56 protein-coding genes (2 of these 56 running past the window's edge) are annotated in these 55531 nt (G+C 72.8%); 42 read left to right on the top strand and 14 right to left on the bottom strand.

Annotation, left to right across the window (positions count from 1 at the left end; all coding sequences use genetic code 11):
• Window positions 1–2410, bottom strand: the 5' portion of a protein-coding gene (ileS, locus tag ACIRVF_RS27230) for an isoleucine--tRNA ligase (RefSeq protein ID WP_402822997.1). The gene continues 764 nt to the left of window position 1, outside the view; 2410 of the gene's 3174 nt are visible here — the first part of the coding sequence; it begins with the start codon at window positions 2408–2410; its stop codon lies beyond the left edge, outside the window.
• A 632-nt stretch (window positions 2411–3042) separates the two neighbouring features.
• Between ileS and ACIRVF_RS27225 the strand changes: the two genes are divergently transcribed.
• From ACIRVF_RS27225 to ACIRVF_RS27210, 4 genes are all read left to right on the top strand, one after another.
• Window positions 3043–3510: a TraR/DksA family transcriptional regulator gene (locus tag ACIRVF_RS27225; protein WP_402823033.1), complete on the top strand. Its 468-nt coding sequence runs from the start codon at window positions 3043–3045 to the stop codon at window positions 3508–3510.
• A 133-nt stretch (window positions 3511–3643) separates the two neighbouring features.
• Window positions 3644–4300, top strand: coding sequence for a signal peptidase II (gene lspA / locus ACIRVF_RS27220; RefSeq protein WP_402823030.1), 657 nt, complete (start codon window positions 3644–3646; stop codon window positions 4298–4300).
• Window positions 4301–4365: 65 nt separating this feature from the next.
• The gene (locus ACIRVF_RS27215) at window positions 4366–5304 is read left to right on the top strand and encodes an RluA family pseudouridine synthase (RefSeq protein WP_402822994.1); all 939 of its coding nucleotides are present in this window, start codon (window positions 4366–4368) and stop codon (window positions 5302–5304) included.
• A gap of 1 nt (window position 5305) precedes the next feature.
• Window positions 5306–5767 (top strand): GNAT family N-acetyltransferase, encoded by a 462-nt coding sequence (locus ACIRVF_RS27210; RefSeq protein ID WP_402822992.1) that lies wholly within the window; start codon window positions 5306–5308, stop codon window positions 5765–5767.
• A gap of 119 nt (window positions 5768–5886) precedes the next feature.
• Here the strand turns inward: ACIRVF_RS27210 and ACIRVF_RS27205 are convergent, their stop codons facing one another.
• The gene (locus ACIRVF_RS27205; RefSeq protein ID WP_402822990.1) at window positions 5887–6906 is read right to left on the bottom strand and encodes a mechanosensitive ion channel family protein; all 1020 of its coding nucleotides are present in this window, start codon (window positions 6904–6906) and stop codon (window positions 5887–5889) included.
• Between the two features lie 140 nt (window positions 6907–7046).
• On the opposite strand from ACIRVF_RS27205, the gene ACIRVF_RS27200 reads away from it, so the two are divergent.
• Both ACIRVF_RS27200 and ACIRVF_RS27195 read left to right on the top strand, forming a co-directional pair.
• Entirely contained in the window at window positions 7047–9866 is a 2820-nt protein-coding gene (locus ACIRVF_RS27200) for an alpha/beta fold hydrolase (RefSeq protein WP_402822987.1), read from the top strand.
• Between the two features lie 101 nt (window positions 9867–9967).
• Complete coding sequence (locus ACIRVF_RS27195; protein ID WP_402823027.1) at window positions 9968–10750, top strand: ABC transporter permease; 783 nt, start codon at window positions 9968–9970, stop codon at window positions 10748–10750.
• Window positions 10751–10816: 66 nt separating this feature from the next.
• Here the strand turns inward: ACIRVF_RS27195 and ACIRVF_RS27190 are convergent, their stop codons facing one another.
• Both ACIRVF_RS27190 and ACIRVF_RS27185 read right to left on the bottom strand, forming a co-directional pair.
• Window positions 10817–11440: a TetR family transcriptional regulator gene (locus ACIRVF_RS27190; RefSeq protein WP_402822985.1), complete on the bottom strand. Its 624-nt coding sequence runs from the start codon at window positions 11438–11440 to the stop codon at window positions 10817–10819.
• A gap of 177 nt (window positions 11441–11617) precedes the next feature.
• Window positions 11618–12877, bottom strand: a complete 1260-nt coding sequence (locus ACIRVF_RS27185; RefSeq protein WP_402822982.1) for an MFS transporter — start codon at window positions 12875–12877, stop codon at window positions 11618–11620.
• 154 nt (window positions 12878–13031) lie between these two features.
• On the opposite strand from ACIRVF_RS27185, the gene ACIRVF_RS27180 reads away from it, so the two are divergent.
• Both ACIRVF_RS27180 and ACIRVF_RS27175 read left to right on the top strand, forming a co-directional pair.
• The gene (locus ACIRVF_RS27180) at window positions 13032–13415 is read left to right on the top strand and encodes an ArsR/SmtB family transcription factor (RefSeq protein WP_402822979.1); all 384 of its coding nucleotides are present in this window, start codon (window positions 13032–13034) and stop codon (window positions 13413–13415) included.
• A gap of 111 nt (window positions 13416–13526) precedes the next feature.
• Window positions 13527–14105, top strand: a complete 579-nt coding sequence (locus ACIRVF_RS27175; protein ID WP_402822976.1) for a dienelactone hydrolase family protein — start codon at window positions 13527–13529, stop codon at window positions 14103–14105.
• A gap of 14 nt (window positions 14106–14119) precedes the next feature.
• On the opposite strand, the gene ACIRVF_RS27170 is transcribed toward ACIRVF_RS27175, so the two are convergent.
• Window positions 14120–14566 (bottom strand): Lrp/AsnC family transcriptional regulator, encoded by a 447-nt coding sequence (locus ACIRVF_RS27170; RefSeq protein WP_402822973.1) that lies wholly within the window; start codon window positions 14564–14566, stop codon window positions 14120–14122.
• A gap of 93 nt (window positions 14567–14659) precedes the next feature.
• Between ACIRVF_RS27170 and ACIRVF_RS27165 the strand changes: the two genes are divergently transcribed.
• Genes ACIRVF_RS27165 through ACIRVF_RS27155 form a run of 3 tightly spaced genes read left to right on the top strand, consistent with a single transcriptional unit; the run spans window position 14660 to window position 16857 of the window.
• On the top strand, window positions 14660–15475 hold the full coding sequence (locus ACIRVF_RS27165; protein ID WP_402822970.1) for an LLM class flavin-dependent oxidoreductase: 816 nt from the start codon (window positions 14660–14662) through the stop codon (window positions 15473–15475).
• Window positions 15472–15909: a nucleoside deaminase gene (locus ACIRVF_RS27160; protein ID WP_402822967.1), complete on the top strand. Its 438-nt coding sequence runs from the start codon at window positions 15472–15474 to the stop codon at window positions 15907–15909. Before ACIRVF_RS27165 ends, ACIRVF_RS27160 begins: the two co-directional genes overlap by 4 nt.
• A gap of 54 nt (window positions 15910–15963) precedes the next feature.
• Window positions 15964–16857, top strand: coding sequence for a DUF2268 domain-containing protein (locus ACIRVF_RS27155; RefSeq protein WP_402822964.1), 894 nt, complete (start codon window positions 15964–15966; stop codon window positions 16855–16857).
• A 137-nt stretch (window positions 16858–16994) separates the two neighbouring features.
• Here ACIRVF_RS27155 and ACIRVF_RS27150 read toward each other — a convergent pair whose 3' ends face one another.
• Window positions 16995–19103, bottom strand: coding sequence for a transglycosylase domain-containing protein (locus ACIRVF_RS27150; RefSeq protein ID WP_402822961.1), 2109 nt, complete (start codon window positions 19101–19103; stop codon window positions 16995–16997).
• 459 nt (window positions 19104–19562) lie between these two features.
• Between ACIRVF_RS27150 and ACIRVF_RS27145 the strand changes: the two genes are divergently transcribed.
• Together ACIRVF_RS27145 and dnaE are read left to right on the top strand one after the other, a co-directional pair.
• Window positions 19563–20372 carry a hypothetical protein gene (locus ACIRVF_RS27145; RefSeq protein WP_402822958.1) on the top strand — a complete coding sequence of 270 codons (810 nt, stop codon included), beginning with the start codon at window positions 19563–19565 and terminating at the stop codon, window positions 20370–20372.
• Between the two features lie 163 nt (window positions 20373–20535).
• Complete coding sequence (gene dnaE, locus ACIRVF_RS27140; protein ID WP_402822955.1) at window positions 20536–24069, top strand: DNA polymerase III subunit alpha; 3534 nt, start codon at window positions 20536–20538, stop codon at window positions 24067–24069.
• Between the two features lie 53 nt (window positions 24070–24122).
• Here dnaE and ACIRVF_RS27135 read toward each other — a convergent pair whose 3' ends face one another.
• Window positions 24123–25010 carry a LysR family transcriptional regulator gene (locus tag ACIRVF_RS27135; RefSeq protein WP_402822952.1) on the bottom strand — a complete coding sequence of 296 codons (888 nt, stop codon included), beginning with the start codon at window positions 25008–25010 and terminating at the stop codon, window positions 24123–24125.
• 71 nt (window positions 25011–25081) lie between these two features.
• Between ACIRVF_RS27135 and ACIRVF_RS27130 the strand changes: the two genes are divergently transcribed.
• From ACIRVF_RS27130 to ACIRVF_RS27105, 6 genes are all read left to right on the top strand, one after another.
• Complete coding sequence (locus tag ACIRVF_RS27130) at window positions 25082–25969, top strand: dihydrodipicolinate synthase family protein (protein ID WP_402822950.1); 888 nt, start codon at window positions 25082–25084, stop codon at window positions 25967–25969.
• 123 nt (window positions 25970–26092) lie between these two features.
• Window positions 26093–27121, top strand: a complete 1029-nt coding sequence (locus tag ACIRVF_RS27125; protein ID WP_402822947.1) for an aspartate-semialdehyde dehydrogenase — start codon at window positions 26093–26095, stop codon at window positions 27119–27121.
• A 266-nt stretch (window positions 27122–27387) separates the two neighbouring features.
• Complete coding sequence (locus ACIRVF_RS27120) at window positions 27388–28677, top strand: NYN domain-containing protein (protein WP_402822944.1); 1290 nt, start codon at window positions 27388–27390, stop codon at window positions 28675–28677.
• Window positions 28678–28767: 90 nt separating this feature from the next.
• A complete protein-coding gene (locus ACIRVF_RS27115; RefSeq protein WP_380417094.1) occupies window positions 28768–29766 on the top strand; it encodes an ABC transporter ATP-binding protein in 999 nt (332 codons plus the stop codon).
• Window positions 29763–30572, top strand: a complete 810-nt coding sequence (locus ACIRVF_RS27110) for an ABC transporter permease (RefSeq protein ID WP_402822941.1) — start codon at window positions 29763–29765, stop codon at window positions 30570–30572. Before ACIRVF_RS27115 ends, ACIRVF_RS27110 begins: the two co-directional genes overlap by 4 nt.
• A gap of 65 nt (window positions 30573–30637) precedes the next feature.
• The gene (locus ACIRVF_RS27105) at window positions 30638–31423 is read left to right on the top strand and encodes a hypothetical protein (RefSeq protein WP_402822938.1); all 786 of its coding nucleotides are present in this window, start codon (window positions 30638–30640) and stop codon (window positions 31421–31423) included.
• Window positions 31424–31509: 86 nt separating this feature from the next.
• On the opposite strand, the gene ybaK is transcribed toward ACIRVF_RS27105, so the two are convergent.
• The 4 genes from ybaK to ACIRVF_RS27085 form a co-directional block, all read right to left on the bottom strand.
• Complete coding sequence (gene ybaK, locus ACIRVF_RS27100; RefSeq protein ID WP_402822936.1) at window positions 31510–32004, bottom strand: Cys-tRNA(Pro) deacylase; 495 nt, start codon at window positions 32002–32004, stop codon at window positions 31510–31512.
• A 26-nt stretch (window positions 32005–32030) separates the two neighbouring features.
• Window positions 32031–32759: an LON peptidase substrate-binding domain-containing protein gene (locus ACIRVF_RS27095; RefSeq protein WP_402822933.1), complete on the bottom strand. Its 729-nt coding sequence runs from the start codon at window positions 32757–32759 to the stop codon at window positions 32031–32033.
• 77 nt (window positions 32760–32836) lie between these two features.
• Window positions 32837–33673, bottom strand: coding sequence for a hypothetical protein (locus tag ACIRVF_RS27090; protein WP_402822930.1), 837 nt, complete (start codon window positions 33671–33673; stop codon window positions 32837–32839).
• Window positions 33674–34075: 402 nt separating this feature from the next.
• Window positions 34076–35653, bottom strand: a complete 1578-nt coding sequence (locus ACIRVF_RS27085; protein ID WP_402822927.1) for an oxidoreductase — start codon at window positions 35651–35653, stop codon at window positions 34076–34078.
• Between the two features lie 90 nt (window positions 35654–35743).
• Here ACIRVF_RS27085 and hisD point away from each other — a divergent pair, with 90 nt between their 5' ends.
• Genes hisD through hisF form a run of 8 tightly spaced genes read left to right on the top strand, consistent with a single transcriptional unit; the run spans window position 35744 to window position 41612 of the window.
• On the top strand, window positions 35744–37051 hold the full coding sequence (gene hisD, locus ACIRVF_RS27080) for a histidinol dehydrogenase (RefSeq protein ID WP_402822924.1): 1308 nt from the start codon (window positions 35744–35746) through the stop codon (window positions 37049–37051).
• Window positions 37048–38232, top strand: a complete 1185-nt coding sequence (locus tag ACIRVF_RS27075) for a histidinol-phosphate transaminase (RefSeq protein WP_402822921.1) — start codon at window positions 37048–37050, stop codon at window positions 38230–38232. The genes hisD and ACIRVF_RS27075 overlap by 4 nt, the downstream gene beginning before the upstream one ends.
• A 6-nt stretch (window positions 38233–38238) precedes the next feature.
• On the top strand, window positions 38239–38832 hold the full coding sequence (hisB, locus tag ACIRVF_RS27070; protein WP_396538710.1) for an imidazoleglycerol-phosphate dehydratase HisB: 594 nt from the start codon (window positions 38239–38241) through the stop codon (window positions 38830–38832).
• Window positions 38829–38981, top strand: a complete 153-nt coding sequence (locus tag ACIRVF_RS27065; RefSeq protein WP_380417226.1) for a hypothetical protein — start codon at window positions 38829–38831, stop codon at window positions 38979–38981. Before hisB ends, ACIRVF_RS27065 begins: the two co-directional genes overlap by 4 nt.
• Before the next feature lie 36 nt (window positions 38982–39017).
• Window positions 39018–39653: an imidazole glycerol phosphate synthase subunit HisH gene (gene hisH, locus ACIRVF_RS27060; protein ID WP_402822917.1), complete on the top strand. Its 636-nt coding sequence runs from the start codon at window positions 39018–39020 to the stop codon at window positions 39651–39653.
• A 20-nt stretch (window positions 39654–39673) separates the two neighbouring features.
• Window positions 39674–40408 carry a bifunctional 1-(5-phosphoribosyl)-5-((5-phosphoribosylamino)methylideneamino)imidazole-4-carboxamide isomerase/phosphoribosylanthranilate isomerase PriA gene (gene priA, locus ACIRVF_RS27055; RefSeq protein ID WP_402822914.1) on the top strand — a complete coding sequence of 245 codons (735 nt, stop codon included), beginning with the start codon at window positions 39674–39676 and terminating at the stop codon, window positions 40406–40408.
• The gene (locus ACIRVF_RS27050; protein WP_402822911.1) at window positions 40405–40845 is read left to right on the top strand and encodes a RidA family protein; all 441 of its coding nucleotides are present in this window, start codon (window positions 40405–40407) and stop codon (window positions 40843–40845) included. Before priA ends, ACIRVF_RS27050 begins: the two co-directional genes overlap by 4 nt.
• A complete protein-coding gene (hisF, locus tag ACIRVF_RS27045) occupies window positions 40842–41612 on the top strand; it encodes an imidazole glycerol phosphate synthase subunit HisF (RefSeq protein ID WP_402822908.1) in 771 nt (256 codons plus the stop codon). The genes ACIRVF_RS27050 and hisF overlap by 4 nt, the downstream gene beginning before the upstream one ends.
• A gap of 97 nt (window positions 41613–41709) precedes the next feature.
• Here hisF and ACIRVF_RS27040 read toward each other — a convergent pair whose 3' ends face one another.
• Complete coding sequence (locus tag ACIRVF_RS27040) at window positions 41710–42489, bottom strand: VOC family protein (RefSeq protein ID WP_402822905.1); 780 nt, start codon at window positions 42487–42489, stop codon at window positions 41710–41712.
• A 448-nt stretch (window positions 42490–42937) separates the two neighbouring features.
• Here ACIRVF_RS27040 and aspS point away from each other — a divergent pair, with 448 nt between their 5' ends.
• Window positions 42938–44248: an aspartate--tRNA(Asn) ligase gene (aspS, locus tag ACIRVF_RS27035; protein WP_402822902.1), complete on the top strand. Its 1311-nt coding sequence runs from the start codon at window positions 42938–42940 to the stop codon at window positions 44246–44248.
• Window positions 44249–44307: 59 nt separating this feature from the next.
• On the opposite strand, the gene ACIRVF_RS27030 is transcribed toward aspS, so the two are convergent.
• Together ACIRVF_RS27030 and ACIRVF_RS27025 are read right to left on the bottom strand one after the other, a co-directional pair.
• The gene (locus tag ACIRVF_RS27030; protein WP_402822899.1) at window positions 44308–44946 is read right to left on the bottom strand and encodes a TIGR03085 family metal-binding protein; all 639 of its coding nucleotides are present in this window, start codon (window positions 44944–44946) and stop codon (window positions 44308–44310) included.
• A 9-nt stretch (window positions 44947–44955) separates the two neighbouring features.
• Window positions 44956–45528, bottom strand: coding sequence for a hypothetical protein (locus ACIRVF_RS27025; protein ID WP_402822896.1), 573 nt, complete (start codon window positions 45526–45528; stop codon window positions 44956–44958).
• Between the two features lie 93 nt (window positions 45529–45621).
• On the opposite strand from ACIRVF_RS27025, the gene hisI reads away from it, so the two are divergent.
• The 14 genes from hisI to lgt form a co-directional block, all read left to right on the top strand.
• On the top strand, window positions 45622–45993 hold the full coding sequence (gene hisI, locus ACIRVF_RS27020) for a phosphoribosyl-AMP cyclohydrolase (protein WP_402822893.1): 372 nt from the start codon (window positions 45622–45624) through the stop codon (window positions 45991–45993).
• A gap of 40 nt (window positions 45994–46033) precedes the next feature.
• The gene (locus ACIRVF_RS27015; RefSeq protein WP_402822890.1) at window positions 46034–47554 is read left to right on the top strand and encodes an anthranilate synthase component I; all 1521 of its coding nucleotides are present in this window, start codon (window positions 46034–46036) and stop codon (window positions 47552–47554) included.
• 20 nt (window positions 47555–47574) lie between these two features.
• Window positions 47575–48036 (top strand): Uma2 family endonuclease, encoded by a 462-nt coding sequence (locus ACIRVF_RS27010; RefSeq protein ID WP_402822888.1) that lies wholly within the window; start codon window positions 47575–47577, stop codon window positions 48034–48036.
• Window positions 48037–48062: 26 nt separating this feature from the next.
• Entirely contained in the window at window positions 48063–48653 is a 591-nt protein-coding gene (locus ACIRVF_RS27005) for a TIGR02234 family membrane protein (RefSeq protein ID WP_402822885.1), read from the top strand.
• Window positions 48654–48800: 147 nt separating this feature from the next.
• Entirely contained in the window at window positions 48801–49076 is a 276-nt protein-coding gene (locus ACIRVF_RS27000) for an HGxxPAAW family protein (RefSeq protein WP_402822882.1), read from the top strand.
• Between the two features lie 118 nt (window positions 49077–49194).
• Complete coding sequence (locus ACIRVF_RS26995) at window positions 49195–49635, top strand: DUF2752 domain-containing protein (RefSeq protein WP_402822879.1); 441 nt, start codon at window positions 49195–49197, stop codon at window positions 49633–49635.
• A 213-nt stretch (window positions 49636–49848) separates the two neighbouring features.
• Complete coding sequence (trpC, locus tag ACIRVF_RS26990) at window positions 49849–50655, top strand: indole-3-glycerol phosphate synthase TrpC (protein WP_402822876.1); 807 nt, start codon at window positions 49849–49851, stop codon at window positions 50653–50655.
• A 10-nt stretch (window positions 50656–50665) separates the two neighbouring features.
• Window positions 50666–50815, top strand: a complete 150-nt coding sequence (gene trpM / locus ACIRVF_RS26985; RefSeq protein WP_167395798.1) for a tryptophan biosynthesis modulator TrpM — start codon at window positions 50666–50668, stop codon at window positions 50813–50815.
• Window positions 50816–50865: 50 nt separating this feature from the next.
• Window positions 50866–52116 (top strand): tryptophan synthase subunit beta, encoded by a 1251-nt coding sequence (trpB, locus tag ACIRVF_RS26980; RefSeq protein ID WP_402822873.1) that lies wholly within the window; start codon window positions 50866–50868, stop codon window positions 52114–52116.
• Window positions 52117–52118: 2 nt separating this feature from the next.
• Window positions 52119–52943 carry a tryptophan synthase subunit alpha gene (gene trpA, locus ACIRVF_RS26975; protein ID WP_402822870.1) on the top strand — a complete coding sequence of 275 codons (825 nt, stop codon included), beginning with the start codon at window positions 52119–52121 and terminating at the stop codon, window positions 52941–52943.
• A gap of 212 nt (window positions 52944–53155) precedes the next feature.
• Window positions 53156–53401 (top strand): hypothetical protein, encoded by a 246-nt coding sequence (locus tag ACIRVF_RS26970; protein WP_402822867.1) that lies wholly within the window; start codon window positions 53156–53158, stop codon window positions 53399–53401.
• Between the two features lie 96 nt (window positions 53402–53497).
• Window positions 53498–54037 (top strand): MauE/DoxX family redox-associated membrane protein, encoded by a 540-nt coding sequence (locus ACIRVF_RS26965; RefSeq protein WP_402822864.1) that lies wholly within the window; start codon window positions 53498–53500, stop codon window positions 54035–54037.
• A 62-nt stretch (window positions 54038–54099) separates the two neighbouring features.
• Window positions 54100–54963: a DsbA family protein gene (locus ACIRVF_RS26960; RefSeq protein WP_402822861.1), complete on the top strand. Its 864-nt coding sequence runs from the start codon at window positions 54100–54102 to the stop codon at window positions 54961–54963.
• Between the two features lie 121 nt (window positions 54964–55084).
• A protein-coding gene (gene lgt, locus ACIRVF_RS26955; protein WP_402822858.1) for a prolipoprotein diacylglyceryl transferase crosses the window boundary here: on the top strand, window positions 55085–55531 show its beginning. Its footprint extends 639 nt past the window's final position; 447 of the gene's 1086 nt are visible here — the first part of the coding sequence; the start codon lies at window positions 55085–55087; its stop codon lies beyond the right edge, outside the window.

Here is a 55531-nt window from a genome sequence, read left to right as displayed (position 1 = left end):
CGGCCTCCGGCCAGGTGGCCAGGTGCACCGAGGCCGGGGCCTCGGGGGTGACCGGGACGACCAGGTCCTGCCAGACCCGCTCGGTGATGAACGGGGTGAGCGGGGCCATCAGGCGGGTGACGGTCTCCAGCGCCTCGTGCAGCGTGGCGAGGGCGGCGGCGTCGCCCTGCCAGAAGCGGCGGCGGCCGCGGCGGACGTACCAGTTGGAGAGGTCGTCGACGAAGCCGGAGAGCAGCTTGCCGGCGCGCTGGGTGTCGTAGGCCTCGAAGGCGGCGTCGACCTCGCGGACCAGGGTGTTCAGTTCGGAGAGCACCCAGCGGTCCAGCTGCGGGCGGTCGGCCGGGGCCGGGTCGTTCGCCGAGGGGGCCCAGTTCGAGGTGCGGGCGTACAGGGCCTGGAAGGCGACCGTGTTCCAGTAGGTGAGGAGGGTCTTGCGGACCACCTCCTGGATGGTGCCGTGGCCGACCCGGCGGGCCGACCAGGGCGAGCCGCCGGCCGCCATGAACCAGCGGACGGCGTCGGCGCCGTGCTGGTCCATCAGCGGGATCGGCTGGAGGATGTTGCCCAGGTGCTTGGACATCTTCCGGCCGTCCTCGGCCAGGATGTGGCCCAGGCAGACGACGTTCTCGTAGCTGTTCCTGTCGAACACCAGGGTGCCGACGGCCATCAGGGTGTAGAACCAGCCGCGGGTCTGGTCGATCGCCTCGGAGATGAACTGCGCCGGGTAGCGCTTCTCGAACAGCTCCTTGTTCTGGTACGGGTAGCCGTACTGGGCGAAGGGCATCGAGCCCGAGTCGTACCAGGCGTCGATGACCTCGGGCACGCGGGTGGCGGTGCCGCCGCAGTCGCGGCAGGCGAAGGTGACGTCGTCGATGTACGGGCGGTGCGGGTCGAGGGCGCTCTGGTCGGTGCCGGTGAGCTCGGACAGCTCGGCCAGCGAGCCGACGCAGGTGAGGTGGCCCTCCTCGCAGCGCCAGATCGGCAGCGGGGTGCCCCAGTAGCGGTTGCGGCTGAGCGCCCAGTCGATGTTGTTGTTCAGCCAGTCGCCGAAGCGGCCGTGCTTGACCGTGTCCGGGAACCAGTTGGTGGCCTCGTTCTCACGGATCATCGCGTCCTTGACGGCGGTGGTCCGGATGTACCAGGACGGCTGCGCGTAGTAGAGCAGCGCGGTGTGGCAGCGCCAGCAGTGCGGGTAGCTGTGCTCGTACGGCAGGTGGCGGAAGAGCAGGCCGCGCTCCTTGAGGTCCGCGACCAGGGCCTCGTCGGCCTTCTTGAAGAACTGGCCGCCGACCAGCGGGACCTCGGGGGCGAAGGTGCCGTCGCCGAGGACCGGGTTGACCACCGGCAGGCCGTACTTGCGGCAGGTCGCGAGGTCGTCCGCGCCGAAGGCGGGGGACTGGTGGACGATGCCGGTGCCGTCCTCGGTGGTGACGTAGTCGGCGTTGAGGACGTAGTGGGCGTTCTCGATCTCGACCAGGTCGAAGGGGCGGCGGTAGGCCCAGCGCTCCATCTCGGCGCCGGTGAAGGACTCGCCGGTGGTCTCCCAGCCCTCGCCGAGCGCCTTGGCGACCAGCGGCTCGGCGACGACCAGCTGCTCGTTGCCGTCGGTGGCCACCACGTAGGTGACCTCCGGGTGGACGGCGGCTGCGGTGTTGGAGACCAGGGTCCACGGGGTGGTGGTCCAGACCAGCAGGGCAGCCCGGTCGGCGAGCGGGCCGCTGGTGAGCGGGAAGCGGACGTAGACCGAGGGGTCGACGACGGTCTCGTAGCCCTGGGCCAGCTCGTGGTCGGACAGGCCGGTGCCGCAGCGCGGGCACCAGGGGGCGACCCGGTGGTCCTGGACCAGCAGGCCCTTGTCGAAGATCTGCTTGAGCGACCACCAGACGGACTGGACGTACGACGGGTCCATCGTCCGGTAGGCCTCGTCGAGGTCGACCCAGTAGCCCATGCGGGTGGTCAGCTCGGCGAAGGCGTCGGTGTGGCGGGTCACCGACTCGCGGCACTTGGCGTTGAACTCGGCGATGCCGTACGCCTCGATGTCCTGCTTTCCGGAGAAGCCCAGTTCCTTCTCGACGGCGAGCTCGACCGGGAGGCCGTGGCAGTCCCAGCCGGCCTTGCGGGCGACGTGGTAGCCCTTCATCGTCCGGTAGCGCGGGAAGACGTCCTTGAAGACCCGGGCCTCGATGTGGTGGGCGCCGGGCATGCCGTTGGCGGTCGGCGGGCCCTCGTAGAAGACCCACTCGGGGCGGCCCTCGGACTGCTCCAGGCTGCGCTGGAAGACCTTGTTGTCCTGCCAGAAGGAGAGGATCTGGTGTTCGAGGGCGGGGAGGTCCACCTGTGCGGGGACGGGGTGATAGAGGGGGGCCGCGCGCAGCGCGTCGTCGTGGTGGGTGACGGGTTGGGAGCTCATCGCGGGCGTCTACCTCCGGCGGATGCTGGGACTGGATCCTCCGGAGGGACGAGACGGACCAGCCGCCCCGCGGTACCACCCTCCTTGGCCGCGGTGCTGCGTTTCGCGGCCCTCTTGTTTGGGCTTGCTGCCGGGTCTAGTGGGCCACCGCGGTGGCTGTTCTTCCGGCGGCTCCGGGGTGATCTTCCCGCCGTGCACACCCCCGGGCTCGCACCGTCCCCGGGTCGCTGGTGGCTGCGTACGTCGGTACTCGTCCCATCTGCGCCTTGCAGGGCCAGTGTATCGGCCGGGCGAGACGGTTTGTCCAAAGGGATTCGGGGGAGTGGGTCCGGGGACGCGATCCGGGCTGGTCGGCGGGGGCGGTTAGGCGGGGGTGAGGTGGGCACAAGTCTGTCAGCGCTGGGCGTGGCAGTTGGGGCGGCTGCCTGGGTGGGATCATCCTGGGGCGTCGGTATGTCATGTTGTGACCGGTTTTGATCGGGATTATCGTTCCGGCACTGGAAGCCGCCGGGAACCGGCGGCTCGATTCGTTCGTAGATGGGGTCGAAGCCATGGCTGAGAAGGCAACCGGCGCGGGTACCGCCACCAAGCGGGCACGCAAGGCCGTGGCGGCCGATCCAGGGGAGGGGACCGTGACCACTACCGCACCTCAGAAGACCAGCACCGAGACCGTCACCGTGACGCGCGGAGCCGAGTCGGTCGACCCGGCGACGCTGCCCGTCCGGCCGGGCGAGGACGCCTGGACCTCGGACGAGGTCCACGAGCTGCACGACGAGCTGATCAACGACCTGGAGCGGTTGCGCGGCGAGATCGACGCCGCCGACGCCGCCATCGCCGGCCTGATGCGCGACTCCAACGACGGAGCCGGTGACGACCAGGTGGACGCCGGTACGAAGAACATCTCGCGGGAGAGCGAGCTGGCCCTCGCCAACAACGCGCGGGACAGCCTCGCCCAGACCGAACGCGCCCTGGAGCGGCTGGAGGGCTCCGGCTTCGGCGTCTGCGAGTCCTGCGGACAGGCCATCGGCAAGGCCCGGCTGCAGGCCTTCCCCCGGGCCACGCTCTGCGTGCAGTGCAAGGCCAAGCAGGAACGCCGCTGATCCGGGGCACCGACCGTGCCACCGGAGCGACGCGGGGGGTCGGGCTTGCCGTACGCTCGACCCCGTAACGTCGCCTGACCCGTCGGTACGGACGCGGTCAGGCCCTCATCGGCTCACCTCGGCAGCGGAGCGGATCATCAGTACGCAAGGTTCCCCCCAGACCCGGGACGACGCCGTCCCGAATCCCGCCGGTGACGCGGAGGTGGCCGTGGCCGAGTCCGCAGAGCCGGCCGAGTCCGCCGGGGCGGCCCCGGCGACCGGTGCCGCGACGGTGGACGAGCCCAAGGGCCGGCGCCGGGTCGGGGTGCTACTGGTCGTCGCGGTGCTCGCCTTCCTGATCGACCTCGGCAGCAAGCTGCTGGTCGTCGCCAAGCTGGAGAACCACGCGGCGATCAAGGTGATCGGCGACGTCGTCACCCTCCAGGTGATCCGCAACTCCGGCGCCGCCTTCGGCATGGGACAGGCGCTGACCGTCGTCTTCACGATGATCGCCTCGGCCGTCATCGTGGTGATCTGGCGGATCGCCCGCCGGCTGTACAGCCTCCCGTGGGCGATCGCGCTCGGGCTGCTGCTGGGCGGCGCGCTCGGCAACCTCACCGACCGGCTGTTCCGCGCGCCGGGCGTCTTCCGCGGGCACGTCGTGGACTTCATCTCGGTCCAGCACTTCGCGGTGTTCAACCTCGCGGACTCGGCGATCGTCTGCGGCGGCATCCTGGTCGTGCTGCTCTCCTTCCGCGGCAGCAACCCCGACGGGAGCGTGCACCAGCCGGCGGAGAAGGGCGAGAAGTAGCGCCCCTGCCCGGCCGCGACGGCTCGCGGGCGGGGCGGGCCCGGGTTTCCGGCATACTCGTACGGGTGAGTACCGCAGCGCAGATCCGCAGCCTCCCCGTTCCCGACGGCCTGGAGGGCGAGCGTCTCGACGCCGCCCTCGCCCGGATGTTCGGCTTCTCCCGGACCAAGGCCGCCGAACTGGCCGCCGAGGGCAAGGTGACGCTCGACGGCGCCGTGGCCGGCAAGTCGGACCGGGTGACCGCCGGGTCCTGGCTGGAGGTCGAGATCCCCGCCCCCGCCGCCCCGGTGCGGATCGTGGCCGAGCCGGTCGAGGGCATGCGGATCGTCCACGACGACGAGGACATCGTGCTGATCGACAAGCCGGTCGGCGTCGCCGCGCACCCCAGCCCCGGCTGGACCGGCCCCACCGTGATCGGCGGGCTCGCCGCGGCCGGTTACCGGATCTCCACCTCCGGTGCCGCCGAGCGCCAGGGCATCGTGCACCGGCTGGACGTCGGCACCTCGGGGCTGATGGTCGTCGCCAAGTCCGAGCGGGCCTACACCGACCTCAAGCGGCAGTTCCACGACCGGGTGACGGACAAGCGTTACCACACGCTGGTCCAGGGGCACCCGGACCCGCTGAGCGGCACGGTCGACGCGCCGATCGGCCGGCACCCGAGCTCGGACTGGAAGTGGGCGGTGACCCGCGACGGCAAGCCGTCCGTCACCCACTACGACCTGATCGAGGCGTACCGGGCGGCCTCGCTGATGGCCATCAAGCTGGAGACCGGCCGCACCCACCAGATCCGCGTCCACATGTCCGCGCTGCGGCACCCCTGCGTCGGCGATCTGACGTACGGCGCCGACCCGACGCTGGCGAAGCGGCTCGGGCTGACCCGGCAGTGGCTGCACGCCGTCTCGCTCGGCTTCGAGCATCCGGCGGACGGCCAGTGGGTCGAGTTCGCCAGCGAGTACCCGGCGGACCTGCAGAAGGCGCTGGACGTCATCGCGGCGGAGAGCTGAGATGACGGTCTCCGTGCGGGTCGCCGAGGGGGAGGCCGACCTGGAGCTGGTGCGGGCGGTGCGGCGTGAGGTGTTCGTCGTCGAGCAGAACGTGCCGGAGGAGCTGGAGTACGACGAGTACGACGCGACCTCGGTGCACCTGCTGGCGGTGGGGGCGGACGGCGCGGCGCTGGGGACCGGGCGGCTGATCTTCGGTGCGGAGGCCCTGGAGCTGACCGGGGGCGTCGAGGGGCGGGTGCTGCTCGGGCGGCTCGCGGTCCTGGCGGCCGCCCGGGGGACGGGGCTCGGGGTCGAGCTCGTCCGGGCGATCGAGGCGGCGGGGCGGGAGCGCGGCGGCGTCGAGGTCGAGCTGCACGCGCAGGTGCGGGCGCTCGGGTTCTACGAGCGGCTGGGGTACGTGGCGGAGGGGCCGGTGTACGAGGACGCCGGGATTCCGCACCGGACGATGACGAGGGTTCTGTAGTTCCTGGGAAGCGGGGGCGGGACCGGGGCTTCGGTGCCGGTGGTCGCCTTCCGCTTCGCGCGGTTCCCCGCGTCCCTTCTCGGGACGCGGGGTTTTCTGTTCGGGCCCCGGCGGGGTGGTCAGGTGTCGGTGGTGCGGAGGCGGGGGAGGGCGTGGGGGTGCTCGTCGCGCAGGTGGGCGATGAGCTGTTCGCGGATGTCGAAGCGGAGCTGGGCGGCCTCGTCGGGGGTGCGGGCGGTCATCGTGGCGCGGACGACGATGGTGCTGGGGGTGGCGTCGGTGACATTGAGGGCCCACTCGCGGCCGTCCCAGAGCGGGTGCTGTTCCAGGCGGGTGTGCAGGGCCGCGCGCAGTTCGTCCACCGGGGTGCTGTGGTCGAGGTGGAGCAGGACGGCGGCGAGCAGGCCGGGGTCGCGGCAGGTCCAGTTCTCGAAGGGCTTGTTGACGAAGTAGGAGACCGGGACGATCAGCCGGCGGTGGTCCCAGACCCGGACCACCAGGTAGAGGAGGGTGATCTCCTCGACCGTGCCCTGCTGGCCGTCCACCACCACGGTGTCGCCGATCCGGACCGTGTCGCCGAAGGCGATCTGCAGGCCGGCGAAGAAGTTGCCCAGGGTGCTCTGGGCGGCGATGCCCGCGACGATGCCGATCAGGCCGGCCGAGGCGAGCAGGCCGGTGCCGACGGTGCGCATGGCGGAGAAGGTCAGCAGCATCACGGCGGCGGTGACCACGACGATCACCGCGCTGACCACCCGGCGGAGCATGCTGATCTGGGTGTGCACCCGCTGCACCCGGGCCGGGTCGTCGGTGACCGTCTCGTAGCGTCGGAGCAGCGCCTCCAGGACGGCGGTCACCACGCGGACGGCCAGCCAGCCGAGGGCGGCGAGCAGGAGCAGGAGGAGCAGGTGGTGGGCGCCCTCGTCATCGGTCAGGTGGAAGATCCGCCGGAGCGGGTCGGTGGCGAGCAACAGAGCTGATGCCAGGGCGATTTGGAGGGGGATGCGGCAGCGGCGGAGGAGTGCCCAGACCGGCGCCTCCGGGTGGCCGGCGCTGATCCGCTGGAGGGCCCGGTCGACGATCCAGCCGACCGCGAGGGTGGCGGCGACGGTGGCGAGCAGGGTGATCAGCGGCCAGGGCACGGGGACCTTCCCGGGGTGTCGTCCGGTCCGGGGGAGAGCCGGGTGAGCCGTACGATACCGGGGGTTACCGGGGCGAACCGGGCGAAAGGGCCGGTGGCTTTATCGGACGCCTACCCGGACGACGGATACGATCAGCCCCCATGGAGTTCGGTGGGGCATGGCGCCGGTGGCGCGGCCGGGGTACGTCGATGCGGCGCAGGCTGCTGGCCGGGGCGGTGGCCCTGGTGGCGGTCGCCGGGGTCGGCACGGCGACGGTGGCGTCGGGCGGTGAACAGGCGGTCCATCAAGAGGATCGTTTCCTCAGCATGCCGGAGACCCCCGGCAGCACCCAGCAGGTCCAGCTGGACACCTCCTTCTTCACCACCGGTACCGGCCCCCGACCGGCCGTGCTGCTCGCGCACGGCTTCGGCGGCTCCAAGGAGGGCGAGCGGGACCGCGCCGAGCAGCTGGCCCGGCAGGGCTACGCGGTGCTGACCTGGTCGGCCCGCGGCTTCGGGCACTCCGGCGGGAAGATCGGCCTGAACGCGCCCGACCGCGAGGTCGAGGACGTCAAGCACCTGGTGGACTGGCTGGCCCAGCGCCCCGAGGTGCAGCTCGACGGGCCCGGCGACCCGCGGGTCGGCATCACCGGGGCCTCGTACGGCGGGGCGATCTCGTTGCTGGCCTCGGCGTACGACCACCGGATCGACGCGGTGGCCACCCAGATCACCTGGTGGAACCTGGCGGACGCGCTGTTCCCGCAGGGGGTGGACGGCTCGGGCGCGGCCGACGGCGTGTTCAAGAAGCTGTGGGCCGGGATCTTCTTCACCACCGGCTCGGCAGCCCCTGGTTCGGCGGGCGGTCTCGGGCCCTCGGGCGGTGCGCCGCGTGGGACGGGCAGGCCGGACGCCGGGAAGCCGGACGCGGCGGTGGCGGACGGGCAGGTCGGGTGCGGGCGGTTCCTGGACTCGCTCTGCCAGATGTACGACCGGGTCGCGACCGCGGGGCACGCCGACCCGGAGGCGGTCGCGCTGCTGGACAGGTCGAGCCCGTCCTCGGTGGCGGCGCAGCTGAAGGCGCCCACGCTGGTGGTGCAGGGGCAGCAGGACTCGCTGTTCCCGCTCGACCAGGGCGACCGGATCGCGCGGGCGGTGGCGGCCAACGGCGCGCCGGTCTCGGTGGACTGGTTCGCGGGCGGGCACGACGGCGGCACCGACACCAGTGCCCGGGTGGACGACCGGGTGACCGCCTGGTTCGACCACTACCTGAAGGGGCTCGGCAACGGCACCGGCCCGGGGTTCCGGGTCACCCGGACCGGCGGGGTCGACTCCACCGGCTTCCAGGCCGTACTGCGCGGCGCCGACGCCGACCGGTACCCCGGGCTGGGTGGCACCGGGACGCGCTCCGTCGAACTGGCGGGCGGGGAGAAGCCCGTCGCCAACCCGCCCGGCGGGGCGCCGCCCGGGATCTCGACGCTGCCGGGGATCGGCGCGCTGAGCCAGGCGGCCTCGCTCGGGGCCGGGCTGTCGCTGGACTTCCCCGGGCAGAACGCCGCCTTCGACTCCGCGCCGCTGGACACGTCGCTGCACCTGACCGGGCAGCCGACCGTGCCGGTGCGGGTGACGGCGGACCGGCCGGACGCGGTGCTGTTCGCGAAGCTGTACGACGTCGGGCCGGACGGGAAGGCGGTGCTGCCGGAGCAGCTCGCGGCCCCGCTGCGGGTGACGGGCGCGGACGGGGGGAAGACGGTGACGGTCCGGCTGCCCGCCGTGGACCACGACTTCCCGGCCGGGCACCGGCTGCGGCTGGTGCTGGCGTCCACCGACCTGGCGTACGCCTCGCCGAACGAGCCGGCCACCTACCGGGTGGCCGTGGCCGGGGCGCTCACCGCGCCGACGGTGGCGGAGCTGGTCACGGAGGCGGCGCCGCTGCCCGCCCGGACCTGGATGCTGCCGGTGGCGGCCGTGGCGGTGGCCGCGGGGCTGGTGCTGGTGCCATGGGTGCGGCGGCGGCGATCGACGGTCGGCGGGTCCTCCGGCCCCGAGTTCGATCCGGCGCTCGCCGGGGTGCCGCTGCGGATCAGCGGGCTGAGCAAGCGCTACAAGGGCTCCCAGGACCGGTACGCCGTACGGGACCTGGGATTCCGGGTGGAGCAGGGGCAGGTGCTCGGACTGCTCGGGCCGAACGGCGCGGGCAAGACCACCACGCTGCGGATGCTGATGGGCCTGATCCGGCCGGACGCCGGGGAGATCCGGGTGTTCGGGCACCTGATCCGCCCCGGGGCGCCGGTGCTCTCGCGGGTCGGGGCCTTCGTCGAGGGCGCGGGCTTCCTGCCGCACCTCACCGGGCGGGCCAACCTGAGGCTGTACTGGCAGGCCACCGGGCGGCCGGAGGCCGACGCGCGGTTCGACGAGGCGCTGGCCATCGCCGGGCTCGGCGAGGCGCTGGACCGCGCGGTGCGGACCTACTCCCAGGGCATGCGGCAGCGGCTGGCCATCGCGCAGGCGATGCTCGGGATGCCGGACCTGCTGATCCTGGACGAGCCGACCAACGGGCTGGACCCGCCGCAGATCCGCGAGATGCGCGAGGTGATGATCCGGTACGCGGCGGGCGGGCGGACCGTCATCGTCTCCAGCCACCTGCTGGCCGAGGTCGAGCAGAGCTGCACCGACCTGGTGGTGATGGACCGCGGGCAGCTGGTGACGGCCGGGCCGGTCGGCGAGATCGTCGGCGCCGGCGAGCTGCTGATGATCGGGGTGGCCGCGTCCTGCGACCCGGATTCGGTGGCCGAGAAGGTCGGCGCGCTGGCCGGGGTCGGCTCGGCGGAGGCCGTCGAGGGCGGCCTGCTGGTCCGGCTGGACGGGCTCGCGGCGAGCGAGCTGCTGGCGGAGCTGGTGCGGCTGGGGGTGCCGGTGGAGAGCGCCGGGCCGCAGCGGCGGTTGGAGGACGCGTTCCTGTCGTTGATCGGAGGTGCGGCGTGAGCGCCGGTGCTACTACGGATCGGGTCCCCGGGGACCGCGCTGAGTCGGACCACGCCGAGGGGTACCGGGCGAGCCGGACGCTGCCGTTGCGGGTGGAGGCGATGCGCCAGCTGCGCCGTCGCCGCACGCTGGTGATCGGCGGGGTGCTGGCCGCGATGCCGTTCGTCATCCTGGCGGCGTTCCAGATCGGCGGGACCCCGGGGCGCCCGGACCGGACCACCTTCATCGATCTGGCCACCGCCTCCGGGGCCAACTTCGCCGTCACCATGCTGTTCGTGGGCACCGGCTTCATGCTGGTGATCCCGGTCGCGCTGTTCTGCGGGGACACGGTGGCCTCGGAGGCCAGCTGGTCCTCGCTGCGCTACCTGCTGGCGGCGCCGGTGCCGCGGGCGCGGCTGCTGGCCCGCAAGTTCGCGGTCGGGCTGGCGTTCTCGGCGGTGGCGATCGTCATGCTGCCCGCGATCGGGCTGGTCGTGGGGACCGTGGCGTACGGCTGGGGGGACCTGAAGCTGCCCGCCGGGGCCGGTCTGCCCGCCGGGGAGGCGCTGCCCCGGATCGCGATCGCGGTGGCGTTCGTGTTCCTGAGCGAGCTGGTCATCGCCGCGCTGGCGTTCTGGCTGTCGACGGCGACGGACGCGCCGCTGGGGGCGGTCGGCGGGGCGGTGTTCCTGTCGATCATCACCGGGGTGCTGGACGCTGTCACCGCGCTGGGCGACCTGCGGGAATGGCTGCCGGCGCACTGGCAGTACGCCTGGGCGGACGCCCTGCAGCCGCAGCTGGAGTGGGGCGGCATGCTGCAGGGGGTCTCGTTGTCGCTGTCGTACGCGGTGGTGCTGCTGGCGCTGGCGTTCCGCGGGTTCGGGCGCAAGGACGTGGTGTCGTAGCGGGGTGGGCCGGTGTTCGCCGGGGGGTCGGTGTTTGTGTGTGTGGCCGGTGGGCCGGTCGGTCGGTCAGGGGAGGGCGGGGGTCGGGGCCGGGCCGGCGGACAGGGCGGTGAAGAGCAGTCGCCACAGGGGCTCTCCGTCGTTGATGGCGGGACTGTTGTCGTAGGCGCTGCTGTCGTCGGCGTGTTCGGCCGTGGTCAGCAGTCCCCGGATCACGATCAGCAGGAGTTCGGCGACCAGCGGCGGGCAGTGGTCGGGGAAGCCGCTGTCCCGCTGGGCGCGGCGGACCAGGTCGGTCAGGGCGTCGTGCATCTCGGCGAGGACGTCGCAGGGGGCGGGTGCCAGGCCGGGGTGGTGGACCGCGAGCCGGAGCGCGGCCCGTAGCCGGACGTCCGAGCGCAGCCGGTCGGCGAAGGCCACGACGACGCCTTCGAGCACCTCGGCGGCGTCGGCGTCCGGGGTGTCGTACGCCGCGTGCAGGCTCGTCCAGGCGTGGCGGGACTCGTCGATCAGAGCCCGGGCCAGCGACCGCTTCGAGGGGAAGTGGCCGTAGAGCGCGCCCTTGGTCATGCCGATGCGCTCGGCCACGGTGTTCAGCGTGGTGCTGTCGTAGCCCTGGACGGCGAACGCCTCGGCGGCGGCCGTCAGGACCTTCTCCCGTGTGCGTCGTGCCCGCTCCTGCTTTGCCATGGCCCTGCCCTCCGTCGTTGCCTGGAGCTCATACATACCATCGGGATGGAATGTTGTTGCAAGGCTTTCTTTGCAATGTGAATGTGCTTGTCCAGGCTTGCGGGTTCGGGCGACAAAAACATACCTGTAGGAATCTTGCGAACACATGAGCGGCGGGCGGGATTCGCGGGCGGCTCGTCAGGCCGGGTCCGTCACCCCGCGGCCGGTGGCGAGGACCACCAGGCCGCCGAGGGCGGCGAGGCCCAGCAGGACGGCGGCGAAGACGGTGGCGCCGGTGGTCAGACCCACCGCGTCGCTGAGGTAGCCGGCCGAGACGGGCAGCAGCCCGGCCGGGACGTAACCGCCCACGTTGAGCGCGGCGTTGGCCTCGGCGAGGCGCTGCGGCGGGATGCCCGCGTTGAGCAGCGACAGCCCGCCGAGCTGGCCCATGCCCTGGCCGGCGCCGGCCAGCAGGGCGGCGAGGACGAGCATCGCCACCGCCCCGGAGTGCACGGCGGCGGCCAGGGTGGCCATGCTCAGCGCGGTGACCGCCGCGCCGGCGGTCAGTACGGTGCGTCGGCGCAGCTTCTGGACGGCGAACTGCACCCCCGTCGCGGTGAGGAACATCGCGAAGGCCACGGCCCCGGCGACGATCCGGTCGGTGGTGCCGAGCAGGCCGGACAGCAGTGAGGGGCCGAGCGAGAGCACGAACGAGGTGGCGGTGATGCCGGGTGCGAACACCGCGATGCCCAGGGCGAGTTGACGTCCGTTGCCGCGCGGGACGCCGGGCACCCGGACCCAGGCGCCCCGGTCGCGGCCCTCGGGTCGGGGCACCGGCATCCGCAGGACGACCAGCACCGCGCCGACCAGGACCACGGCCTCGACGACGAAGACGGTGGTGGTGGGTGCGGGCGCCAGCTCGGAGAGCACTCCCGCGAGCAGTGGGCCGAGGCCGGCGCCGAAGACCATCGCGCAGGAGGCCAGCAGGGCGGCGGTCCGCTTGCGCTCGGGGCCGGCCACGTCGGTGACCGCGGCCATCCCCGCCGAGACCACGGCGCCGACCGCGATGCCGGTGAACAGGCGCGCCATGATCAGCGCGGTGACGCTGGTGGCCGTCCCGAAGATCAGGCAGGCGGCGAGGCCGAGCGCCAGGGCGGGCAGCAGGACGGGCTTGCGGCCGAGCCGGTCGGAGGCCACGCCGGAGACCAGCAGTGACCCGATCAGGCCGACGATGTAGAAGGCGAAGACCACGGTCAGGGTGCCCTTGGAGAAGCCGATGTCGTGCTGCCACAGCACGTACAGGGGGGTGGCGGCGTTGGAGAGCACGAAGACGGCGGTGACCGGCCAGGCGGCCAGCCAGATCCACCACAGGGGTGTGGGCGCGGAGGTGGTGGCTGGGGCTGCGGCTGGGGCCGTGGTGGCGATGGGCTGGACGGGGGTGGTCCTGGTTGCGGGCACGGCTGTTCCCTCCCGAGAGGTGCTGCGGGTTCGCAGCAGTACGAGTTGAGTCGAACTTAGCATGCAGTACGATTGGAGTCGTACTGATTGCTGATGCCGAGTCACGATGCCGTCCGCGTCGTGACATCGCTCGGAAGCGTGAGGAGTCGAGGAGTTGACCAGGCCTGTGGCCACGACCGGTGCGCCCGCCGTCAGGGTGTTCCCCGAGCCGTCCGACCTGCCCGCGCCCCTGCCCGAGCCGGGCGTCGACGAGCTGAGGCTGGAGACCGTGCTCGGTGCGCTCAGCGACCCGTTGCGGCTGACCATCGTTCGCAAACTGCTGCTGGAGTCCGAGGACTTCGACCACTCCTGCGGCTGGTTCGGGCTCGACCGGCCCAAGTCCTCGCTGACCCACCACTTCAAGGCGCTGCGGGAGGCCGGGATCACCCGGCAGCGCCAGTACGGGCTGGAACGGCGCAGCCACGTCCGGGTCGAGGACCTCAACGCCCGCTTCCCCGGGCTGCTCGACCTGGTGGCCGCCTGGAGCCCGCAGGGCTGAGCCGCTTCGGGGGGTGCCGCGGCTCCGGGGCGGCCGCGCGGCGTGCCTTCCGGGCGGGGTGCGGGATCATGGGTGGGTATCGCTGACCTCGTTTGCCGAAGGACCCCGACCGTGGCCCAGATCGTCCTCTTCCACTCCGCGCATGGCCTGAACCCGGCCGTGCACGGCGCCGCCGACCGGCTGCGCGCCGCCGGGCACACCGTGCACACGCCGGACCTGTTCGAGGGCCGCACCTTCGACGACTCGGAGGCCTCCCGGGCGTACCAGGAGGAGGCCGGCGGCGGGGACGAGCTGCTGCGGCGCGCGGTGGCCGCCTCCGCCCCGCTGTCCGAGGGCGGGCTGGTGTACGCCGGGATCGGGCTCGGCGGCGCGATCGCGCAGAACCTGGCGCTGGCCGACGAGAAGGCGCGCGGCCTGCTGCTCCTGCACGGCACCTCGGACCTGCGTGAGGACGCGGTGACCGGCATCCCGGTGCAGCTGCACATGGCGGAGCCGGACACCTACGAGCCGGAGGACTGGCTGAACGCCTGGTACCTGCGGATGCGGCGGGCGGGCGCGGAGGTCGAGGTGCACCGCTACCAGGGCGCCGGGCACCTGTTCACCGACCCGTCCCTGGACGACTACGACGCGGAGGCGGCGGAGCGGGCCTGGGCGGCGGCGCTGGACTTCCTGGCGGACCTGGAGGAGTAGCGGGCGGCGGGCCCCTACGGCCGGGCCGGGCCGCGGCGGGCGAGGGTCTGGCTGTAGACGACGCTGGTGGTGGTGGAGCCGAAGCCGGCGAGGGAGTCCACCAGGGTCTCCAGGTGCTCCATGGAGGTCGCGGCGATCTTGAGGGTGTAGCAGTCGTCGCCGGTGGTGCGCACGCACTCCAGGATCTCGCGGCGCCGGGCGAGCAGGTCGTGCAGCGGCTGGTGGCGGTTGCCCGGGTACTTCAGGCGGACGACGGCGAGCACCGGGTAGCCGACCTTGGCCAGGTCGACGGTGGCGTGGTAGCCGGTGATGACACCCAGTGACTCCAGGTTCCGCACCCGCTCGGTGGTGGCCGACGGGCTCAGGTTCACCCGTCGGCCCAGTTCGCTGAGGGAGATCCTGGCCTCCCGCTGGAGCTGTTCGATGATCGCCCAGTCGGTCTCGTCGAGGTTCACGGCCATCGGGCGATACTACCGGGATTTTCGCGGCGGGAGGCGGGTTCCGCCGGGAGGATCGGGTTCCCTGCGCGATGCGCCCGGGAATAGCCTCAGGGCATGCAACTGGGCGTCAACGTACCGAACTTCGGGCCGGGAACAGACCCCGGCCTGCTGCGCGACTGGGCGCGGGTGGTCGAGGGTCTCGGGTTCGACCTGCTGATGGTGTCCGACCACGTCGCCGTGACGTCGGACGTGGCCGAGCGCTACCCCGAGCCCTTCTACGACCCCTTCGCCACACTGTCCTGGCTCGCGGGGGCGAGCGACGGGCGGCTGCGGCTGGGCACGACCGTCCTGGTGCTGCCGTACCGGAACCCGCTGCTGGTGGCGCGGATGGCCGGCAGCCTGCACCGGCTCAGCGGCGGGCAGTTCGTGCTCGGCGTCGGCGTCGGCTGGGCGCGCCAGGAGTTCGAGGCGCTCGGGGTGCCGTTCGGCGCGCGGGGGCGGCTGACGGACGAGTACCTGCGGGCCGTGCGGGAGGCCTGGGCGGAGCAGGGGGAGGGCGCCGCCGCCCCCGTGTGGGTCGGCGGCCACAGCGAGGCGGCGATCCGACGGGTCGTCGCGCTCGGGGACGCCTGGCACCCGCTGCGGCTGCCAGTGGAACGGATGCGGGCGGTGCTGGAGAGCCACGACCTGCCCGGCTTCGCACCGCGGATCGCGCTGCGGCTGACGGACGAACCGGTGGACGGGCCGGACCGGCCCGCCGGGGTCGGTGACCTGGACCAGGTGCTGGCCGACCTGCGGGAACTGCGCGGACTCGGGGCCGGGGCCGTGGTGCTGGACCCGTACCACGGCGACCCGGAGGAGACCCGCCGGCCCGAGACCGCGTGGCGGGCGTTGACGGCGGTGTCCGAGGCCTGGAGGAGGGCATCGTGATCACGGAGGCTGACGAGGTGCTGCTGCGCCGCGCGATCGGGATCGCCGCGCGGGCCGTGGAGTTGGGCGACGCACCGTACGGCTCGCTGCTGGCCGGACCGGACGGGACGGTGCTGGCCGAGGCGCACAACACCGTCCGGCGGGACGACGACATCACGGCGCACCCGGAGCTCAAGCTCGCCCGCTGGGCCGCCCGGATGCTCGACGGGGAGGCGGCCGCCCGGACCACCCTGTACACCAGCTGCCAGCCGTGCGGGATGTGCGCGGGGGCGCTGGTCCGCTCGGGCGTCGGGCGGGTGGTGTACGCGCTGGCGACCGAGCAACTGGTCGAGCTCAACCCGGCCTCGGGCGCGTGGCCGGTGGTGGCGCACGACGGGCCGGCGCTGTTCGACGAGGCCCGGCGGCCGATCGAGGCGTACTACCGGGAGCTCTGAAGGCGGGAGCGGGAGTTGACCCTCACGTGACGTGAGGTCCTACGGTCTCGGGGCATGGAGATCGTGGTTCATGACACGGCGAGCGCGATGCTCGAACTGCTGCGGCGACCGGTCGGCGAGCGGGCCGACGCGTTGCGGGAGGTGTACCGGCCGCTGGAGGGCGCGATGTCCCGGGTGATGGGGCCGGTGGACCTGGTGGCGATGCACCGGACGATGGGGAGCGGGTTCCGGCTCGACCGGGACGACGAGCGGTACCTGCCCGCGGTGCTGAGGATGCAGGAGGAGGGGGTGTGGCGTCGGGTCGAGGAGTCGGTCCGGGCCGCGTGGCAGCGGATCGACGAGGCGGTGCCGGGTGTACGGCACGCCGGGACGGTGCACGTGGTGCTGGTGCTCGGCAACCCCGACGACGAGCACCTGACCGTCCGCAGCGGCGGCTACTTCGGGATGGGCGGGATCCCCGGGGCGATCCAGCTGGTGATGTGGCCGACCGGGACGAGCCTGGCGAAGATCGGTCACGCCGCGGCGCACGAGGTCCACCACAACGTCCGGTACGCCAACGTGGTGTGGGACCCGGCGACGGTCACCGTCGGCGAGCAGGTCGTGGCGGAGGGCCTGGCCGAGGCCTTCGTAAGGGAGTTGGCGGGGCAGGACGCCCTGGGCCCGTGGTCGACGGCGCTCACCGGCCCCGAGCTGGACGGCGCGTACGAGCGGATCACGGCCGCGATCGACGTGGCGGGCATGGGGAACCTGCCCCCGTACGTCTTCGGGGACGCGACCGCCTTGCGGATGGGGCACGAGCCGGTCGGGCTGCCGGACTTCGCCGGGTACGGTGCCGGGCTGCGGATCGCGGACGCGCACCTGGCGGCCTCGGGGCTGACCGCCGCGCAGAGCGTGGCGCTGCCGGTGGGCGAGGTCCTGGCCAACGCGGGGGTCCGGACCGGGGCGTGAGGGGGGAGGCGGTGCGGTCGGCGGGGCGCGCGAGGGGACGCCCCGCCGGGTGTGCCGCCCTGGTCCCGGGTGCTTCACCGGCGCTTCACCCCGGCGAGCTGGTGCTCGGCGGGGTGAAGCGCTGTGGGGTGGGCCGGTCAGTGCCGGGAGCCGGAGGGGGTGGTGCTCGGGGCACCGGTGCTCCCGGTGGCGCTGCCGGTGGCGCCGCCCGTGGTGCTCGGGTCCGGCTTGGTCACCGGGTCCGGGATGTCGGCCATCGGCAGGGACTGCTTGGGCGTGCCGCGCAGGGCGTCGTTCATGGCGTCCTGCCAGATCGGTCCGGGGCCGTCGGCGCCGAAGACCTCGGTGTGGGTGTGCCCGTTGATGCTGATGTTGCGCATCTCGACGCCGCCGTTCGGGCCGCCGAGCCAGACGGCGGTGGCCAGCTGCGGGGTGTAACCGTCGAACCAGGCGGCCTTCTTGTGGTCCGAGGTGCCGGTCTTGCCGGCGATCTGCCGGTTGTCCTCCAGATTGAGCGCCGAGCCGGTACCCCCGCTCTCGGTCACGCCGTTCAGGACGGTGTTCATCTCCTGTGCCGTGGTCTCGGAGAAGGCCCGCTCGCAGTGGCCGGCCGGGACGGGGACGTCCTTGCCGTCCACGGTGGTGATACTGGTGATGGCCAGCGGGTCGCAGTGGGTGCCTTCGGCGGCGAAGGTGGCGTACACGCTCGCCATCGTCAGCGGGCTCATCTCCTCCACGCCCAGGGCCATCGCGGGGACCTCCTCCAGCGGCTTGCCGCTGGCCCTGGTCGCGATGCCGAGCTTGTTGGCCATCTGCTTGACCGCGCAGAGGCCGATCTCCTGCTCCAACATCACGAAGTAGGTGTTGACCGACCGGGCCATCGCCTCCTTCAGCTGGTACGTGCCCTTCTCGCCCGCCGACTCGTTCGGCACCACCGTCTTGGGCCTGGTCTCGTTGCGCCAAGTCCCCTCGCAGGTCTTCATGGTGGGGTACTCGATCTTGTTCGGGGTCGTGTACTCCTGGACCGGCGGCAGTCCCGCCTCCAGCGCCGCGGCCGCGACGACCGGCTTGAACGTGGAGCCGGGCTGGAAGCCGTTGCCGCCGCCCATCGCGGCGTCGACGTTGAGGTTGACGACGGTCTGGTTCCTGGTCGTGTCCAGGCCGTACGGGCGGGTCTGGGCCATGGCGAGGATCTTGCCGGTGCCCGGTTCGACCATGGTGGCGGCGGCGGAGACGGTGTCGGTGACGGCCACGTTGCCGCTCACCGCGTTCTGGGCGGCGGCCTGCTTGTCCGGGTCGAGGGTGGTGTGGATGTTCAGGCCGCCGGTGTTCCACAGCTTCTTGCGGTCCTCGGCGGTCTTGCCGAAGGCCGGGTCCTGCTTGACGACGTGGCGGACGTAGTCGCAGAAGAAGCCCATGCCGGCCTTGGCGGTGATGCAGCCGTTCTGCGGCTCCTTGTACTTGAGACCCAGCGGGGCGGCCTTGGCCTCCTTCGCCTGGTCGGCGGTGATGTGCTTGTTCTCCAGCATCTTGTCGATGACGGTGTCCCGGCGCTTCTGCGCGGCCTGCGGGTGCAGCTTCGGGTCGTACTGGGTCGGGTTCTGGACCAGGCCGGCGAGGGTGGCGGCCTCGGCGACGGTCAGGTCCTTGTTGCTCTTGCTGAAGTAGCGCTGGGAGGCGGCCTCCACGCCGTAGGCGCCGTTCCCGTAATACGTGATGTTGAGGTAGTTGGTGAGGATCTGCTCCTTCGGCAGTTCCTCCTCCAGCCGGATCGCTACCTTGAGCTCCTGGATCTTGCGGCCCAGGGTCTTGCGCTGGGCCTCCAGGACGGCGTCCTTGTCGTCGCCGGCCTTCTCCACGTTGACGTTCTTCACGTACTGCTGGGTGAGGGTGGAGGCGCCCTGGGCGGCCGTGCCGCTCTCCGCGTTCTTGCTCAGTGCGCGCAGGACGCCCTTGAGGTCGACGGCGCCGTGCTCGTAGAACCGGGCGTCCTCGATGTCGACCTGGGCGTGGCGCATGTACGGCGACATCTGGTCGGGGGGCAGGACGGTGCGGTCGCGTTCGTAGACCTTCGCGATCAGGCCGCCCTTGGCGTCGAAGATCTGGGTGGCCTGGGTGAGCGGCGGGGTCTTGAAGTCGTCGGGAATGTCGTCGAAGCCCTCCGCCGAACTCTTGGCGGTCAGTCCGATGCCACCGGCGACGGGCAGCGCGAGGCCCGCCAGCAGCACGCCGGACACGACGCTCACACCGATGAAGGTCGCACCGAAGCGGGCCAGCCGGAGCGGCGACCTGCGGGGCGGGCGGGGGCCGGGGGCGTGGTCGTCGGAGGAATTCCGTATCGGAGAGGGATTCGATTCCATTCCGGAATGCTAACCGTCGGCCCTTGCGGGGCGAACGATTTTCCGGGGGGTTGTGTCACGGGTTTGCTACAGGTGTGGGAGTTGACCCCGAGCATGTTGGATGTGTACGAACTATAGGAATGTGGGGGAATTTGGAATTGTGCTGAATGTGCACTCGCCGAGGCCCCCCGCGCCGAGTGCGTCGCCCCTCCCCTTCGATGGCCTGACACCACTTCGATGCGGTGAGCGGGGTGGAACGTTGCACACGGTCGCGCGGGGGTTGCCCGCGCGCCCACGGAGGGGGGAAGGGGTGTGGCGCTGGTGGCGGCTGTTCGAGCTGGAAGTGGGGTGGGGCACGATGGGGCCGTGGCAGAGCGGAGATACGAGTACGCGCCGGCGGGGACGCTGCCGGGCTTGTTGCAGCGGGGGCGGGGGCTGGGGGCGCTGATGGCGGCGGAGGACCCGGGGGCCGCTGCTGAGCTGGTGTACGGGTGCATCCGCTGGGAGTGGCGCTGGGATTCGCAGGCTGATGCGCGGGATGTGTACCTCGCGCGGTTGGTCCGGGATCTGGAGTTGCCGCTCGGGCCGGTGATCGAGGTGCTGTCCGGGGGCGAAGCCGCCCGGGGGCGGGCGGTCCGGGTGCTGGAGCTGCTGGCGCTCAGCGGTTCGGTGGAGGCCCGGGAGGCGTTGGGGGCGTCCGTCGGGGGAGAGCGTGAAGGGGCTCGGGCGGGGGTGGGCGTTCCGGTGCCGGCCGAGCGGGATGTCCCGGTTCTCGTCGCCGAGCTGGAGCAGGCCTGGGTGGACCGTGCCTGGTGCGGCCCGGCGCGGCCGGCGCGTGAGTTGGCGCGGTTCGGTCCGGAGGCGGCGGGCGCGGTGTCGCTGCTGCGCCGGTTCTGGTTGCAGACGCCGCACTCGTCCGAGCGGGCCGTGTACCTGGAAGCGCTGGCGGCCCTGGGGTCGGCCGGGATGGCGGAGGCGTACGTCGAGTCGCTCTGGGACTGTGAGGCGGCCGCCCGTCTCCTGGGCGTCGAGCGCGCCCCGGACACGCCGCAGGTGCGGGCCCGGCTGGCGTCCCTCCGGGACGATCCGATCGAGGAACCGGAGGTCAGGAACGCGGCCGGAGCACGGCTGTCCGGGCTCGCCCCGGAAACGCCGGGGCGGGGGTTGCGGGGGTGAGTCTCTCCGGGGAGTGGCGGGCTAGAGTGGACGCGTGAACGTGTGAGTGATGGTCCGGACCCCGAGAGGTGTTCCGGGCCACCTCCATTTCCAGGGGTAACTCCTGTGACCTGCACGTTCGCCGGCCCACCAGATCAGCACCAGAGCCTCCGGAGGCCCCGCCTTGAGCGACCAGCCGTTCGCGCATCTGCACGTCCACACCGAGTACTCGATGCTGGACGGTGCCGCCCGGCTGAAGCAGATGTTCAAGGAGGTCGAGCGGCTGGGGCAGACCCATGTCGCGATGACCGACCACGGGAACATGTACGGCGCCGCCGAGTTCCACAAGCAGGCGACCGCCGCGGGGATCACCCCGGTGATCGGGATCGAGGCGTACGTCGCGCCCGAGTCCCGGTCGAACACCAAGCGCATCCTGTGGGGCCAGCCGCACCAGAAGAAGGACGACGTCTCGGCGTCCGGCGCGTACACCCACAAGACGATCTGGGCCCGGAACAAGGAGGGCCTGCACAACCTGTTCAAGCTGACCTCGCGCTCGTACGCCGAGGGCTGGCTGGTGAAGTGGCCCCGGATGGACAAGGAGCTGATCTCCGAGCTGTCCGGCGGCCTGATGGCCACCACCGGCTGCCCGTCGGGTGAGGTGCAGACCCGGCTGCGGCTGGGCCAGTTCGACGAGGCCGTGAAGGCCGCCGCCGACTACCAGGACATCTTCGGCAAGGAGAACTACTTCCTGGAGCTGATGGACCACGGCCTCGACATCGAGAAGCGGGTCCGCGACGGGCTGCTGGAGATCAGCAGGAAGCTGGGCATCCCCCCGGTGGTCACCAACGACTCGCACTACACCACCGAGGCCGACGCCGCCGCCCACGACCTGCTGCTCTGCGTGCAGACCGGCAAGAACCTCTCGGACCCGGACCGCTTCCGCTTCGACGGCACCGGCTACTACATCAAGTCCGCCGCCGAGATGTACGCGCTGGACTCCTCGGACGTGTGGCAGGAGGGCTGCCGCAACAGCCAGCTGCTGGTCGCCTCGCGGGTCGACACCGAGGGCATGTTCAAGTTCAAGAACCTGATGCCCCGCTTCCCGATCCCGGAGGGCTTCGAGTCCGAGGCGGAGTTCTTCAGGTCCAAGGTCTGGGAGGGCATGGACTGGCGCTTCCCGAACGGGTACGACGAGGAGCACAAGAAGCTCGCCGAGTACGAGATGGACACCATCATCCAGATGGGGTTCCCGGCGTACTTCCTCGTGGTCGCCGACTTCATCATGTGGGCCAAGAGCCAGGGCATCGCGGTGGGCCCGGGCCGTGGTTCGGCGGCCGGTTCGCTGGTCGCGTACGCGATGGGCATCACCGACCTCGACCCCATCCCGCACGGCCTGATCTTCGAGCGCTTCCTCAACCCCGAGCGCATCTCCATGCCCGACGTCGACATCGACTTCGACGAGCGCCGGCGCGGTGACGTGATCCGCTACGTGACCGAGAAGTGGGGATCCGACAAGGTCGCCATGATCGTCACGTACGGCACCATCAAGGCGAAGGCCGCCATCAAGGACTCCTCCCGGGTCCTCGGCTACCCGTACGCGATGGGCGACCGGATCACCAAGGCGATGCCGCCGGACGTCATGGGCAAGGGCATCCCGCTGTCCGGCATCACCGACCCGACGCACCCCCGCTACAGCGAGGCGGGCGAGATCCGCGGCCTGTACGAGAGCGATCCGGACGTGCGGAAGGTCATCGACACCGCGCGCGGCATCGAGGGCCTGATCCGCCAGCCCGGCGTGCACGCGGCCGGCGTCATCATGTCCGCGGAGCCGCTGACCGACCACATCCCGGTCTGGACCCGGCACACCGACGGCGTCACGATCACGCAGTTCGACTACCCCACCTGTGAGGGCCTCGGCCTTCTCAAGATGGACTTCCTCGGCCTGCGCAACCTGACGATCATGGACGACGCCGTCAAGGCGATCGAGAAGAACAAGGGCATCAAGATCAACCTTCTTGAGCTGCCCCTGGACGACAAGCCCACGTACGAACTCCTCGCCCGCGGCGACACGCTGGGCGTGTTCCAGCTCGACGGCGGGCCGATGCGCTCGCTGCTGCGGCTGATGAAGCCCGACAACTTCGAGGACATCTCCGCCGTACTGGCGCTGTACCGGCCCGGTCCGATGGGCGTCAACTCCCATACGAACTACGCGCTGCGCAAGAACGGGCAGCAGGAGATCACCCCGATCCACCCGGAACTGGAGAAGCCCCTGGAGGAGGTGCTCCGGCCGACCTACGGCCTGATCGTCTACCAGGAGCAGGTGCAGAAGGCCGCGCAGATCCTGGCCGGCTACTCGCTCGGCCAGGCGGACCTGCTGCGCCGCGCGATGGGCAAGAAGAAGAAGGAGATCCTGGAGGCGGAGTTCGTCCCCTTCCAGAAGGGCTGCCGCGAGCGCGGCTACTCCGACGCGGCCATCCAGGCGGTGTGGGACGTCCTGGTCCCCTTCTCCGGCTACGCGTTCAACAAGGCGCACACCGCCGGGTACGGGCTGGTCTCGTACTGGACGGCGTACCTCAAGGCCAACTACCCGGCCGAGTACATGTCCGGTCTGCTCACCTCCGTCAAGGACGACAAGGACAAGTCGGCGGTCTACCTCAACGAGTGCCGCAAGATGGGCATCCAGGTGCTGCCGCCGGACGTCAACGAGTCGGACTCCGACTTCACGCCGCACGGCAGCGACACCGTGCGGTTCGGCCTGACCGCCATCCGCAACGTCGGCGGGCCGGTCGTCGAGTCGATGATCCGCACCCGGAAGGCCAAGGGGAAGTTCAGCTCGTTCCCGGACTTCCTGGAGAAGGTGGAGTCGGTGGTCTGCAACAAGCGGACCGTCGAATCGCTGATCAAGGCCGGGGCGTTCGACTCGCTCGGGCACACCCGAAAAGGCCTGAGCGCGCAGTTCGAGCCGATGATCGACAACGTCGTCGGGGTGAAGCGCAAGGAGGCCGAGGGGCAGTTCGACCTCTTCGGCGGCGACGCCACCTCGGACGAGCCGAGCTTCGGCCTGGACGTGGTCTTCTCCGAGGAGGAGTGGGAGAAGTCCTTCCTGCTCGCCCAGGAGCGGGAGATGCTCGGCCTGTACGTCTCCTCGCACCCGCTGCACGGCATCGAGCACGTCCTCGCCGACAAGGCGGACTGCGCGGTCGCCGACCTCGCGGAGCGCCCGGACGGCACGATCGTCACCATCGGCGGCATCATCTCGGGCCTCCAGCGGAAGATGACCAAGCAGGGCAACGCCTGGGCCATCGCCACCGTCGAGGACCTGGCGGGCTCGATCGACTGCATGTTCTTCCCGGCCAGCTACCAGCTGGTCTCCTCCCAACTGGTCGAGGACGCCGTGGTGTTCGTCCGGGGCAAGCTCGACAAGCGCGAGGACGTGCCGCGCCTGATGGGCATGGAGCTGTCCGTCCCGGACCTGTCGAACGCCCACGCCGAGGCGCCGATCACCATCAACATCCCGAGCGGGAAGGTCACCCCGCCGCTGGTCGCCAGGCTCAGCGAGGTGCTGACCCACCACAAGGGCACCACCGAGGTGCGGGTGCGGCTGGAGGGCCGCACCAAGACGACGGTGCTGCGGCTGGACCGGCACCGGGTGAAGTCGGACCCGGCCCTGTTCGGCGACCTGAAGCAGCTGCTCGGGCCGAGCTGCCTGGCCGGCTAGCCGGTGCGGAAGGGGCCCGGGGTGCGCGCAGCGCCCCGGGCCCCTTCGGGTGTTCAGGCGCCGCTGCCGAGGCCCGGCGGGACGGCCGTGTGCAGGGCCGAGACGAAGGCGGAGATGGCCGGGTGGGAGCCCGCTCCGGCCCGGAAGGCGGCGCGGGTGCGCCGGTACATCGGCAGCCGGGTGAGGACGACGCCCGGCGGGGGCTGGGCGGTGCCGAGGTGGGGCACCAGGGCGACGCCCTGACCCGCGGCGACCAGGGCGAGCACGGTGGTGAAGTCGTCGATCTGGTGCCGGATCCGGGGGGCGAAGCCGGCGGCCTCGCAGGCCCGGACGGCCATGGTGTGGCAAAGGGTGCCTGGCGGGGACATGATCCACGGCGCGCCGCGCTGCTCGGCGACCGTCCCCGGGGCGCGGGCGGCCAGGTACATCGGCTCGGTGAACACCGGGCGGGTCACCGCGAGGCCCGGTTCCGGGTCGGCCGGGACGAGGTCGTACTCGTGGACCAGCGCCACGTCCAGCTCACCCGCGCGCAGCGCAGCGCCGACGCCCGCCGGGTCGACCTCGGTGACCATCGGCTCCAGCCCCGGGTGCCAGGCGGCCAGCCCGCCGAGCACCGCCGGGATGATCGCGCGAGCCGCCGAGGGGTAGGTGCCGATCCGCAGCGGACCGGCCAATCCCCGCCTGGCGTGGGCGAGTTCCGCACCCGCCTGCTCCAGCAGGGCGAGCACGGACTCGGCGTGGCGGACCAGGTTGCGTCCGGCCGGGGTGAGGGCGACCCGCCGCCCGGTGCGCTCCAGCAGCGGGACGCCGGCCTCCTTCTCCAGGACGGACAGCTGCTGGGACACCGCCGAAGGGCTGAAGGACAGCGCCTCGGCGACGGCCGCGATGGTGCCGAGGTGGGCGAGTTCGCGCAGCAGGCGCAGGCGTCGGACGTCGAGCATCGGTTCAGCTTACGAGAAGCGTCGGAAACGTGAACTGGACCTGGGTGATCGGCGGGCCGCAGGATCGACGCATGGAACTCAAGGGCATCCACATCCCGCTGATCACCCCGTTCGCCGCCGACGGCAGCGTGGCCCTCGACGCGCTGGAGAAGCTCGCGCGCGAGGTCCTGGACGCCGGGGCGGCCGGCCTGGTCACGCTCGGCACCACGGGCGAGCCCGCCGCACTGACCGCCGAGGAACGGGACGCGGTGGTGGACGTCGCCGCGGCCGTCTGCGCCGACCGCGGGGCGCAGCTGACGGTGGGGGCCTCCGGCGGCGACACCCGGGCCGTCGGCGAGGCGCTGGCCGCGCTCGGCGCCCGGGTGCCGGGAGCGGCGGCGCTGGTCACCACGCCGGCCTTCGTCCGGGCCGGGGAGGCCGGGACGGTCGCCCACTTCCGGGCGCTGGCGGCGAGCAGCCCGCTGCCGCTGGTCGTCTACCACATCCCGTACCGCACCGGGCAGCAGCTCTCCACCGCCGCGCTGCGCGAACTGGCCGCGATCGAGGGCGTGGTGGGCGTCAAGTACGCGACCGGCGGACTGGACCGGACGGCCGCCGAACTGCTCGCCGACACCCCGGCCGGGTTCGCGGTGATGACCGGCGAGGACGCCTTCCTGGCGCCGATGCTGGCGCTCGGCGCGGCGGGCGGCATCCTGGCCTCCGCGCACCTGGCGACCGGCCGGTTCGTCGAGCTGTACGAGGCCTGGCGGGCCGGCGACGTCGAGCGGGCCCGGGCGCTCGGGCACCGGCTGACCGCACTCGCGCTGTCCGCCTTCACGGCGCCCAACCCGACGGTGACCAAGGGCGTGCTGCACGCCCAGGGCCGGATCCCGACCCCGGACGTGCGGCTGCCGCTGCTGCCGGCCGGGGAGGCGGAGGTCGCGGCCGCGCTGACTCTCGCGAGTGGTCTGGACCACTAGGGTCGCCCCGGGCCCGTCCGGAGGCCCTCTCACAGCGTGGAACAGCAGGCCGCCCGACCCGCACGACAAGGCATGATGGGCAGAGTGCGGCGGTAGACAGCACCATCAAGAGGAGTAGTCGGAATGAAGATCGGCATTGTCGGGGCCACCGGCCAGGTCGGCGGCGTGGTCCGCGAGATCCTGGCTGAGCGCAACTTCCCGGTCGAGCAGCTGCGGCTGTTCGCCTCGGCCCGTTCGGCCGGGCGCACGCTGCCCTGGCAGGGCACCGAGGTCACCGTCGAGGACGCGGCCACGGCCGACTACACCGGCCTGGACATCGTGATCTTCTCGGCCGGCGGCTCCACCTCCAAGGCCCTGGCCCCCAAGGTCGCCGCGGCCGGTGCCGTCGTCATCGACAACTCCTCCGCCTGGCGCCGCGACCCCGAGGTCCCGCTGGTCGTCTCCGAGGTCAACCCCGAGGCCATCGCCGACCGCCCCAAGGGCATCATCGCCAACCCCAACTGCACCACCATGGCCGCCATGCCCGTGCTGCGCCCGCTGCACGAGGAGGCGGGGCTCGCCGCCCTGGTCGTCTCCACCTACCAGGCCGTCTCCGGCAGCGGCGTGGCCGGGGTGGCCGAGCTGCAGGACCAGGCCGCCAAGGTCGTGGACGGCGCCTCCGCGCTCGCCCACGACGGCTCCGCGGTCGAGTTCCCCGAGCCCAGGGTCTACAAGCGGCCGATCGCCTTCAACGTGGTGCCGCTGGCCGGCTCCCTCGTCGAGGACGGCTCCAACGAGACCGACGAGGAGCAGAAGCTGCGCCACGAGAGCCGCAAGATCCTCGGGATCCCCGCGCTCAAGGTCGCCGGCACCTGCGTGCGCGTGCCGGTCTTCTCCGGCCACTCGCTGCAGATCAACGCCCGCTTCGAGCGCCCGATCAGCCCCGAGCGGGCCGTCGAGCTGCTCACCGGCGCCCCCGGCGTCGAGCTGTCCGAGATCCCCACCCCGCTGCAGGCGGCCGGTCAGGACCCGAGCTACGTCGGCCGCATCCGGGCCGACGAGACCGTGGAGAACGGCCTGTCGCTGTTCGTCTCCAACGACAACCTGCGCAAGGGCGCCGCGCTCAACGCCGTCCAGCTCGCCGAGCTGGTGGCCGAGGAGCTCAAGGGCTGACCAGGGAAGACCCGGCCTCCGGGTCAACCCCGCGTGACGTTTGGCGGGCCCCGTCGTTGAACGGGGCCCGCCTTCGTGTTTCTTTGCGACTCGTTGGGGCGGCTGTTGCGGGACCGGGACATCCCCCGAGGTTCGGCGCTCGAACCGTGGGGAAAAGGTGACCCAACGATCGGGCGGTCACGGGGGCCCCTCACCCCACACGTTCGGACGACGGGCGGACCGCCCACCCAGACGACCTTCGAGGGCGAGCGGAAAGAGGTGCGCAGATGGACCGCTGTGTCGTCCTGGTGGATGCCGGATACCTGTTGGGCGCCGCCGCCAGCCTGCTCGCCGGTGACCCCTCCCGCTCCAAGGTCACCGTCGACCACACCGCGTTGATCAGCGCCCTGCGGGAACGCGCCGAGGCCGAGACCGGACTGCCCCTGCTGCGGATCTACTGGTTCGACGCGGCGCCCGACCGCCGCCCGATGCCCGAGCACCGGCGGCTGCGTGTGCTGCCCCGGGTCACCGTACGGCTGGGCGCCCTCACCCGGGCCGAGGGGCGCTGGGTGCAGAAGGGCGTGGACGCCGCGATGCACGCCGAGCTCTCCGAACTCGCCCGCAACCGGGCCTGCGCCGACGTCGTGCTGATCACCGGCGACGGCGACCTGCTGCCCGGGATGATGACCGCCAAGGAGCACGGCGTGGCCGTGCACCTGTGGGCGCTGCAGGCCGCCGACGGCGACTTCAACCAGTCCGAGGACCTGGTCGGCGAGGCCGACGAGCGGCGGGTGCTGGACCGCGAGTGGATCGAGGGGTCCTTCTCGCTGCGCGACCACTCCACCGTGTTCCCCGCCCCCGGGACGGGCGGCGCCCGGCAGGAGATCGCCAAGATCCTCGCCGCCCCGCCCGCCTCCCCGCCCGGCGTGGTGCCACCGGTCGTCCGGCCGGCCGCCGCGGCGGTGCCCGAGGAGCCCGCCGCCAACGGGCGGTCGCAGCCGGCCGCGGCGCTGCGGGTGGTGCCCACTCCGAAGGACCTCGCCGGGCGGGTCTCGGCCGTCACCCCGATCACCGCGGGGGCGGGACTGCCGGGCGCCGGGCACGCCAACGGTCATCCGGCGGGCGGGCAGGCGGCCAACGGGCACGCGGCGGGCGGACCGGTGCTGCGCTGGTCCTCCGACCGGGGCTGGGTCGACCGGCCCGCGCCCGAGCCCTCCGTCACCGCCGGGGACGGCCTGCCGACCCTGGCCCAGCTGACCACCGCCGAACAGCGCTGGGCCGACCGGGAGGAGGACATCACCAGCATCGGCGGCGACGCCCACGAGGTCGGCCAGGTCTTCGCCCGGCGCTGGAGCGACCGGCTCGGGGACCTCGAACGGCTCACCGTGCTCTGGCCCGACTACCCGCGCATCCCGCACCGGGTCGACGGCGAACTGCTGCGCTACGCGGCCCGCTTCGGGCTGCTCGCACACAAGGACGACCAGATCGACGAACACGACCGCTACGCCATCCGGGCGGGCTTCTGGAAGGAACTCGCGCTCCGGGTGCCGGGCGGCTCGATGGTGGTGGACGACTGACCGCCGCCGGCGTCGCACCGCCCGGTCAGGGGGCCGGCGACCAGGCCCCCTTGTCCGGTTCGCCCGTGTGAGCGCGTAAAGTCTCCGGTCGTGAACGAGACGGCCGGGCCAGCACCCCAGGACACCCCGCCGTGCGTCGCCGTACGCGACCTGGTCAGGACCTACCGCAGCGGTCGCGGTGCCGCCGCCACCGAGATCCGGGCCAACGACGGGATCAGTCTGACCGTCCGGCAGGGCGAGATCTTCGGGCTGCTCGGGCCGAACGGCGCAGGGAAGTCCACCCTGGTCCGCCAGCTCACCGGGCTGCTGCGGCCGGACTCCGGGACGGTCGAACTGCTCGGGCACGACATCGTCCGCCACCCCGAACGGGCCGCCCGGCTGCTCGGCTACCTCGGGCAGGAATCCACCGCGCTGGACGAGCTGACCGTCGCCCTGGCCGCCGAGACCACCGGGCGGCTGCGCGGGCTCGGCCGCTCCGCGGCCCGCGCAGCGGCGGCGGACGTCCTCACCGAACTCGGGCTGGAGCCGATCGCCGCCCGGCCGCTCGCCAAGCTGTCCGGCGGACAGCGGCGGCTCGCCTGCTTCGCGGCCACCCTGGTCGGGGACCGGCCGCTGCTCGTCCTGGACGAGCCCACCACCGGCATGGACCCGGTGGCCCGGCGGGCCGTCTGGTCGGCCGTCGACCGGCGCCGGGCCGAGCACGGCACGACGGTGCTGCTGGTCACCCACAACGTGATCGAGGCCGAGACCGTCCTCGATCGGGTCGCCGTGGTGGACGAGGGCCGGGTCATCGCCTGCGACACGCCCGGCGGCCTCAAGGCACTGGTGGACGGCGACGTCCGGCTGGACCTGGTGTGGCGGGACGAGGCGCCGGTCGGCGTGCCCGCCGTCGCCGAACTGGCCGAACGGGCCGAGCGCACCGGGCGCCGCTGGACCGTCCGCACCACCCCGGAGCAGGCCCGCGAACTGGTCGCCGCCGTCACCACCGGCCCGGCCTTCGCCGCCCTCGACGACTTCACCCTCGCCACCCCCAGCCTTGAGGACGCCTACCTCAAGCTGGGCGGCCGCCACGGAGGACTGGCCAAGTGACGCTGCTCTCGGTGCCCCCGCAGGCCCGCCGGTCCGCCGGCCCGGCGGCGCCGCTCGCGCCCGCGGCGCGGCTGCTGCCCGCGCTCGCCGCCGTGTACCGGGCGCAGCTCGCCCGGGCCAAGGTGGCGCGCATCCCGCTGCTGTTCGTGGCGACCTTCCAGTCCGTCGGCATCCTGGTGATGATGCGGGGAGTCGTGGACGCCGGGCAGACCTCGGCCGCGCGGTCCGTGGTCGCCGGGTCCAGCGTGCTGGTGGTGGCGTTCGTCGCGCTGAACCTGCTGGCGCAGTACTTCGGGAAGCTGCGGGCCACCGGGGGCCTCGACCACTACGCGACGCTGCCGGTGCCCGCCGCCTCGGTGGTGCTCGGCGCGGCCGCCGCCTACGCCTCCTTCACCCTGCCCGGGACGCTCGTCACGGCGGGCATCGGAGCGGTGATGTTCGGGCTGCCGCTCGGCCAGCTGTGGGTGCTGCTCGCCGTCGTGCCGCTGGCCGGGGCCGCGCTGTCCGGGCTCGGCGCGGCCTGCGGGCTGCTGGCGCCCCGGCAGGAGATCGCGACCATGCTCGGGCAGCTCGGCATGTCGGCGGCCCTGCTGCTCGGCGTCCTGCCCGTCGACCACCTGCCGCAGCCGGTGCTGTGGCTGCGCGACCTGCTGCCCTCGACGTACGGGGTCGAGGCCTTCGCGCGGACCTTCGCGCCGCACCCGGCCTGGGGGATGGTGCTCGCCGACCTCGGGGTCTGCGCGGCGGTCGGCGTGGTCTCGCTGACCCTGGCCACCTGGGCGTACCGGCGGGCGGTCGCGCGGTAGGGGAGCGCCGGCGGCCGTTCGGGTGGGTGGGCCGTCCGGACGGCCGTCGTGAAACGATGGGGCCCGTGACCGTACCGAACACACCTCCGGAACCCGCCCGCGCCGACGCGGCGACCGAGCCGGGCGCCGCACCCGACCCGTTCGCACCGCCGCCGGTCTCCGACGGGGAACCGCCCGCCGGCCTGCCGGACGCCCCGCCCGCCGCGGAGCACCCGCTGCCGGCCGAGCTGCGGATCGGCTCCGGGGTCGTGCTCGCCTGTCTGCTGGTCGGACTGCTGATGGCCGGGCTGTGGGCCTGGCTCGCGCCCAAGGTGCCGCTGGTCGTGGACGGGGACCGGATCCTCTACGTCGACCCCGAGGGCGAACAGCGGGCCGGCGCCGACGCCGTGTTCGTGCTGATCGGGCTGGGCGCGGGCATCCTCACGGCGCTCGGCGCCTTCCTGCTGACCCGCAAGCGCGGCGGCGGGATCTCGGTCGCGCTGGGGCTGGCGATCGGCGGACTGCTCGGCTCGATCGGTGCCTGGAAGCTCGGGCGCTGGCTCGGGCCCAGCGACAACCTGATCGGGGAGGCCCGGCGGGTCGGCAACGGCGGGCACTTCGACGCGTCCATCGACCTGGGGGCGCTGGGGGCGCTGCTGGTGTGGCCGATGGCGGCGATGGTGGTGCTGCTCGCGCTGTCGGCGGCGTTCGGGAAGCGGGAGGAGGACCCGCCGCCGTACTGGGGGGTGCCGGCGGGCACGTACGGGCCTCCGGTGGAGGGGGCTCCTGCTCCGGGTGCGGATGCGGCTCCGGGTACGGGCGCGGCTCCGGTGGACGTGCGGCCGGGCTCGGAGGAGCCGCGGCAGGGCTGAGTGCGACGGTGGGGCGGAGGGTCGGCGGTCGGGTACAGGCCGGGGCCCTCCGCCTCCTTCGCTTTCTTTCCGGAGCCCTTGGTGCCTCAGCGGGCGATGGGGGCGGTGTGGGCCCGGGTGAGGGCGATCAGGTCGGCCGGGGTCAGCTCCACCTCCAGGCCGCGGCGGCCCGCCGAGACGTAGACGGTCGGGTGGGTGAGGGCGCTGGCGTCCACCACGGTGCGTAGCGGGCGCCGCTGGCCGAGCGGGGAGATGCCGCCGCGGACGTAGCCGCTGCTGCGCTCGGCGGCGGCCGGGTCGGCCATGGCGGCCCGCTTGCCGCCGACGGCGGCCGCCAGCGCCTTCAGGTCGAGCTGGCCGGCGACCGGCACCACGCCGACGGTCAGGGTGCCGTCCACGTCGGCGACCAGGGTCTTGAAGACGCGGTCGGCGGCCACCCCGAGGGCCTCGGCGGCCTCGCCGCCGTACGAGGCGGCGGCCGGGTCGTGCTCGTAGGCGTGGACGGTGAAGGGGACGGCGGCGGTCTCCAGGGCGACGGTGGCCGGGGTGCCCTGGCCGCCTTTCTTCGGCTTCTTGGCCATGCGGGGGGTCCTGGGTCGGTCGGGCTTCAGTTGGGGCTGAAGGACTGGCGGGTGAGGTCGACCGCGGGCAGCGAGGGCAGCCAGCTGAGGACGGCGCTCTCGCGGCGCAGCAGGTCGAGTTCGGTGCGCAGCCGCTGGGCGGTGTCGGGGCAGGCGAGCAGCTGCTGCTTGACCGGGGTCTCGAACACCGAGGCGGCGGCGACCAGGTAGGAGAGCACCTGGGGGTCGTCCGGCAGCTGCTGGCGGCCGTGGGTGGTGGCCTCGCGGGCACCGGCCAGCCGCTTCTGGTAGACCCGGAAGGCCCGTTCCACCTCGGAGGCGAGGGCGCCGGAGCCCTCGCCGGGGCGTTCCTCGATCGGCTCGGTCTCACCGGTCAGGTACGGCCCGGTGACGTCCACCGAGCGCAGCCAGAACCGGGTGGTGCCGGTGACCAGCAGCTCGTAGCGGCCGTCGGGCTGGGGCTGGGCGGAGGAGACGTCGGCGACGCAGCCGACGTGGTACATCGCCTCCAGCGGGTCCCCGGTGACGGTGCCGAGGCCGTCGAGCGGCCCGGCCGGGCCGTCCTCGGGCCGTACCGGGGCGACCTCGCGGCCGTCCTTGATGGCGAGCACGCCGAACCGGCGCGGCTCGTCCTCGGGCTGTTCGAGCAGGTCGGCGACGAGACGGCGGTAGCGCTCCTCGAAGACGTTCAGGGGCAGCACGAGGCCCGGGTAGAGCACGGTGTTCAGCGGGAAGAGCGGCAGCCGTTCTGTCACGGCCGACAGCGTAGTTCTTCGGGGCCCGACCTTGTCGCGCTGTTACCGCGGCACCGCCCCGCGGCCACGCACCGTGTTCATGCGGTGGCGGCCAGACCGTGTCCGCGCAGGGCCGCGCGGGCACGGGCGACGCCGTCGGAGGTGGCGGCGGCGCCGATGCCGGTCGCGAGGGCTCGGGTGCCACCGAGGCCTGCGCAGGGGCGGCAGATGCCGGGCCGGGGCACGGGGTCGTGGCACCTGGAGCACTCTGCGGGTGAGGGCTTCGGCGCTCGGACGGGTGGCATCTTGCGTTGGAGGCGGTCGCGCAGAAGAGCCACCGGGGAGTGCACGGGCGTGGGCAGGGCGGGGAGCAGAGCTTGGGCCAACTCGGCCGCGGAACCGCCCCGCTCCAGCCACTGGGCGACGAGGGGCGCCAGTTGCCGCGCCTCGGCCTCGCCGAGGCGCAACCGCGGCTCCGGCCGGATCGCGCGGAAGAGCGCTGCCACCGCCGCGCAGGTCTGCTCGTCCGGCTGCGTCAACTGGGCCGGGAGGGTGGGTACTTCTTCCGGGTCCTTTACGGAAGGGGTGACAGCGCGGCCGACGCCCGCTTCACCGGCGGCCGGGTGGGGGACAGCCGGTGCCGACTGGGGCGTGTCGAAGACGTGGGCCTCGGATCGCACGGTGCCGTTCGGCAGCCGGTACGTGTCGACGCGGTAGTACCCGGCGTCCTTCAGCTCCTTGGGCGCCCGGCGGACGGCGCCTCGCCCCTGCGGGCTGCTGTCGGCCATGTGCCGCCCGTCCTCGCGCCAGCCGTCGGGGCGGGAGAGGAGATCGGCGAGGAGGCCGCGGGCGGTGTAGCTGAGGTGACGGTCCTGGAGGAGACCGTTCGGAAGTACGGTGAAACAGCGCGCGTGGGCGCTACGATGAATCTGCATTGGGAGTGTCAGTCCTGGTGCCGGACCCCGGGGTGTTCCACCACCGCCGGGGTCTTCTATGTCCTGTTGACGATGCGCAACGTAGCACAGTCATCACGCTGAGTGTGAAGCTTTGCGAAAGGCCGAGAGCGGGGCCGTGGTTGCTGCCACGACCCGCCCTCGGGCCCGTTGCTCAGCCGGCGGCGCCGTACTGGCTGGGAAGTCGGTCTGGCCGACTTCCCACGCAGAAGTCGTCGCCGCTTCGGCAAGACCGAAGCGGCGACGGGGCGATGAGGGCAAAGTGACGCGTGGTTGGGGTGGGCTCCCGTGTCCCCGGACATGGGAGCCCACCCCGAGCCAGGGGGGACTTGGGGGGCCGCAGGCTCAGCGCCAGGGGGCGCAGGTAGCCGTGGTCGGACGGCCTCAGCCGCGCTGGAGGAGGCGGGTGGCGCCGGTGACGACGGTGGAGGCGAGGAGCCAGCCGACCACGACCAGGCCGGCGGAGATCCACTGGCCGGTCCCGCCGGGGTTCCAGGCGCCCTGGTTGAGGTCGACGATCGGCAGCAGCCGGTCGAGGGTGTAGAGCACCGCGTTCCAGTGCGGTTTCTCGTCGGGCTTGAGCGGGTCCGGGCGGTGGGTGTCGAACCAGATGCTGCCGAGTGCCCAGGCCAGCAGCAGCCACAGGCCGGCCCGGCCGGGGCGGTAGCCATAACCGACGGTGACGTCCTGGACCAGGCCCCAGATCCGGGCAGGCAGCGGCAGGGTCTCGCGGCGGCGGCGCTGCTTGGCGTAGAGCACCTCGCGGGCGTCGTCGTCGGCGCCGTCGCGGCGCAGGGCGGCGGCGAGCTGCTCGTAGGACTCCGGCTGGAACTCCACCGAGGAGCCCTCCAGCCAGGCGATCCGCTGCTGGACGGTGAACGGTTCGACCGGGCGGAGGTTCTCGTAGACGAAGCCGGTCAGGCCCAGGTGTTTGCCGAGCGGCCAGGACTCCGGGTGGTCGACCAGGTTGCCGACCCGGGCGCGGGAGAGCGAGACGGTGCCGGTGGGCCGGAAACCACAGGTGAAGCGGAGCTCGGGGGTGTGGATGCGGCGCAGCGAGAGCTCGTCGTCGCCCTCCAGGTGGAATTCTCCGGATATCAGGCAGGCGGCGTCGAAGCGGGCGTCCGAGAGCCGTACCTGGCCGAAGGCGCGGAAGGGGGTGCTGGCGGAGCCGGGCTGGGGGTTCTCGCCGTAGCCGGAGCCGTAGTAGCTGCGCGAGCCGGCCCAGCCGTCGTCGGCGGAGCTGGTCAGGTAGAGCGTGTGGCCGACGACGATCCGGACCGCGTTGAGGCAGACCCGGTTCTGCGGGTCGGCGCGCAACTGGGCGCCGCGGAGCGAGAAGCGGCCGCCTATTCGGGCGGTGCGGACGCTCAACTCGCCGTGCACCTCGACGCGTTCGGCCTCGAAGTCCTGGTGGACGGTCATCCCGTCGGCGGACACCGCCCGGCCGTAGCGGTCGGCGCCGATGTGGGCGAGGTTGAGCAGCAGGTCGGTGCCGATCTTGGCGTCGGTGAGCCGGATGCCCTCGGGGATCCGGCAGCGGGCCAGATGGAGGTCGCCGGTGGTGGAGAGCCGGGAGGCCTCGATCCGGGGGATCAGGCAGTCGACCATGCGCACGGTGGTGGCGGAGGCCTCCGAGACGAGGATCTTGTGCTCGAAGCGGCAGCCGCGCAGTTCGACGTACCGCTCGATGTGGCCGCCGGCCAGGTTGAGCGAGCCGGTGACGTTCACCCCGCTCATCCGCAGCGAGGCGACACGCCCGGCGGTGGGCTGCGGGCCGGCCAGCAGCAGGTGGGCGAGCACCTCGGCGCTGACCGTCCGGCCGGGCCCCCAGGGGGCGTCCCCGAAGGGGTCGTCGATGTCGTCCCGGCCACAGCGACGGTCGAAGACCTCGCCCTCGCGGAAGGCCGCCCAGAGCGCCCGTTCCGTGTCGGTCCAGCTCTCCGGAGCGCTTTCCGCCATGTTTTCCCCGTCCCCCCGGTCGTCTCGCCTTTCGTATCACGGACTGAAATGCGGGACCACCTGTTCCGGCCACTCCTTACACTGGGTGGCGTGATCTCTCGAATCGACCTCCGCGGCTCGCTGGACGACCCGCGTGACCTGCTGCCCCGTGCCGAGTTCGACGTGGCGGCCGCCCTGGAGAAGGTGCGGCCGATCGCCGAGGACGTACGCCATCGCGGGGTCGCGGCGCTGATCGAGATCACCGAGCGCTTCGACGGCGTCCGGCTGGAGTCCACCCGCGTCCCGGCCGAGCAGCTGACCGCCGCCCTGGAGACGCTGGACCCGCGGGTGCGGGCCGCGCTGGAGGAGTCGATCCGCCGGGCCCGGGCCGTGCACGCCGACCAGCGCCGCACCGGGCACACCACCCAGGTGGTGCCGGGGGGCACGGTCACCCAGCGCTGGGTGCCGGTCGAGCGGGTCGGCCTGTACGTGCCGGGCGGCCTGGCGGTCTACCCGTCCTCCGTGGTGATGAACGTGGTGCCGGCCCAGGAGGCGGGCGTCAAGGGCATCGCGGTCACGTCGCCGCCGCAGAAGGAGTTCGGGGGGCGCGTCCACCCGACGATCCTGGCGGCCTGCGCCCTGCTCGGCGTGGACGAGGTCTACTCCGTCGGCGGCGCCCAGGCGGTGGCGATGTTCGCCCTCGGTACCGAGGAGTGCGCGCCGGTGAACATGGTCACCGGCCCGGGCAACATCTACGTGGCCGCCGCCAAGCGCTACTTCGCCGGGCGGATCGGCATCGACTCCGAGGCCGGCCCGACCGAGATCGCCGTCCTCGCCGACGACAGCGCGCTGGCGAGCGACGTCGCCGCCGACCTGATCAGCCAGGCCGAGCACGGCCCGACCTCCGGTTCGGTGCTGGTCACCGACTCCCCGGAGCTGGCCGACGCGGTCGAGGCCGAGCTGGCCGTGCAGGTCGCGAGGACCAAGCACAGCGAGCGGGTGGCCGAGGCGCTGGGCGGCCCGCAGTCCGGCATCATCCTGGTCGACGACCTGACCCAGGGCCTCGCCGTGGTCAACGCCTACGCGGCCGAGCACCTGGAGATCCAGACCCGCGACCCGCACGCCGTGGCGGCCCGCGTCGTCAACGCCGGCGCGATCTTCATCGGCCGCTGGACCCCGGTCTCGCTGGGCGACTACGCGGCCGGCTCCAACCACGTGCTGCCGACCGGCGGCTGCGCCTGCCACTCCTCCGGACTGTCGGTGCAGACCTTCCTGCGCGGCGTCCAGGTCGTCGAGTACGACCGGGAGGCGCTGGCGGAGGTCGCCCCGCACGTCGTCACCCTGGCCGACGCCGAGGACCTCCCCGGTCACGGTGACGCCGTCAAGGCTCGCTTCGATTGGACGGTTCCCGGCTCGTGACCGCTATCGACGACCTGCCGATCCGGGACGAGCTGCGCGGCCAGTCCCCGTACGGCGCACCGCAGTTGGACGTCCCGGTCCAGCTGAACACCAACGAGAACCCGTACCCGCTGCCCGAGGAACTGGTCGCCCGGATCGCCGAGCGGGTCGCCGTGGCCGCCCGCGGGCTGAACCGCTACCCCGACCGGGACGCGGTCGAGCTGCGCGAGGGCCTGGCCGCCTACCTCACCCGCACCACCGGCCACCCGGTCGCGCGCGAGCAGGTGTGGGCCGCCAACGGCTCCAACGAAGTCCTCCAGCAGCTGCTGCAGACCTTCGGCGGCCCCGGCCGCACCGCCCTCGGCTTCGAGCCCTCGTACTCGATGCACGCGCTGATCTCCCGCGGCACCGGCACCGCCTGGATCTCCGGTCCGCGCAACGACGACTTCACCATCGACGTGGACGCCGCGCTCGCCGCCATCGCCGAGCACCGGCCCAACGTGGTGTTCGTCTGCTCGCCCAACAACCCGACCGGCACGGCGGTGTCCGCCGACACCGTGCTGCGGCTGTACGAGGCCGCGCAGGCCGCCCGCCCCAGCCTGGTGGTGGTGGACGAGGCCTACGTCGAGTTCTCGCACCGCGCCTCGCTGCTGCCGCTGATCGAGGGCCGCCCCAACCTGGTGGTCAGCCGCACCATGTCCAAGGCCTTCGGCGCCGCCGGGCTGCGCCTGGGCTACCTGGCCGCCGACGCGGCCGTGGTGGACGCCGTCCAGCTGGTGCGCCTGCCGTACCACCTGTCGGCCGTCACCCAGGCCACCGCGCTGGCCTGCCTGGAGCACACCGACACCCTGCTCGGGTACGTCGGCCGGCTCAAGCAGGAGCGCGACCGGCTGGTGGACGCGCTGCGCGCGATGGGCCTGGAGGTGACCGACTCGGACGCCAACTTCGTCCAGTTCGGCCGCTTCGCCGACGCCCACGCCGCCTGGCAGGCCATCCTCGACCAGGGTGTCCTGGTCCGGGACAACGGCGTCCCAGGGTGGCTGCGCGTCACCGCCGGCACGCCCGCCGAGAACGACGCCTTCCTGGACGCCGTCCGAACCGCCCTCCCTCCCTCCTTGCCCGCCATCGGCCAGGAGGGGCCCAGGCCCACCCCCACCCTTGATCGAGCTCGCTCCGCGCGCGCTGCCAGTCAGGAGCTGTAACCCCGTATGTCCCGCATCGGACGCGTCGAGCGCACCACCAAGGAAACCTCCGTCCTGGTCGAGATAGACCTCGACGGCACCGGCAAGACCGACATCTCCACCGGCGTCGGGTTCTACGACCACATGCTCGACCAGCTCGGCCGCCACGGTCTGTTCGACCTCACCGTCAAGACCGACGGCGACCTGCACATCGACACCCACCACACGATCGAGGACACCGCCCTCGCGCTCGGCGCCGCCTTCAAGCAGGCGCTCGGCGACAAGGTGGGCATCTACCGCTTCGGCAACTGCACCGTGCCGCTGGACGAGTCGCTCGCCCAGGTCACCGTGGACCTCTCCGGCCGGCCCTACCTGGTGCACACCGAGCCCGAGGGCATGGCGCCGATGATCGGCAGCTACGACACCACGATGACCCGGCACATCCTGGAGTCCTTCGTGGCCCAGGCCCAGGTCGCCCTGCACGTGCACGTCCCGTACGGGCGCAACGCGCACCACATCGTGGAGTGCCAGTTCAAGGCGCTGGCCCGGGCGCTGCGCTACGCCGCCGAACGCGACCCGCGTGCGGCCGGAATCCTCCCCTCGACCAAGGGTGCGCTGTGAGCAAGTCCACGATGATCCTCCTCTTCGTCGGCCTCTTCCTGGCCGGCGGAGTGATCTCCTTCTGGAAGCAGAAGCTGCCGAAGGGCGTCATCCTGGTGCTGGCCATCGGGTCCGTGATGTGCCTGGCCTCCGGCCTCATGCGCCTGTAGACCGCCCGGCCCTGTAGAGAGACTGGACACCTGAACATGGGCAAGAACGTCGTCGTCCTCGACTACGGCTCCGGCAACCTCCGCTCCGCGCAGCGCGCCCTGGAGCGGACCGGGGCGAACGTCACGGTCAGCTCCGACTACGACACCGCGATGGCCGCGGACGGCCTGCTCGTCCCCGGCGTGGGCGCCTTCGAGGCCTGCATGCGCGGGCTGAAGTCGGTCCGCGGCGACTGGATCATCGGCCGCCGGCTGTCCGGGGGCCGCCCGGTCATGGGCATCTGCGTCGGCATGCAGATCCTCTTCGAGAAGGGCGTCGAGCACGGCGTCGAGACCCCCGGCTGCGACGAGTGGCCCGGCACCGTCGAGCCGCTGGACGCCCCGGTCGTCCCGCACATGGGCTGGAACACGGTGGACGTGCCCGAGGGCAGCCGGATGTTCGCCGGACTGGACCCGGAGACCCGCTTCTACTTCGTGCACTCCTACGGAGTGCGGCACTGGGAGCTGGAGACCCACAGCGCCCGGATCAACCCGCCGCTGGTCACCTGGGCCACCCACGGGCAGCCGTTCGTCGCCGCCGTCGAGAACGGCCCGCTGTGGGCCACCCAGTTCCACCCCGAGAAGTCCGGCGACGCCGGCGCCGCCCTGCTGACCAACTGGGTCAACACCCTCTGACCGTCTGAGAGTTGCAACTGATGAGCCTGAACAGCCGCCTGGAACTGCTGCCCGCCGTCGACGTCCGGGACGGCCAGGCCGTCCGCCTGGTCAAGGGCGCCTCCGGCACCGAGACCTCCTTCGGCGAGCCGCTGGCCGCCGCCCTCGCCTGGCAGAACGCCGGCGCCGAGTGGCTGCACCTGGTCGACCTGGACGCCGCCTTCGGCACCGGCAGCAACTACGAGCTGCTGCGCGAGGTCACCGGGCAGCTGGACATCAAGGTCGAGCTCTCCGGCGGCATCCGCGACGACGAGTCGCTCGCCCGCGCGCTCGCCACCGGCTGCACCCGGGTCAACCTCGGCACCGCCGCCCTGGAGGCCCCCGAGTGGGTCGCCAAGGCCATCGCCGAGCACGGCGACAAGATCGCCGTCGGCCTGGACGTGGTCGGCACCACCCTGCGCGGCCGCGGCTGGACCCGTGACGGCGGGCAGCTCTTCGACGTGCTGGAACGGCTGAACCAGGAGGGCTGCGCCCGCTACGTCGTCACCGACGTCAACCGCGACGGCACCCTGACCGGCCCCAACCTGCAGCTGCTGCGCGACGTCTGCGGCGCCACCGACCGCCCGGTGGTCGCCTCCGGCGGCGTCTCCTCGCTGGACGACCTGCGCGCCATCGCCACTCTGGCCGGCGAGGGTGTCGAGGGCGCCATTGTGGGCAAGGCACTGTACGAGCAGAAGTTCACCCTCGAAGAGGCCCTGGAGGCGGTTTCCGGATGACAGATGGTCGGATCGTACGCGGCCGGATCGCCGGTTTCTCCCCCTGGGAGGAGGAGTTCGGCTACTCCCGGGCGGTCGCCGCGGGCGACCACGTGCACGTGGCCGGCTCCACCGCCTGGGTGGACGGCCGGATCGAGCACGAGGGCGACCCGTACCGGCAGACCCTCGCCGCCTTCGGCGTCGGGCTCCGGGCCCTGGCCGCGTACGGTCTGACCGCGGACGACGTGGTCCGCACCCGGATGTACATCACCCACGTCCGCGACGCCGAGGAGGTGGGCCGCGCCCACCGCGAACTCTTCGTCGCCGCACGCCCGGTGGCCACCATGGTGGTGGTCGACGGGCTGATCGACTCCCGGATGATGGTCGAGGTCGAGATCGACGCGTACCGCACCGGGCTGGCAAAGACCCTGGAAGCCCCGGAAGGCAATCAGCCGTGACCCTTGCAGTACGTGTCATCCCCTGCCTGGACGTCGACGCGGGGCGGGTGGTCAAGGGCGTCAACTTCCAGAACCTGCGCGACGCCGGCGATCCGGTCGAGATGGCCAAGCTCTACGACGCCGAGGGCGCCGACGAGCTGACCTTCCTCGACATCACCGCCTCCTCCGGCGACCGCGAGACCACCTACGACGTGGTCCGCCGCACCGCCGAGCAGGTGTTCATCCCGCTCACCGTCGGCGGCGGCATCCGGGCCGCCGAGGACGTGAACAAGCTGCTGCGGGCCGGCGCGGACAAGGTCGGCGTCAACACCGCGGCCATCGCCCGGCCCGAGCTGATCCGCGAGATCGCCCAGCGGTTCGGGCGGCAGGTGCTGGTGCTGTCGGTCGACGCCCGGCGCTGCCCCGAGGGCACGGAGACCGCCTCGGGCTACGAGGTCACCACCCACGGCGGGCGCCGGGGCACCGGCCTGGACGCCGTCGAATGGGCGGGCCGCGCGGCCGAGTTGGGGGCGGGCGAGATCCTGCTCAACTCGATGGACGCGGACGGCACCAAGGACGGCTACGACCTGGAGATGATCCGGGCCGTCCGCAAGGCGGTCTCGGTGCCGGTGATCGCCTCCGGCGGGGCGGGCAAGCTCGGCGACTTCGCCCCGGCCGTCGAGGCGGGCGCGGACGCGGTGCTGGCGGCCAGTGTCTTCCACTTCGGGGACCTGCGGATCGGCGAGGTCAAGAACGCGCTGCGGGAGGCCGGTCACCCGGTCCGGTGAGTCGGTTCCGGTGAGTTGGTTCCGGTAACTCGGTTCCGGTGAGTCGGTTCCCGCGTCGAGGGCCCGCCGCTTCCGCGGCGGGCCCTTTTGCCGTGGTTCAGGACTCCTGCGGCTCACCCTTGATCAGCGCGAACGGGGCGCCGTTCGGGTCCGCCAGCCAGGCGATCCGGCCGACGTTCTCCACGTCCTCGGCCGGCATCAGCACCGAACCGCCGGTCGCCGTCGCCTTGTCGACCAGCGCGTCCACGTCGGCGGCCGCGAAGTACGGCGTCCAGGCGGAGGGCTGGCCCTCGGCCATCACCGGGGCGATGCCGCCGAAGCTGGTCTGCTGCTGGTCGCCGTCGGCGGTGGAGACGACCCGGTAGTTCATGCCCGGGGACGGCTCGAAGACCTCGACCCGCCAGTTGAACAGGCCCTTGTAGAAGGCGAAGGCGCCGTCCGGGTCCGAGGTGTGGAGCTCGGTCCAGACCAGGGTGTCGGGCTCGGAGACGGCGTCCAGCCCCCGGGTGTTCCCCGCCTGCCATAGCGCGAACTCGGCGCCCTGCGGGTCGGTGAGCGCCGCGAACCGGCCTTCCTCCATGACGTCCATCGGCGGGACGCGGACCGTGGCGCCGGAATGCTCGGCGGCCTTGACGGTGGCGTCCACGTCGGCGGTGAGGAAGTACGTGGTCCAGGCGGGCCGCGATCCGGCGTCGAGGTTGCCGAGCGCGGCGACCCGCTCGCCGTTCAGCTGCAGGAAGCCGTAGCCGCCCGCCTCGGGGACCTCCTGGAAGGTCCAGCCGAAGACCGCGCCGTAGAAGGCGGCGGTCGCGCGGATGTCCGGGCTGCCCAGGTCGATCCAGCAGGGCGAGCCGACGGGGAAGTCGGTGGTGAGCATGAGGTGGTGCTCCTTCGACGGAGAGTGACCGGGACGGTCCGTCGGGCGCTCACGCGCCGCTGCCCGGCCATCTGCGAGTCTGCACCCGGCCACTGGCATCCGCATTTCTGGAGGGCCCGGACCGCGCCGTATATCGATTGCCTCCGCTCCCACGGCTCCGTATCGTGCTGGGCAACGCGTCGACGGAGACGAGTAGCCAGGGATCACGCGAGCAGAGAGAGCCGCCGGAAGCTGGGAAGGCGGTCCGCGCCCCGAGGTGAAGACCCTCCTGAGCGCGGGGAGGAACGGCCCCACCCGGTGGGGTCCAATGCCCCGCCGGCCGGCCCCCGTCACCGGGCCCGAACGAGGCCGTCACCGCGGCGTGACGGCGAAAGTGCGGTGGTACCGCGAGTTGCCCTTCTCGCCCGCACTCCCAAGGGATCATGACGACGTCCTTCGGAGGACCGCGATGATCCACAGCCACGTACCCGTCTCCGACCTGCGAGAACACATCGGCCGTACCGTATCCGTCCGCGGCTGGGTGCACACCCTCCGCCTGCAGCGCGCGATGCAGTTCGTCGTCGTGCGGGACGGCACCGGCCTCGTGCAGGTGACCAACAGGCGGGACGGCGGGCCGCTGGAGGCCCTGATCGAAGCCCTCACCCCCGAGTCCGCCGTCAGGATCACCGGCCGCGTCGTGGACGCGGCCCAGGTCAGGCTCGGCGGCCTGGAGCTGGTGCCCGAGACGGTCGAGGTCCTCAACCCGGCCGCCACCCCGCTGCCGATCGACGACCGCACCGGCCCGGAGCAGCGCCTCGACTGGCGCTACCTGGACGTGCGCCGCCGCCCGGCCGCCCGGTTGCTCTTCGCCGTGCAGACCACCCTGGAGCAGGGCATGCGCGAGTACGCCTACGCGCAGGGCGCCACCGAGATGCACACCCCCAAGCTCATGGGCACCGCCTCGGAGTCCGGCGCGGAGGTCTTCGAGCTCGGCTACTTCGGCCGCAGCGCCTACCTCGCGCAGTCGCCCCAGTTCTTCAAGCAGATGGCCGTCGCGGCCGGCATCGAGAAGGTCTTCGAGATCGGGCCGGTCTTCCGCGCCGAGCCCTCGTTCACCTCGCGCCACGCCACCGAGTTCACCGGCGTCGACGTCGAACTGGCCTGGATCGACGGCGTCGAGGACGTGATGGCCTTCGAGGAGCGGATGCTCGCTCACGCGATCGCCAAGGTCGCGGACCTGCACGGCGAGGCCGTCGCCGAGCACTTCGGCGTCCGGATCACCGTCCCCACGACGCCCTTCCCCCGCATCACCATGGCGGAGGCCCAGGAGATCCTGCGCAGCGCGGGCTGGGACCCGTCGGGGACGAAGGAGGACCTGGACCCGGAGGGCGAGCGCTCCGTGTCGGCCCACATGAGGGAGGCCACCGGGCACGAGTTCGTGTTCATCACCCACTACCCGGTCGGCCTCCGGCCCTTCTACCACATGCGCGCCGCCGACGACCCGGGCCTGACCCTGAGCTTCGACCTGCTCTGGAACGGCCTGGAGGTCACCACCGGTGCCCAGCGCGAACACCGCTACGACGTCCTGCTGGCGCAGGCCGCCGAGAAGGGCCTGCGCCCGGAGCCCATGCAGGACTACCTCAACGCCTTCCGCCACGGCTGTCCGCCGCACGGGGGCCTCGGCATGGGTCTCGCCAGGGTGCTGATGGTCCTGCTCGGCCTGGGCTCGATCCGGGAGGCCACCTTCCTCTTCCGCGGCCCCAACCGGCTCACGCCGTAGGCGGGTCGTGGTCGTGCCCGGCGCAGGAAGTCGGCCGGCCGACTTCCTGCGCCGGGACCTCACGGCAGGGGCAGGACGTGGCGGAGCGCTTCGACGGCGTCCGGAGATCCGTCGACGGTGAGGGTGGTGCGGGCGCCGCGGCCGTAGGTGAAGAGGACGAGTTCGGCCGGTTCGCCGGTGAGGCGGACGGTGCGGGCGCCGGCGGGCCCGACGGTGACGGACTGCCCGTCGGGGCGGGCGAGGGTGAGGCGGACGGGGGAGTGGCGGCCGGCCTCGAAGCGGGCGAGGAGGGGAAGGCGGCGCCAGAGGGCCTCGGAGCGGCCGGGCGGGACGGGCCGGGCGGTCCAGTCGTCGCCGGCCCGGGCGACGTCCTCGGCGTGGACGAAGTACTCGACGGTGTTGGCCGCTTCGTCGGCTCCGGGGAGGGCGAAGAGGGAGTGGACCGGCGGGCCGGCGCGGAAGAGCCGGACCAGTTCCTCGTACGGACGCGCGGCGTAGCCGTCCTGCACGCGCCGGGTCCAGCCGGCCAGGGCGCCGACCCGGATCCCGGGCGCCGCGTCGGGGCGGCGCTCGCGGATCACCAGGTGGGCGGCGAGGTCCCGGGTGGTCCACCCGGCACACAGGGTGGGCGCGTCCGGCCCGGCGGCGGTGAGGAGTTCGGCGAGGCGGTGGCGTTCGGCGAGGGCGTGGTTCGACATGACGTCAGCCTAGGGCCGCAGCTGGCCGGTGAGTTTGGGGCCGCCCTGCTTGTTGCTCGCGGTGAGGGTGCAGGTGTAGTCGCGCCAGCCCTGTTGGTAGTTGGCCATGGCGGGACCGAACTGCCGGGGGTAGTAGGACTTTCCGTCCGGCTGGTGGGCCTTGGCCGTGGTTTCGGCGTCCTTGCAGCCGTCGCGCATGGCGAGGGCGATGGGGATCTCGCCGTTGAGCCCGTCGGGGAGCTTGAGGTCGGCGATGACCTCGCCGTCGTGGGGCGTGGCGCAGGGGCGTTCCTCGGCCTTGGTGATCGCCGGGCTGAGCTGGGGATGGTCGAAGCAGGTGCCCACCGGGAAGAACGCGTACGGGGGTTGAGGCCTGGTGGGGGTGGGCGTGGGAGTCGGGGTCGGGGAGGCCGTGAGGGAGGGCGGCGGCGGGGTGGCCGCGGGCCTCGGGTCGTCCTCGGGCCAGAGCAGCACGGTGGCCACCACCGCGAGCAGCACGGCCAGGACGGCGGCGACGGTGATCACCAGGCCCCGGGTCGGACGGGAGGCGGCGGCTTCGGGCGGCTGCTGCTCGGAGGTCATGGGCTGAGGATGGCCCAGGCGGACCCGGGGTGGCAGGCGGTTGGCGGAACTGACCCCGATCGGGCTGCCGTCGCGGACTGACACAATGGCCCCATGTCCACCACACCCGCAGCTCCCGGCACCACCGCCCTCGACCCGGCGATCGCCGCCCGCCTCAGGCGCACCGAGGACGGCCTCGTCCCGGCCGTCGCGCAGCAGTACGACACCGGTGAGGTGCTGATGCTGGGCTGGATGGACGACGAGGCGCTGCACCGCACGCTGACCACCGGCCGCTGCACCTACTGGAGCCGCAGCCGCCGCGAGTACTGGGTGAAGGGGGACACCTCCGGCCACGTCCAGGCGGTCAAGTCGGTGGCCCTCGACTGCGACGGCGACACCCTGCTGGTCAAGGTCGACCAGACCGGCGCGGCCTGCCACACCGGCGACCGCACCTGCTTCGACGCCGACGTGCTCCCGCTCGGCTGACCCAAAGAACCCGCCCGAACTCCAGAAGGTGCCGCCCCGCATGGACCTCGAAGCCTTCCGCAAGCTCGCCGTCGACACCCGGGTCATCCCCGTCACCCGCAGGCTCCTCGCGGACGGCCTCACCCCGATCGGCCTCTACCGCAGCCTCGCCGAGGAGCGGCCCGGCACCTTCCTGCTGGAATCCGCCGAGCAGGGCGTCTGGTCGCGCTACTCCTTCGTCGGCGTGCGCAGCGCCGCCGTGCTGACGACCGGCCCGGACGGCGACGCCCGCTGGCTCGGCACCCCGCCGGTGGGCATCCCGACCGGGGGCGACCCGCTGGAGGTGCTGCGCGCCGCCCTGGCGGCGCTGCACACCCCGCGCCGCGCCGACGACGGCCTGCCGCCGCTGACCGGCGGCCTGGTCGGCTACCTCGGGTACGACATCGTCCGCCGCCTGGAGAAGCTGCCCGACCTCAACCCGGACGACCTCCGGCTGCCCGAGCTGACCATGCTGCTCGCCACCGACCTCGCGGTGCTCGACCACCTGGACGGCACGGTGCTGCTGATCGCCAACGCGGTCAACCACAACGACCTGGCCAGCGGCGTGGACGAGGCCTACGCGGACGCGGTGGCCCGCCTGGACGCGATGGAGGCCGGCCTGCTGAAGCCGGTCGACCCGGGCCTGGCGACCTTCACCCCGGCCGGCCCCGGCGAGGTGCACTCGCCGTTCGGCGGGGCGCCGTACCGGGCCGCCGTCGAGGAGGTCAAGGAGCGGATCCGGGCCGGCGAGGCCTTCCAGGTGGTGCCCTCGCAGCGCTTCGAGGCGCCCTGCCCGGCCTCCGCGCTGGACGTCTACCGCGTCCTGCGCACCACCAACCCCAGCCCGTACATGTACCTGTTCCGCTTCCCCGGGCCGGACGGCGGCGCCGAGGGCGGCTTCGACGTGGTCGGCTCCAGCCCGGAGGCGCTGGTCAAGGTCGCCGGCGGCGAGGCGATGCTGCACCCGATCGCCGGGACCAGGCATCGCGGCGCCACCCCGCACGAGGACGCCGCGCTGGCCGCCGAGCTGCTCGCCGACCCCAAGGAGCGGGCCGAGCACCTGATGCTGGTCGACCTCGGCCGCAACGACCTGGGGCGGGTCTGCGCGCCGGGCAGCGTCGAGGTGGTCGACTTCATGCAGATCGAGCGCTACAGCCACGTGATGCACATCGTCTCGACGGTGACCGGCAGGGTCGCCCCGGGCCGCAGCGCCTTCGACGTGCTCACCGCCTGCTTCCCGGCCGGAACCCTCTCCGGCGCGCCCAAGCCCCGGGCGATGCGGATCATCGAGGAGCTGGAGCCGACCCGGCGCGGCCTGTACGGCGGCTGCGTGGGCTACCTGGACTTCGCCGGGGACTCGGACACCGCCATCGCGATCCGCACCGCGGTGCTGCGCGACGGCAGGGCGTACGTGCAGGCGGGCGCGGGCGTGGTCGCCGACTCCGACCCCCACGGCGAGGACACCGAGTGCCGCAACAAGGCGGCTGCCGTGCTGCGGGCCGTCGCCACCGCCAATACGCTGCGGAGGCCGGAACTGTCCTGAGGCGTGAGGAGGCGGCCGGGATGGCCGAGGTGCCGTACGACGAGCTGCGCTGGGAGGTCGTGTTCGGCGCCGCGGTGCAGCTCGGGGAGCAACTGGTCGGCGAGGGCCGGGTGCTGTCCGGGGTGGTGCTCGACTTCCCGGAGGCGCCCGGCCCGCTGGCCCCGGACCTCGCGGTGCTCGCCCCCGGGGCGGTGCGCGGTGCCCGGGGCCGGTACGCCGCCTCCGCCGTGGCGGCGGTGCTGGAGGTGTCGCACCCGGGCCGGGACCACGCCTGGGTGCGGGCCTGCGCGGAGAGCGGGGTCCCGCTGTACGTGGTGGTCGACCCGGCGGCCGCGGCCTGCACCGTGCACACCGCGCCGGCGCCCGGCGGGGTGTACCGGGAGGCCGAGCGGGTGCCCTTCGGCAACGATCTGTTCCTGTCGCTGGGCGGGCGCACGGTGGTGCTGCGGACGGACGAGTTCCCCACCCCGGGTACGGCGTAGCGCGTGACCCGGGGGATAGTGGACGGGTGACCGCTGCAGACCAGACCCCCGTGCCCACGACTTCCGGCCGCCGCACCCTCGGCGTGATGCTGCTGCTGACCGTGCTGAGCGCCGTGCTGGTGCTGACCGCGGCCGGGCGGGTCTGGGCCGAGGGCCGGGCCGGCACCCTGGACGTGTCCGTCACCGGCGGCAAGATCTCCGAACTGCCCGGCGGGCTGGCCCTGGTGGGCCTGGCCGCGGCCGTCGCGGTGTTCGCGGTGCGCGGCGCCGGGCGGCTCGCCGTCGGCGCGCTGACCCTGCTGGCCGGGCTGGGCGCGGCCGCCGCCTCGGTGGCCGGGGCCTCGGACACCGCGGCGCTGGACTCCGCCGCCTCCGGCAAGCTGGCGCTGGCCGGCTCGACCGCCACCGAGGTGTCGCACACCGCCTGGCCCTGGGTCGCCCTGGCCGGCGGCCTGGTGCTGGCCGTGGCCGGGCTGATCACCCTGCGCCACGGCCGCGGCTGGCCGGCCATGGGCAGCCGCTACGAGGCGCCGACCCGCAAGGCCCCGGCGAAGGCCGACACCCCCGGCGACCTGTGGAAGGCCCTGGACCGCGGCGAGGACCCGACCGCCGTCTGAGGCCCGACCGCACGACCGGCGGGTGTGACGCGATAGACCCGCCACCCGCTTTGGGGCCCCTGTGTGTGGCCCGGCACAATGGACCCCGTCAACCCGCCGGCGGCCCCGCAGGCCCGGCCGGGCCCCGAGAGCCTAGGAGCACCATCGATGTCAGCAGCTGCACACGGCCACAACCCCGCCGCCTGGACCGGCGTCATCATCTCCTTCGCCGGCTTCGGCATCGCGGGCGTCGCGATGATCCTGCCGTCGCCGCTGCTGGTCTGGGCCGGTCTGGCGGTCGTCCTCGTGGGCGGCATCGTCGGCAAGGCCATGTCGATGGCGGGCATGGGCAAGCAGGCCAGCACCAACGTCTACAAGTCGGTCGAGGAGCAGACCGCGGCGCGCAAGGCGGCCGTCGAGGCCCGCGCGACCGTCGCCGCCTGACGACGGCCGGTACTCCCGGTACGGACCTCGGACGGCCGGGGATTCGTACACCCGAACGGCGGGCGCGCCGCGCCCGCCGTTTCGTTCTGCCCGGGCCCGGCGCGGGCACAATCGGGGCGTGAACGCCGCTCCCACCACCTCCGCCCCGCCGCCCGTGCTGCGCCGGACGGGCCCGCCGCTGGCCGCGCTGGCGGCGGTGGCCGTCCCCGCCGGGTACGTCGCGGTGGTGGACCCGAACGCCCCCGGGCACTACCCCGACTGCCCCTTCCTGACCGCCACCGGCTGGTGGTGCCCCGGCTGCGGGGGCCTGCGCTGCGTCCACGCGCTGGCCCACGGGGACCTCACCGGCGCGCTGCACGACAACGCGCTGGCCGTCCTGCTGTTCGGCGTCCTGGGGGTGCTGTGGCTGCGCTGGGTCTGGGCGGCACTGACCCTCGGACCGCCGGTCAGGGTCTCGGTCGGGGCCCGGCGCTGGGCGCTGATCGGTCTGCTGGTGCTGGTCTTCGAGGTGGTGCGCAACCTGCCGATCGGGGCGGGGCTGGCGCCGCCGGTGGTCTGAACGGCCCGGCCGGTGGTTCCCGGCCCCGCCGGAAGGCGGTGGAGGGCCGGTGAAGCCGCAGTTGGGAGCCGTCGCGGGGAGTGTCCCGGTCCGCGAGACGCGGACCGGGCGGATGCGCTGCGCGTCCCGGGTGCCGATACCATCGAAGTGCCGACGGGCCCCCGCCCGTCCGGCTCGCGCTGGCGAACCAGCAGAAATGATGGGGGCTCCTGAGTGAGTGTGCTCGACTCGATCATCGAAGGGGTCCGCGAGGACCTCGCCGAGCGGCAGGACCGGGTCTCCCTGGACGAGCTCAAGGCGCTCGCGGCCAAGGCCCCGGAGGCCAAGGACGGCGTCGCCGCCCTCAAGGGCGACGGGGTCCGGGTGATCTGCGAGGTGAAGCGCTCCAGCCCGTCCAAGGGCGCGTTGGCCTCGATCGCCGATCCGGCCGCCCTGGCCCGCGACTACGCGGCCGGTGGTGCCGCCGCGATCAGCGTGCTGACCGAGCAGCGCCGCTTCGGCGGGTCGCTCGCCGACCTGGACGCGGTCCGCGCCGCGGTGGACACCCCGGTGCTGCGCAAGGACTTCATCGTCACCGCCTACCAGCTGTGGGAGGCCCGCGCCCACGGCGCCGACCTCGCGCTGCTGATCGTCGCCGCCCTGGATCAGCCGGCCCTGGTGTCGCTGATCGAGCGCGCGGAGTCGATCGGCCTGACCCCGCTGGTCGAGGTGCACGACGAGGACGAGATCAAGCGCGCGGTGGACGCCGGGGCGCGGATCATCGGCGTCAACGCCCGCAACCTGAAGACCCTGGAGGTCGATCGCAGCACGTTCGAGAACGTGGTGCACGCCATCCCGGACGGCGTCGTCAAGGTCGCCGAGTCCGGTGTGCGCGGCCCGCTGGACGTGATCAACTACGCCAACCTCGGTGCCGACGCGGTGCTGGTCGGCGAGTCGCTGGTGACCGGCAAGGACCCGCGGGCCGCGGTCGCCGACCTGGTCGCGGCCGGCGCCCACCCGGCCGTCCGGCACAAGGACTGACGCGGCCCGGATGAAGATCGCCACCCGACTCGCCCCCGGCTGCCGCCCGCGCGGCTGTCGCGCGCCCGCACGCCGGGTGCTGGGGCGCCGGGTGCGGTACGTGATCGGCTGCGAGCCGGGCCAGGTGCCGGGGCGGCGATGGCGCGTGACGCACGGCTGAACCCAGCCGACCAGACGTCACCGTCATCCATCTCCGCAAGGGAAACCACCATGTCCGAGAAGGACTACCTGCCCGGCGCCCAGGTGCCGGACGCCCGCGGCTACTTCGGCGCGTACGGCGGCCGCTTCATCCCCGAGGCGCTGGTCGCCGCGGTCGAACAGGTCGCCGAGGAGTACGAGAAGGCCAAGGCCGACCCGGCCTTCGCCGCCGAGCTCGACGGGCTGCTGAAGGACTACACCGGCCGCCCGAGCCCGCTGACCGACGTGCACCGCTTCTCCGCCGAGGCGGGCGGCGCGCGCATCCTGCTCAAGCGCGAGGACCTCAACCACACCGGCTCGCACAAGATCAACAACGTGCTGGGCCAGGCCCTGCTCACCAAGCGGATGGGCAAGACCCGGATCATCGCCGAGACCGGCGCCGGCCAGCACGGAGTGGCCACCGCCACCGCCTGCGCCCTGTTCGGCTTCGACTGCACCATCTACATGGGCGAGGTCGACACCGAGCGCCAGGCGCTCAACGTCGCCCGGATGCGGATGCTCGGCGCCGAGGTGATCGCCGTCAGGTCCGGCAGCCGGACGCTCAAGGACGCCATCAACGAGGCCTTCCGCGACTGGGTCGCCAACGTCGACTCCACCCACTACCTGTTCGGGACCGTCGCCGGGCCGCACCCCTTCCCGATGATGGTCCGCGACTTCCACCGGATCATCGGCGTCGAGGCCCGCCGGCAGGTGCTCGACCGCACCGGGCGGCTGCCCGACGCGGTCGTCGCGTGCGTCGGCGGCGGCTCCAACGCGATGGGGATCTTCCACGAGTTCATCCCGGACGCCGGGGTGCGGCTGATCGGCTGCGAGGCGGCCGGCGAGGGCGCCGACACTCCCAAGCACGCCGCGACCCTGACCAAGGGCGACCCGGGAGTGCTGCACGGCTCCCGCACGTACGTCCTCCAGGACGAGGACGGGCAGACCATCGAGTCGCACTCCATCTCGGCCGGGCTCGACTACCCGGGCGTCGGCCCGGAGCACGCCTGGCTGAAGGACACCGGACGGGCCGAGTACCGGCCGGTGACGGACGACGCGGCCATGCAGGCGCTGCGCCTGCTGTCCCGCACCGAGGGCATCATCCCGGCCATCGAGAGCGCCCACGCGCTCGCCGGCGCCCTGGACCTGGGCCGCGAGCTCGGGCCGGAGGCGACCATCCTGGTCTCGCTCTCCGGGCGCGGGGACAAGGACATGCACACCGCGGCCCAGTACTTCGGGCTGTACGACGAGCCGGCTGGCGACCGCGCCGAGGGGGGTAAGTGATCATGGCTTCGAAGCTCACCACCGGCAAGCTCGGTGTCCGTCTGAAGGCCGCCGAGGCCGAGGGCCGGGCCGCGCTGATCGGCTACCTCCCCGCCGGGTTCCCCACCGTCGACGGCGGGATCCGGGCGGTCGGCGCGCTGATCGAGGGCGGCTGCGACGTCGTCGAGATCGGGCTGCCGCACTCCGACCCGGTCCTGGACGGCGCCGTCATCCAGACCGCCGACGACGTCGCGCTGCGCGGCGGGGTTCGGATCAAGGACGTGCTGCGCACCGTCCAGGAGGTCGCGGCGGCTCACCCCGACACGCCGGTGCTGGTCATGACGTACTGGAACCCGGTCGACCGCTACGGGGTGGCGCGCTTCGCGGCCGACCTCGCCGCGGCCGGCGGGGCGGGCTGCATCCTGCCGGACCTGCCGGTGGAGGAGTCCGGGGAGTGGCGCACGGCGGCGGACGCGCACGGGCTGGACACCGTGTTCGTGGTCGCCCCCAGCAGCAAGGACGCGCGACTGGCCGAGGTCACCGCCGCGGGCAGCGGCTTCGTGTACGCGGCCGCGGTGATGGGCGTGACCGGCACCCGGTCGGCGGTCGGGTCGCTGGCCGAGGACCTGGTCGCCCGCACCCGGGCCACGACGGACCTGCCGGTGTGCGTCGGTCTCGGGGTCTCGAACGCGGAGCAGGCGGCGGAGGTCGCCCGGTTCGCGGACGGGGTGATCGTGGGGTCGGCGTTCGTGAAGCGGATCCTGGACGCCGGCGAGGACGAGGCGGCGGCCCTGGACGGTGTCCGGGCGCTCGCCGGTGAGCTCGCCGCCGGAGTGCGCAGGCGCTGAGGTCTGCCGGTGACGGCCCGCCACCCCTCCGGGGGTGGCGGGCCGTTCCGCTGCGCGGGCCCGGTTCCCCGCCGTCAGCTTCGGGGCGGCCCCGAACGGGTGAACACTGACGGCGACACGCATCAGGCGGGATTGACCGGCGTTGAGTGGAGGGACGAGTGCACGGACAACGTGCACGGGGGTAGCCGAGCGAGCGAAAGGGGTGAGCGCCGGTGGCGGGTCTTCATCGGGCCGTGCTGCTGCGGGCGGCGGCTGCCGCGCTGGCCCTGGGCGCCGCGGTCGGCGCGCACACCGAGGTGGGGCAGGCGCTGGCCAAGCGGGGCGCCGAGCGGGCGGAGCGGGACGCGGTGGCCTGCGCCGAGGCGGCGCGCTGGGACGCGGCCGAGCGGGCGGCCGGGGCGCAGCACGAGGGGCGGCCGGAGCTGTTCGACCCGGGGCGGCTGCCGGGCTGCCGTTGACGCAACTGTTCGAGGAAACCGGACGGAACGTCACTCATCCGGCTTAATTCCTGAATCCGGAGGAACCGCCCTTCATCCCTTACGGTTCATCAGGGAGTGAACGAGTTTCCCGACGGGGGTTCCCTGATGGCCGGCCCGGCAGCGCAGCCCGGTGAATCCGCACCGGCGCGGCGGCCGCTGCCGGCCTGGAACGAGTGGCTGGGCACGGCCGCGCGGCTCGGCCTGGCGGTGGTCTGGGGGTGGGCCGGACTGGCCAAGATCGCCGATCCGGCGGAGGCCGCCCAGGCCGTCCGGGCGTACGAGATCCTGCCCGAGGGCCTGGTCAAGCCCATCGGCTACGGGCTGCCCTTCCTGGAGCTGGCGCTCGCCCTGCTGCTGGTGACCGGGCTCGGCGTCCGGCTGGTGGCCGGGGTCTCCGCGCTGCTGCTGCTCACCTTCATCGCCGGGATCTCCTCGGCCTGGGCGCGCGGCATCTCGATCGACTGCGGCTGCTTCGGCGGCGGCGGACACGTCGACGCCTCGCAGACCGAGTACCTCCAGGAGATCCTGCGCGACGCCGGGTTCCTGCTGCTGGCCGGGTGGCTGCTGTGGCGGCCCCGCACCCGGCTCTCGGCCGACGGCTGGCTGGCGAGCTGAACCGTCCGGCCATTCCCATCCCCGCACCAGACGAAGGCCACCCGACCGTGGATGTCAACGCAATGAGCGAGAAGAACCGAGAAGGCAAGCGCACCGCCCGCGAGCGGATGCTGGAGCAGCGGGCGGTCGAGGAGGCCACCTCCCGGCGCAGGAAGAAGCTGATCGTCGGCGGGGCCGTGCTCGCGGTGATCGTCGCCGCGGCGGCCACCGGCGTCGTGGTGCAGAACCAGCGCTCCAAGCCGGAGACCCCGACCGCCGCCCCGGCCGGGACGATCGGCGACAAGAACCTGGTGGTCCCGGTCGGCGCGAGCAACGCGCCGTCCGTCCTCACGGTGTACGAGGACCCGCGCTGTCCGGCCTGCGGCATGTTCGAGCGCGAGTTCTCGGCGACCATCGACCAGCTGGAGGACGCCGGGAAGATCTACACCAACGCCCACATCGTCTCCTTCATCGACCGGTCGCTGCCGGGCAAGGGCTCCAAGAACGGCGCCAACGCGCTGGGCTGCGCCCAGGACGCCGGGCACTTCCGGGACTTCCACGACGTGCTGTACCGCAACCAGCCGGACGAGACCAACGACGCCTTCGGCAACAAGGCGGTGCTGCTCAACCTGGCGAAGCAGGTGAACGGGCTGGACACGCCCGAGTTCCAGGCCTGCGTCAACGACAACAAGTACGGCGGGTGGGTGTCGGCCGTGCAGCAGGACTTCGACAGGTCCAGCTACAAGTCGACCCCGACCGTGCTGCTCAACGGCAAGCCGATCTACCCGAAGAACGGCGACGAGGACATCACCCCGGCGAACCTGGCGAAGTGGGTGGACGCCGCCAACCAGGGCAAGCAGCTGGGCACGACGGGCTCGAACGGGCAGACCCCGGCGCCCACCGCGGCCGCCTCGGAGGCCAACAACCCGTCACCGGCGGCGGGCTGAGCCACCGCACCGCCGTCGCCCCCCTTCCGGCCGGGAGGGGGGCGACGGCGTCCGTTGTTCGGTTTCTGTGACCCCGGGGGTGCCCGAGCGGGGCGTCGGACCCTGTAGCGTCGGAACCGCCATGGATATCGCCTACATTCCCAGCCCGTCGCGGGGCGTCCTCTACCTCGGACCGATCCCGCTGCGCGCCTACGCCTTCTGCATCATCCTCGGGGTCGTCGCAGCCGTCTGGCTCGGCAGCAAGCGCTGGGTCGCCCGGGGCGGTGCCAAGCACACCGTCGGTGACATCGCCGTCTGGGCCGTGCCGTTCGGCCTGGTCGGCGGCCGGCTGTACCACGTGATCACCGACCACCAGCTGTACTTCGGCGAGGGGAAGAACCCCTGGAACGCCTTCAAGATCTGGGAGGGCGGCCTCGGGATCTGGGGCGCGGTCGCGCTGGGCGCGGTCGGCGCCTGGATCGGCTGCCGCCGCCGCGGCGTGCCGCTGCCGGCGTACGCCGACGCCATCGCGCCGGGCATCGCGCTCGCTCAGGCGATGGGCCGCTGGGGCAACTACTTCAACCAGGAG

Origin of the sequence: Kitasatospora sp. NPDC101157 (assembly GCF_044768255.1) — a bacterium.
Classification (GTDB): domain Bacteria; phylum Actinomycetota; class Actinomycetes; order Streptomycetales; family Streptomycetaceae; genus Kitasatospora.
The sequence above is the reverse complement of the archived record's forward strand: the minus strand, read 5'-3'. Positions and strand labels throughout refer to the sequence as shown.

What these genes read in the sequence shown, in the direction of transcription:
- ACIRVF_RS27210 (WP_402822992.1), top strand. Translation starts at nt 5,306, where the DNA reads ATGACGGTCTCCGTGCGGGTCGCCGAGGGGGAGGCCGACCTGGAGCTG.
- ACIRVF_RS27200 (WP_402822987.1), top strand. Translation starts at nt 7,047, where the DNA reads ATGGAGTTCGGTGGGGCATGGCGCCGGTGGCGCGGCCGGGGTACGTCG.
- ACIRVF_RS27195 (WP_402823027.1), top strand. Translation starts at nt 9,968, where the DNA reads ATGCGCCAGCTGCGCCGTCGCCGCACGCTGGTGATCGGCGGGGTGCTG.
- ACIRVF_RS27190 (WP_402822985.1), bottom strand. Translation starts at nt 11,440, where the DNA reads ATGGCAAAGCAGGAGCGGGCACGACGCACACGGGAGAAGGTCCTGACG.
- ACIRVF_RS27170 (WP_402822973.1), bottom strand. Translation starts at nt 14,566, where the DNA reads ATGGCCGTGAACCTCGACGAGACCGACTGGGCGATCATCGAACAGCTC.
- ACIRVF_RS27165 (WP_402822970.1), top strand. Translation starts at nt 14,660, where the DNA reads ATGCAACTGGGCGTCAACGTACCGAACTTCGGGCCGGGAACAGACCCC.
- ACIRVF_RS27155 (WP_402822964.1), top strand. Translation starts at nt 15,964, where the DNA reads ATGGAGATCGTGGTTCATGACACGGCGAGCGCGATGCTCGAACTGCTG.
- ACIRVF_RS27135 (WP_402822952.1), bottom strand. Translation starts at nt 25,010, where the DNA reads ATGCTCGACGTCCGACGCCTGCGCCTGCTGCGCGAACTCGCCCACCTC.
- ACIRVF_RS27130 (WP_402822950.1), top strand. Translation starts at nt 25,082, where the DNA reads ATGGAACTCAAGGGCATCCACATCCCGCTGATCACCCCGTTCGCCGCC.
- ACIRVF_RS27125 (WP_402822947.1), top strand. Translation starts at nt 26,093, where the DNA reads ATGAAGATCGGCATTGTCGGGGCCACCGGCCAGGTCGGCGGCGTGGTC.
- ACIRVF_RS27120 (WP_402822944.1), top strand. Translation starts at nt 27,388, where the DNA reads ATGGACCGCTGTGTCGTCCTGGTGGATGCCGGATACCTGTTGGGCGCC.
- ybaK (WP_402822936.1), bottom strand. Translation starts at nt 32,004, where the DNA reads ATGGCCAAGAAGCCGAAGAAAGGCGGCCAGGGCACCCCGGCCACCGTC.
- ACIRVF_RS27090 (WP_402822930.1), bottom strand. Translation starts at nt 33,673, where the DNA reads ATGCAGATTCATCGTAGCGCCCACGCGCGCTGTTTCACCGTACTTCCG.
- ACIRVF_RS27085 (WP_402822927.1), bottom strand. Translation starts at nt 35,653, where the DNA reads ATGGCGGAAAGCGCTCCGGAGAGCTGGACCGACACGGAACGGGCGCTC.
- hisB (WP_396538710.1), top strand. Translation starts at nt 38,239, where the DNA reads ATGTCCCGCATCGGACGCGTCGAGCGCACCACCAAGGAAACCTCCGTC.
- hisH (WP_402822917.1), top strand. Translation starts at nt 39,018, where the DNA reads ATGGGCAAGAACGTCGTCGTCCTCGACTACGGCTCCGGCAACCTCCGC.
- priA (WP_402822914.1), top strand. Translation starts at nt 39,674, where the DNA reads ATGAGCCTGAACAGCCGCCTGGAACTGCTGCCCGCCGTCGACGTCCGG.
- ACIRVF_RS27050 (WP_402822911.1), top strand. Translation starts at nt 40,405, where the DNA reads ATGACAGATGGTCGGATCGTACGCGGCCGGATCGCCGGTTTCTCCCCC.
- ACIRVF_RS27040 (WP_402822905.1), bottom strand. Translation starts at nt 42,489, where the DNA reads ATGCTCACCACCGACTTCCCCGTCGGCTCGCCCTGCTGGATCGACCTG.
- aspS (WP_402822902.1), top strand. Translation starts at nt 42,938, where the DNA reads ATGATCCACAGCCACGTACCCGTCTCCGACCTGCGAGAACACATCGGC.
- ACIRVF_RS27030 (WP_402822899.1), bottom strand. Translation starts at nt 44,946, where the DNA reads ATGTCGAACCACGCCCTCGCCGAACGCCACCGCCTCGCCGAACTCCTC.
- ACIRVF_RS27025 (WP_402822896.1), bottom strand. Translation starts at nt 45,528, where the DNA reads ATGACCTCCGAGCAGCAGCCGCCCGAAGCCGCCGCCTCCCGTCCGACC.
- hisI (WP_402822893.1), top strand. Translation starts at nt 45,622, where the DNA reads ATGTCCACCACACCCGCAGCTCCCGGCACCACCGCCCTCGACCCGGCG.
- ACIRVF_RS27015 (WP_402822890.1), top strand. Translation starts at nt 46,034, where the DNA reads ATGGACCTCGAAGCCTTCCGCAAGCTCGCCGTCGACACCCGGGTCATC.
- ACIRVF_RS27010 (WP_402822888.1), top strand. Translation starts at nt 47,575, where the DNA reads ATGGCCGAGGTGCCGTACGACGAGCTGCGCTGGGAGGTCGTGTTCGGC.
- ACIRVF_RS27000 (WP_402822882.1), top strand. Translation starts at nt 48,801, where the DNA reads ATGTCAGCAGCTGCACACGGCCACAACCCCGCCGCCTGGACCGGCGTC.
- trpM (WP_167395798.1), top strand. Translation starts at nt 50,666, where the DNA reads ATGAAGATCGCCACCCGACTCGCCCCCGGCTGCCGCCCGCGCGGCTGT.
- trpB (WP_402822873.1), top strand. Translation starts at nt 50,866, where the DNA reads ATGTCCGAGAAGGACTACCTGCCCGGCGCCCAGGTGCCGGACGCCCGC.
- trpA (WP_402822870.1), top strand. Translation starts at nt 52,119, where the DNA reads ATGGCTTCGAAGCTCACCACCGGCAAGCTCGGTGTCCGTCTGAAGGCC.
- ACIRVF_RS26960 (WP_402822861.1), top strand. Translation starts at nt 54,100, where the DNA reads ATGAGCGAGAAGAACCGAGAAGGCAAGCGCACCGCCCGCGAGCGGATG.